Annotated in this window: 52 protein-coding genes and 3 pseudogenes (2 of these 55 cut by a window edge); 27 read left to right on the top strand and 28 right to left on the bottom strand. The window is 63.9% G+C overall.

The genetic code is table 11. The annotated features are described in order from the left end of the window. The 3 genes in view from K9D25_RS23915 to K9D25_RS23905 are tightly spaced (at most 3 nt apart) and all read right to left on the bottom strand, a layout consistent with a single transcriptional unit that may run on beyond the window. A protein-coding gene (locus K9D25_RS23915) for an ABC transporter permease (RefSeq protein WP_244451326.1) crosses the window boundary here: on the bottom strand, positions 1-332 show its start. 790 nt of this gene lie to the left of the window's left edge; 332 of the gene's 1122 nt are visible here — the first part of the coding sequence; the start codon lies at positions 330-332; the stop codon falls past the left edge of the window. A gap of 3 nt (positions 333-335) precedes the next feature. Next, on the bottom strand, positions 336-3059 hold the full coding sequence (rbbA, locus tag K9D25_RS23910) for a ribosome-associated ATPase/putative transporter RbbA (RefSeq protein ID WP_244451325.1): 2724 nt from the start codon (positions 3057-3059) through the stop codon (positions 336-338). Beyond that, positions 3056-4102 carry an HlyD family secretion protein gene (locus K9D25_RS23905; protein WP_432207978.1) on the bottom strand — a complete coding sequence of 349 codons (1047 nt, stop codon included), beginning with the start codon at positions 4100-4102 and terminating at the stop codon, positions 3056-3058. The genes rbbA and K9D25_RS23905 overlap by 4 nt, the downstream gene beginning before the upstream one ends. Positions 4103-4313: 211 nt before the next feature. Here K9D25_RS23905 and K9D25_RS23900 point away from each other — a divergent pair, with 211 nt between their 5' ends. After that, on the top strand, positions 4314-6698 hold the full coding sequence (locus K9D25_RS23900; RefSeq protein ID WP_244451324.1) for a phosphoketolase family protein: 2385 nt from the start codon (positions 4314-4316) through the stop codon (positions 6696-6698). Between the two features lie 172 nt (positions 6699-6870). Beyond that, a pseudogene (locus K9D25_RS23895) lies at positions 6871-7629 on the top strand (IS5 family transposase). A 4-nt stretch (positions 7630-7633) separates the two neighbouring features. Here K9D25_RS23895 and K9D25_RS23890 read toward each other — a convergent pair. From K9D25_RS23890 to K9D25_RS23860, 7 genes and pseudogenes are all read right to left on the bottom strand, one after another. Then, entirely contained in the window at positions 7634-7780 is a 147-nt protein-coding gene (locus K9D25_RS23890; protein WP_244451323.1) for a hypothetical protein, read from the bottom strand. Between the two features lie 39 nt (positions 7781-7819). Then, positions 7820-8071 (bottom strand): hypothetical protein, encoded by a 252-nt coding sequence (locus tag K9D25_RS23885; RefSeq protein ID WP_244451322.1) that lies wholly within the window; start codon positions 8069-8071, stop codon positions 7820-7822. After that, positions 8064-9236 (bottom strand): annotated as a pseudogene (locus K9D25_RS23880) (thiamine pyrophosphate-dependent enzyme); the annotation flags it as partial. The pseudogene K9D25_RS23880 and the gene K9D25_RS23885, both read right to left, overlap by 8 nt. A 4-nt stretch (positions 9237-9240) precedes the next feature. Continuing rightward, positions 9241-10035, bottom strand: coding sequence for an IS21-like element helper ATPase IstB (istB, locus tag K9D25_RS23875; protein WP_244376040.1), 795 nt, complete (start codon positions 10033-10035; stop codon positions 9241-9243). Further along, positions 10025-11554, bottom strand: a complete 1530-nt coding sequence (gene istA, locus K9D25_RS23870; protein WP_244450770.1) for an IS21 family transposase — start codon at positions 11552-11554, stop codon at positions 10025-10027. The genes istB and istA overlap by 11 nt, the downstream gene beginning before the upstream one ends. Positions 11555-11661: 107 nt before the next feature. Then, on the bottom strand, positions 11662-12102 hold the full coding sequence (locus K9D25_RS23865) for a hypothetical protein (RefSeq protein WP_244451453.1): 441 nt from the start codon (positions 12100-12102) through the stop codon (positions 11662-11664). A gap of 655 nt (positions 12103-12757) precedes the next feature. Beyond that, on the bottom strand, positions 12758-12973 hold the full coding sequence (locus K9D25_RS23860) for a helix-turn-helix transcriptional regulator (protein WP_244451452.1): 216 nt from the start codon (positions 12971-12973) through the stop codon (positions 12758-12760). 179 nt (positions 12974-13152) lie between these two features. On the opposite strand from K9D25_RS23860, the gene K9D25_RS23855 reads away from it, so the two are divergent. The 12 genes from K9D25_RS23855 to K9D25_RS23800 all read left to right on the top strand — a co-directional run bounded on the left by K9D25_RS23855 (position 13153) and on the right by K9D25_RS23800 (position 25026). Continuing rightward, on the top strand, positions 13153-13797 hold the full coding sequence (locus K9D25_RS23855) for a hypothetical protein (RefSeq protein ID WP_244451451.1): 645 nt from the start codon (positions 13153-13155) through the stop codon (positions 13795-13797). Positions 13798-14324: 527 nt separating this feature from the next. Beyond that, positions 14325-15194: a nitrilase family protein gene (locus K9D25_RS23850; protein ID WP_371349310.1), complete on the top strand. Its 870-nt coding sequence runs from the start codon at positions 14325-14327 to the stop codon at positions 15192-15194. Positions 15195-15270: 76 nt separating this feature from the next. Then, positions 15271-16407, top strand: coding sequence for a substrate-binding protein (locus tag K9D25_RS23845; protein WP_371349347.1), 1137 nt, complete (start codon positions 15271-15273; stop codon positions 16405-16407). A gap of 192 nt (positions 16408-16599) precedes the next feature. Further along, positions 16600-17436, top strand: a complete 837-nt coding sequence (locus K9D25_RS23840) for a branched-chain amino acid ABC transporter permease (RefSeq protein ID WP_244451449.1) — start codon at positions 16600-16602, stop codon at positions 17434-17436. Next, a complete protein-coding gene (locus tag K9D25_RS23835) occupies positions 17429-19258 on the top strand; it encodes an ABC transporter permease subunit (protein WP_244451448.1) in 1830 nt (609 codons plus the stop codon). The genes K9D25_RS23840 and K9D25_RS23835 overlap by 8 nt, the downstream gene beginning before the upstream one ends. Further along, positions 19255-19953 carry an ABC transporter ATP-binding protein gene (locus tag K9D25_RS23830; protein ID WP_244451447.1) on the top strand — a complete coding sequence of 233 codons (699 nt, stop codon included), beginning with the start codon at positions 19255-19257 and terminating at the stop codon, positions 19951-19953. Before K9D25_RS23835 ends, K9D25_RS23830 begins: the two co-directional genes overlap by 4 nt. Positions 19954-19962: 9 nt before the next feature. Then, the gene (locus K9D25_RS23825; RefSeq protein WP_163078403.1) at positions 19963-20655 is read left to right on the top strand and encodes an urease subunit beta; all 693 of its coding nucleotides are present in this window, start codon (positions 19963-19965) and stop codon (positions 20653-20655) included. Between the two features lies 1 nt (position 20656). Continuing rightward, positions 20657-22372, top strand: coding sequence for an urease subunit alpha (gene ureC / locus K9D25_RS23820; protein WP_163078406.1), 1716 nt, complete (start codon positions 20657-20659; stop codon positions 22370-22372). A 2-nt stretch (positions 22373-22374) separates the two neighbouring features. Further along, a complete protein-coding gene (ureG, locus tag K9D25_RS23815; protein WP_163078003.1) occupies positions 22375-22992 on the top strand; it encodes an urease accessory protein UreG in 618 nt (205 codons plus the stop codon). After that, positions 22989-23834 carry an urease accessory protein UreD gene (locus tag K9D25_RS23810; RefSeq protein WP_163078006.1) on the top strand — a complete coding sequence of 282 codons (846 nt, stop codon included), beginning with the start codon at positions 22989-22991 and terminating at the stop codon, positions 23832-23834. The genes ureG and K9D25_RS23810 overlap by 4 nt, the downstream gene beginning before the upstream one ends. A gap of 9 nt (positions 23835-23843) precedes the next feature. After that, a complete protein-coding gene (locus K9D25_RS23805) occupies positions 23844-24329 on the top strand; it encodes an urease accessory protein UreE (protein ID WP_126278341.1) in 486 nt (161 codons plus the stop codon). A 1-nt stretch (position 24330) separates the two neighbouring features. After that, the gene (locus tag K9D25_RS23800) at positions 24331-25026 is read left to right on the top strand and encodes an urease accessory protein UreF (protein WP_163078009.1); all 696 of its coding nucleotides are present in this window, start codon (positions 24331-24333) and stop codon (positions 25024-25026) included. Between the two features lie 5 nt (positions 25027-25031). Here the strand turns inward: K9D25_RS23800 and K9D25_RS23795 are convergent, their stop codons facing one another. After that, a complete protein-coding gene (locus K9D25_RS23795) occupies positions 25032-25628 on the bottom strand; it encodes an ANTAR domain-containing response regulator (RefSeq protein ID WP_244451446.1) in 597 nt (198 codons plus the stop codon). Between the two features lie 9 nt (positions 25629-25637). Then, a complete protein-coding gene (locus K9D25_RS23790; protein ID WP_244451445.1) occupies positions 25638-26771 on the bottom strand; it encodes a transporter substrate-binding domain-containing protein in 1134 nt (377 codons plus the stop codon). Positions 26772-26982: 211 nt separating this feature from the next. Between K9D25_RS23790 and K9D25_RS23785 the strand changes: the two genes are divergently transcribed. Next, positions 26983-28422, top strand: a complete 1440-nt coding sequence (locus K9D25_RS23785; protein WP_244451444.1) for an ABC transporter substrate-binding protein — start codon at positions 26983-26985, stop codon at positions 28420-28422. Between the two features lie 652 nt (positions 28423-29074). Here K9D25_RS23785 and K9D25_RS23780 read toward each other — a convergent pair. After that, complete coding sequence (locus K9D25_RS23780; RefSeq protein ID WP_244451443.1) at positions 29075-32050, bottom strand: Tn3 family transposase; 2976 nt, start codon at positions 32048-32050, stop codon at positions 29075-29077. A 196-nt stretch (positions 32051-32246) separates the two neighbouring features. Between K9D25_RS23780 and K9D25_RS23775 the strand changes: the two are divergent. Continuing rightward, positions 32247-32393: pseudogene (locus K9D25_RS23775) on the top strand (helix-turn-helix domain-containing protein); the annotation flags it as partial. A gap of 16 nt (positions 32394-32409) precedes the next feature. Here K9D25_RS23775 and K9D25_RS23770 read toward each other — a convergent pair. Continuing rightward, entirely contained in the window at positions 32410-36060 is a 3651-nt protein-coding gene (locus tag K9D25_RS23770; protein WP_244451442.1) for a DEAD/DEAH box helicase, read from the bottom strand. Then, positions 36060-37019, bottom strand: coding sequence for an aminotransferase (locus K9D25_RS23765; protein ID WP_244451441.1), 960 nt, complete (start codon positions 37017-37019; stop codon positions 36060-36062). The genes K9D25_RS23770 and K9D25_RS23765 overlap by 1 nt, the downstream gene beginning before the upstream one ends. A 283-nt stretch (positions 37020-37302) precedes the next feature. Here K9D25_RS23765 and K9D25_RS23760 point away from each other — a divergent pair, with 283 nt between their 5' ends. The 4 genes from K9D25_RS23760 to K9D25_RS23745 all read left to right on the top strand — a co-directional run bounded on the left by K9D25_RS23760 (position 37303) and on the right by K9D25_RS23745 (position 39064). Beyond that, positions 37303-37644: a type II toxin-antitoxin system PrlF family antitoxin gene (locus tag K9D25_RS23760; protein WP_244451440.1), complete on the top strand. Its 342-nt coding sequence runs from the start codon at positions 37303-37305 to the stop codon at positions 37642-37644. After that, positions 37641-38144, top strand: coding sequence for a type II toxin-antitoxin system YhaV family toxin (locus tag K9D25_RS23755; protein WP_244451439.1), 504 nt, complete (start codon positions 37641-37643; stop codon positions 38142-38144). Before K9D25_RS23760 ends, K9D25_RS23755 begins: the two co-directional genes overlap by 4 nt. A gap of 94 nt (positions 38145-38238) precedes the next feature. Continuing rightward, entirely contained in the window at positions 38239-38427 is a 189-nt protein-coding gene (locus K9D25_RS23750; RefSeq protein ID WP_244451438.1) for a hypothetical protein, read from the top strand. A 373-nt stretch (positions 38428-38800) separates the two neighbouring features. Beyond that, positions 38801-39064, top strand: coding sequence for a WGR domain-containing protein (locus K9D25_RS23745; protein ID WP_244451437.1), 264 nt, complete (start codon positions 38801-38803; stop codon positions 39062-39064). Positions 39065-39128: 64 nt separating this feature from the next. Here K9D25_RS23745 and K9D25_RS23740 read toward each other — a convergent pair whose 3' ends face one another. From K9D25_RS23740 to K9D25_RS23710, 7 genes are all read right to left on the bottom strand, one after another. After that, complete coding sequence (locus K9D25_RS23740; RefSeq protein ID WP_244451459.1) at positions 39129-39392, bottom strand: DUF736 domain-containing protein; 264 nt, start codon at positions 39390-39392, stop codon at positions 39129-39131. A 157-nt stretch (positions 39393-39549) separates the two neighbouring features. After that, positions 39550-39846, bottom strand: coding sequence for a DUF736 domain-containing protein (locus tag K9D25_RS23735; protein ID WP_244451073.1), 297 nt, complete (start codon positions 39844-39846; stop codon positions 39550-39552). 155 nt (positions 39847-40001) lie between these two features. Beyond that, positions 40002-40154, bottom strand: a complete 153-nt coding sequence (locus tag K9D25_RS23730) for a hypothetical protein (RefSeq protein ID WP_244451074.1) — start codon at positions 40152-40154, stop codon at positions 40002-40004. Positions 40155-40327: 173 nt separating this feature from the next. Then, positions 40328-40765 (bottom strand): hypothetical protein, encoded by a 438-nt coding sequence (locus tag K9D25_RS23725; protein ID WP_244451413.1) that lies wholly within the window; start codon positions 40763-40765, stop codon positions 40328-40330. A 7-nt stretch (positions 40766-40772) separates the two neighbouring features. Next, on the bottom strand, positions 40773-42659 hold the full coding sequence (locus tag K9D25_RS23720) for an integrase (protein ID WP_244451075.1): 1887 nt from the start codon (positions 42657-42659) through the stop codon (positions 40773-40775). A gap of 2 nt (positions 42660-42661) precedes the next feature. Further along, positions 42662-44440, bottom strand: a complete 1779-nt coding sequence (locus tag K9D25_RS23715) for a hypothetical protein (protein ID WP_244451076.1) — start codon at positions 44438-44440, stop codon at positions 42662-42664. A 37-nt stretch (positions 44441-44477) separates the two neighbouring features. After that, positions 44478-45638 (bottom strand): tyrosine-type recombinase/integrase, encoded by a 1161-nt coding sequence (locus K9D25_RS23710; RefSeq protein WP_244451077.1) that lies wholly within the window; start codon positions 45636-45638, stop codon positions 44478-44480. A gap of 1131 nt (positions 45639-46769) precedes the next feature. Between K9D25_RS23710 and K9D25_RS23705 the strand changes: the two genes are divergently transcribed. Further along, a complete protein-coding gene (locus K9D25_RS23705; RefSeq protein WP_244451436.1) occupies positions 46770-47909 on the top strand; it encodes an IS110 family transposase in 1140 nt (379 codons plus the stop codon). A gap of 299 nt (positions 47910-48208) precedes the next feature. On the opposite strand, the gene K9D25_RS23700 is transcribed toward K9D25_RS23705, so the two are convergent. The 5 genes from K9D25_RS23700 to K9D25_RS23680 all read right to left on the bottom strand — a co-directional run bounded on the left by K9D25_RS23700 (position 48209) and on the right by K9D25_RS23680 (position 52219). Beyond that, positions 48209-48367 carry a hypothetical protein gene (locus K9D25_RS23700; protein ID WP_244451435.1) on the bottom strand — a complete coding sequence of 53 codons (159 nt, stop codon included), beginning with the start codon at positions 48365-48367 and terminating at the stop codon, positions 48209-48211. A 323-nt stretch (positions 48368-48690) separates the two neighbouring features. Then, positions 48691-48876, bottom strand: coding sequence for a hypothetical protein (locus tag K9D25_RS23695; protein WP_034462712.1), 186 nt, complete (start codon positions 48874-48876; stop codon positions 48691-48693). A 501-nt stretch (positions 48877-49377) separates the two neighbouring features. After that, complete coding sequence (locus tag K9D25_RS23690; protein WP_244451434.1) at positions 49378-49818, bottom strand: ATP-binding protein; 441 nt, start codon at positions 49816-49818, stop codon at positions 49378-49380. Positions 49819-50614: 796 nt separating this feature from the next. Then, the gene (gene dinB, locus K9D25_RS23685; RefSeq protein WP_244451458.1) at positions 50615-51652 is read right to left on the bottom strand and encodes a DNA polymerase IV; all 1038 of its coding nucleotides are present in this window, start codon (positions 51650-51652) and stop codon (positions 50615-50617) included. A gap of 60 nt (positions 51653-51712) precedes the next feature. Continuing rightward, the gene (locus tag K9D25_RS23680; protein WP_244451433.1) at positions 51713-52219 is read right to left on the bottom strand and encodes an SOS response-associated peptidase family protein; all 507 of its coding nucleotides are present in this window, start codon (positions 52217-52219) and stop codon (positions 51713-51715) included. 58 nt (positions 52220-52277) lie between these two features. On the opposite strand from K9D25_RS23680, the gene K9D25_RS23675 reads away from it, so the two are divergent. Then, positions 52278-52868 carry an SOS response-associated peptidase gene (locus tag K9D25_RS23675; RefSeq protein WP_244451432.1) on the top strand — a complete coding sequence of 197 codons (591 nt, stop codon included), beginning with the start codon at positions 52278-52280 and terminating at the stop codon, positions 52866-52868. A 12-nt stretch (positions 52869-52880) separates the two neighbouring features. Beyond that, positions 52881-53789, top strand: a complete 909-nt coding sequence (locus K9D25_RS23670; protein WP_244451431.1) for a hypothetical protein — start codon at positions 52881-52883, stop codon at positions 53787-53789. Positions 53790-53996: 207 nt separating this feature from the next. Here the strand turns inward: K9D25_RS23670 and K9D25_RS23665 are convergent, their stop codons facing one another. Further along, complete coding sequence (locus K9D25_RS23665; protein ID WP_244451430.1) at positions 53997-54347, bottom strand: ArsR/SmtB family transcription factor; 351 nt, start codon at positions 54345-54347, stop codon at positions 53997-53999. A gap of 47 nt (positions 54348-54394) precedes the next feature. Between K9D25_RS23665 and K9D25_RS23660 the strand changes: the two genes are divergently transcribed. The 4 genes in view from K9D25_RS23660 to K9D25_RS23645 are tightly spaced (at most 25 nt apart) and all read left to right on the top strand, a layout consistent with a single transcriptional unit that may run on beyond the window. Then, positions 54395-55285, top strand: a complete 891-nt coding sequence (locus tag K9D25_RS23660; RefSeq protein ID WP_244451429.1) for a cation diffusion facilitator family transporter — start codon at positions 54395-54397, stop codon at positions 55283-55285. A 6-nt stretch (positions 55286-55291) separates the two neighbouring features. Further along, positions 55292-56041 carry a cytochrome c biogenesis CcdA family protein gene (locus K9D25_RS23655; protein WP_432207985.1) on the top strand — a complete coding sequence of 250 codons (750 nt, stop codon included), beginning with the start codon at positions 55292-55294 and terminating at the stop codon, positions 56039-56041. Between the two features lie 25 nt (positions 56042-56066). Beyond that, entirely contained in the window at positions 56067-56555 is a 489-nt protein-coding gene (gene lspA / locus K9D25_RS23650; RefSeq protein ID WP_244451427.1) for a signal peptidase II, read from the top strand. A 10-nt stretch (positions 56556-56565) separates the two neighbouring features. Beyond that, positions 56566-57122 carry the start of a cytochrome P450 gene (locus tag K9D25_RS23645; RefSeq protein ID WP_244451426.1) on the top strand. It continues 709 nt past the right edge of the window, so only the first 557 of its 1266 coding nucleotides appear in the window; it begins with the start codon at positions 56566-56568; its stop codon lies off the right edge, out of view.

The raw sequence follows: 57122 nt of genomic DNA, 5'->3' as shown, positions 1-57122 counted from the left end.
ATGACGTCATGCTCGAATTTCGGCGGGATCGACACCACGAAGACGAAGCGGCCGGAATCCATCACCTCGTCCACCTCCTCCGCGCCGATCAGCACCGGCTCCTTGAAGAAGGGCTTGAGCAGCGCGTCACGCATCCGCCGCGACAGGGCGGTCTGGTCCTCGTCGACCACCGCGACGGCGGCATTCTCCACCTCGAACTTCGCGCCGGAAGCCACCGTGTAGATGGCGATGGTGAAGGTGTAGACGATCAGCCCCGCGAGAACCGGGTCGGCCTTCAGGCTGTACAGTTCCTTGATGCCGAGGCGGAAGATGCGGGCGAGCCGGGCGAACATTCCTCACACCCCCTGCTTGCGCAACGCGACCATCGCCGCCGCGATGAAGAACAGCGCGAAAAGAAAGGTCACGACGATGTCGGGCCAGAGCTCGGCGAAACCCAGCGCCTTGGTGAAGGTGCCGACGCTCACCTGCTGATACCAGGCCGAGGGGAAGGCGAGCCCCATGAACCGCGCCCCGCCCGAGAGCGAGGACACCGGCACGAGCAGGCCGGAGAAGTTCACCGCCGGGATGATGGCGATGATGGCGGTGGCGAAGATCGCCGCCACCTGGCTCCGCACGAAGCTGGAGATCAGGAGGCCGAAGCCCGTGGTCGCCAGCACATAGGCCAGCGAGCCGAGCGCCAGCGTCGGCAGCGAACCCTTCACCGGCACGTCGAAGATCAGCCGCGCGGTGATCACCAGCGTGACGAAGCTGCCGAAGGCGATGGCGGCATAGGGCAGTTGCTTGCCGAGCAGGAATTCCAGCCTTGTGACCGGCGTCGACTGGAAATTGGTGATGGAGCCGGTCTCCTTCTCCTTCACCACGCCGAGCGCGGTCATGATCGCCGGGATGAGGATGAGCATCAGCATGATGACGCTTGGCACCATGGCGTTCACGCTCTTGAACGCCTGATTGTAGCGGTAGCGCGGCTCGATGGTGATCGGATAGACCGGCACCGCCTGCCCTTGCGTGCGCAGCTGCGCGTCGGCGAGATAGGATTGCGCGATGCCCTGCACATAGCCGCGCGTCGTCTCGGCGCGGAACGGCATGGCGCCGTCGACATAGACGCCGATCTCCGGGCTGCGCTCGCGCATCAGGTCGCGGCCGAAGTCGGGCGGCACCTCGATGGCGAGCTTGAGCTCGCCGCTCTTCAGCCGCTGGTCGAGCTCGGCGGGCGAGGAGATCGGCGCATGCGTCTCGAAATAGCGCGAGCCCTCGAAACTCTCGAGCAATTGCCGGCTCTGCAGGCTCTGGTCCTGGTCGAACACCGCATAGGGCAGGTTCTCGACATCGAAGGAAATGCCGTAGCCGAAAGTGAGCAGCAAGAGGATCGGCCCGAGCAGCGCGAAGGCGAGGCGCGCGCGGTCGCGCATGATCTCCAGCGCCTCGCGGCTGGCATAGGCCCACAGCCGGCCGGGATCGAAACGCCGCACGCGGGCGGGCGCGGCTGCGCGCTCCTTCAGGTCGCCGCCCTGATCGCGCCCCATGCCGGCGTCTTCCAGCACGGCGATGAACACCTCCTCCAGCGTGTCCATGCCCCGGTCGCGCTTGAGCTCGCCGGGCGTGCCGACCGCCAGCACCCGGCCGGCATGCATCAGCGAGATGCGGTCGCAGCGCTCGGCCTCGTTCATGAAATGGGTAGACAGGAAGATCGTCACCCCATCCTTGCGCGAGAGCTCGATCAGCGTGCGCCAGAAATTGTCGCGTGCCACCGGATCGACGCCGGATGTCGGCTCGTCGAGGATGAGGATCTCCGGCCGATGGATCACCGCCACCGCCAGCTGTAGGCGCTGGCGTATGCCGAGCGGCAGGCTTTCGGGACGGACATCGGCGACTTCTGCGAGGTCGAAGCGCTCCAGCATCTCGGCGACGCGGCCCTCCACATCGGCGATCTCGAACAGCTGGGCATGCAGCACGAGGTTCTGCCGTACGGTCAGCTCGGCATAGAGCGAGAAGGCCTGCGACATGTAGCCGACGCGCTTGCGAGTCTCCATGTCGCCACCGGCCAGCGGCGCGCCGAACAGCTTGGCCTCGCCCTCGCTCGCCGGCAGAAGCCCGGTGAGCATCTTCATCGTCGTCGACTTGCCCGAACCGTTCGAGCCGAGGAAGCCGAAGATCTCGCCCTTCTCGATGCGGAAATTCACATGGTCGACGGCGACGAAATCGCCGAAGCGCCGCGTCAGCCCGCTCGCCTCGATGGCCGGCGCGCCACCATGATCGACGCGCGGCAGATCCGGCAGCGGCTCGGCGGCGCCGCGCTCGCCCGCCGGCAGCAGCGCGACGAAGGCCCGCTCCAGCGTCGTCTCGCTCGCCTGCGCGCGAATCTCTGCCGGGCTGCCGGTGGCGAGCACCTGCCCCTCATTCATCGCCGCCAGCCAGTCGAAGCGCTCGGCCTCCTCCATATAAGCGGTGGCAACAATGACGCTCATGCCCGGACGGCGGACGCGCAGACGCTCGATCAGCTCCCAGAACTGCCGGCGCGACAGCGGGTCGACGCCCGTGGTCGGCTCGTCGAGGATGACGAGGTCGGGATCGTGGATCAGCGCCGCGCAGATGCCGAGCTTCTGCTTCATGCCGCCGGAGAGTTTGCCGGCGGGGCGATTGGCGAAGGGTGCGAGGCCGGTGGCGGCGATGAGCTCAGTGATGCGCTCGCGGCGCTCGGCCGTGCCCTGCCCGAACAGGCGGCCGAAGAAGTCGAGATTTTCCGCGACGCTCAGTGTCGGGTAGAGGTTGCGCCCCAGCCCCTGCGGCATGTAGGCGACGCGCCCGCCGGCCTCTCGCCGCCAATTCGCATTGGCCATGTCGCCGCCGAGCACCTCCACCCGCCCCTGCTGGATCCGCGTCACGCCGGCGGCCAGCCCGAGCAGCGTCGACTTGCCCACGCCGTCCGGGCCGATGAGACCCGCCATGCAGCCGGCCGGAATCGCAAGATCGAGCCCGCGCAATGCCTCGACCTTGCCATAGCGGTGGGTCACGCCGCCGAGCGCGATAGCCGGAATCTGCGCGGCCGCCTCCCCGCTCATTGCGGCAGCTTCACCGCCAGATCGGCCGGCCATTGTGTCGCTGGATCCGTGCGCACATAGGCGACACCGCGCACGCCGGTCTTCACCCGGTCCTCATACTGCTTGAGCAGTTCCGCCGCGATGCGCAGCTTGATGCGGAACATCAGCTTTTCGCGCTCATCCGCCGTCTCGACCGACTTCGGCGTGAACTGCGCCCCGGCGGCCACGAAGCTCACCGTGGCGGGAATGACATAGTCGGGCGCCGGGTCGAGCACGATGCGCGCCTCGTCGCTAAGCGCCAGCCGGCCGGCGACGCGGGCCGGCACGAAGACGGTCATGTAGACGTCCGAGAGGTCCAGCAGCGTGACGATGGGCGCGCCGGCCGCCACCACCTCGCCCGAGCGCACCAGCCGGTATTCGATCCGCCCGCGGCGCGGCGCCTTGAGCGTGGAATCGTCGATCAGCGACTGGATGCGCGCCACATCGGCGCGGGCGGCATCGACGGCGGCGTCGGCTTCATCCAGCGAGGCTTGCGCGGCGCGCTGGGCGGCCACCGCAACATTCAGCTGGCTCTGGCGCAGATCGAGCGACTGGGCGGTGCCGAAGCCGCTATCCTTGAGTTTCGAGGCGCGCTCGAATTCCTGCTCGGCCAGCGTGTGCTCGCTATCGCGCTGGGCGATCTGCGCCTCGGCCTCGGCGACCGACTTCTCGGCGCGACGTACCTGGGCCTGCGCCCCGGCGAGCTGGGCTTCGAGTTCGCTCGTGTCCATGCGCGCGACCACTTCGCCGGCATCGACGGTCTGGCCTTCCTCGACCAGCACCTGTGCCACGCGGCCGGCGAGCTTGGAGGCCACCAGCACCTGCTCGGCTTCGATGCGACCATTGGTCTGGAACAGGCCCGCCGGCAACCGGCTGCCGCTCAGCCGGGCGATCAGCGCCTGCAGCTTCGCGCCAAGGCCGGAAGCGCCTGCGGGCTCCTGCTGCGCCGCGACCGGCGTCGCCAGCATCGCGAGCAGCAGTGCCACGAGAAGTGAATGGGCCGGCAACCGTCGCTGGCTTGCCATGTCTGCTCCCTAAGCTTTGCCACGGAACGATGCCGGGCAGCATGGCGCCTCGCGCCCGAACCGCCAAGTTCGACAGGAGGATAACCATCCTTGCCGCAACCATCTTGACCGCGATCAACGAAGCGGCCGCAATAGGCGGGTACCGGAGCCCAGACGACCGCCTTGCCTGCCCTGTCCGCTGAACCGAGACGACCAGAAGGGGACGAGAACCATGTCCAACGAAACCGTAACGGCAACGCTGAGCCCGGAACAGCTCGGACATATGAACGCCTGGTGGCGGGCGGCCAATTATCTGTCGATCGGCCAGATCTACCTGCTCGACAATCCGCTGCTGCGCGAAAAACTCACCCTCGATCACGTCAAGCCGCGCCTGCTCGGCCATTGGGGCACCACGCCGGGACTCAACTTCATCTATGTGCATCTCAACCGGGTGATCCGCGACACCGGCGCCAGTGTGCTGTTCGTCGCCGGCCCCGGCCATGGCGCGCCGGGCGTGGTGGCGGCAACCTATCTCGAAGGCACCTATAGCGAGCTCTATCCCGACGTCTCGCCGGACGAGGAAGGGCTGCGCCGGCTGTTTCGCCAGTTCTCCTTCCCGGGCGGCATTCCCAGCCATGCGGCGCCGGAAACTCCCGGCTCGATCCATGAAGGCGGCGAGCTCGGTTATTCGCTCTCCCACGCCTATGGCGCGGTGCTGGACAATCCGGAGCTGATCGTCGCCTGCGTGGTCGGCGACGGCGAGGCCGAAACCGGACCGCTCGCCACGAGCTGGCACGGCAACAAGTTCCTCAATCCGGCGGCGGATGGCGCGGTGCTGCCGATCCTCCACCTCAACGGCTACAAGATCGCCAATCCCACAATCCTCTCCCGCATCCCGCATGAGGAACTCGACGCGCTGATGCGCGGCTTCGGCTACGACCCGATCTTCGTCGAAGGCGAGGATCCCGATCCGATGCACCACGCCATGGCGAGCGCCGTCGACGAGGCGTTCGGCAAGATCGCCGCGATCCAAAAGGCGGCGCGCGAGGATGGCGTCACCGAGCGCCCGCGCTGGCCGATGATCGTGCTGCGCTCCCCCAAGGGCTGGACCGGCCCGAAGAATGTCGACGGCAAGAAGGCCGAGGGCTTCTGGCGCTCGCATCAGGTGCCGTTCTCCGACATGTCGAAGCCCGAGCACGTCACGCTGCTCGAAGACTGGATGAAGAGCTACAAGCCGGAAGAACTGTTCGACGCGGATGGCCGGCTGAAACCCGAGATCGCCGCGGTCGCCCCCGCCGGCGAGCAGCGCATGAGCGCCAATCCGCACGCCAATGGCGGCGCGCTGCGCCGGCCGCTGCGCCTGCCGGACTTCACGGGTTACGCGCTCGACGTGCCTCACCCCGGCGGCGTGGAGGCCGAATCCACCTATGTGATGGGCACCTTCCTGCGCGACGTGATGAAGGCGAACCTGGCCTCGAAGAATTTCCGTGTCTTCGGCCCGGACGAGACGGCGTCCAACCGTCTGCAGGCGCTGTTCGAGGTGACGGACCGCGCCTGGAACGCGGAAAAGCTGTCCTATGACGACCATCTGGCGCTGGATGGCCGGGTAACGGAGATGCTGTCCGAGCACATGTGTCAGGGCTGGCTGGAGGGCTATCTCCTGACCGGCCGCCACGGGCTATTCTCCTGCTACGAGGCGTTCATCCACATCATCGATTCGATGTTCAACCAGCACGCCAAATGGCTGAAATCGTCCAGCGAGGTGGAGTGGCGCCGGCCCATCGCCTCGCTGAACTACCTGCTCACTTCGCATGTCTGGCGGCAGGACCATAATGGCTTCAGCCATCAGGACCCCGGCTTCATCGACCATGTGGTGAACAAGAAGGCGGACATCGTGCGCGTCTACCTGCCGCCGGACGCCAACACGCTGCTCTATGTCACCGACCACTGCCTGAAGAGCTGGAACCGGGTGAACGTCATCGTCGCCGGCAAGCAGCCGGCGCCGCAATGGCTCGACATGGACGCCGCCATCAAGCACTGCACGCAGGGCATCGGCATCTGGGAATGGGCGAGCAACGACCATGATTGCGAGCCCGACGTCGTGCTGGCCTGCGCCGGCGACGTGCCGACGGTGGAGGCGCTGGCCGCCGTCGACCTGCTGCGCGGCTATTTCCCTGAACTCAGGGTACGAGTGGTCAACGTTGTTGACCTGATGACGCTGCAGCCCAAATCTGCGCATCCCCATGGTCTGTCCGACGGTGAGTTCGACGCGCTGTTCACGCGGGACAAGCCGGTGATCTTTGCCTATCACGGCTATCCTTGGCTTATCCACCGGCTCGCCTATCGCCGCACGAATCACGCCAACATGCATGTGCGCGGTTATGTGGAGGAGGGCTCGACCACCACGCCCTTCGACATGGTGGTACGCAACCGGCTCGACCGCTTCCACCTCGTGCTCGACGTGATCGACCGCGTGCCGGCGCTCGCCGGAAAGGTCCATGCGCGTCAGGCGATCCGCGACAAGCTCACCGAGCACGATCGCTACATCCGCGCCCACGGCCTCGACATGCCGGAGGTTCGGGAGTGGAAATGGCAAGATAGAAGAAATCTTAGGTAGAGATTAAATATAGCCAACGGACTCAGCTACGGTGCTTCTTCGCCAGAATTAGTCGATCGGCCGAGCCGGCTCAATACGATGCCAACGGCAAGCTTCTCGCCCGCAACGTCTAGGCTCAGGACCCATTGATATGAGGCGCACGATCTGATTCAGACTCCGCAGGAGTTTGAACATGAGCGACCTGTATTGGCTGACGGATGAGCAGATGGCTCGGCTTCAGCCCTATTTCCCAAGGAGCCACGGGAAGCCGCGCGTGGATGATCGCCGGGTTCTGAGCGGGATCATTTTCGTCAACCGCAACGGACTGCGCTGGCGCGACGCCCCGGGGGGCCTATGGCCCCCATAAGACGCTCTATAATCGTTGGAAACGCTGGAGCGCGGCGGGCATCTTCATCCGGATGATGGAAGGCCTGTCCGCCGCAGAGAGCGAGCGGCGAACGGTTATGACCGACGCGACCTATCTGAAGGCCCACCGCATGGCTTCGAGCCTGCGGGTAAAAAGGGGGATGTCGGGCGACTGATCGGACGCACCAAGGGCGGCATGAACACCAAGCTTCATGCCGTGACGGATGCGAATGGGCGACCGATCAGCCTGTTCATGACGGCGGGCCAGGTCAGCGACTACACCGGTGCCGCGGCTCTGCTGGACAGCCTTCGCAAGGCGCAATGGCTCTTGGGTGACCGAGGATATGATGCGGACTGGTTCAGGGACGCCTTGCAGGCCAAGGGGATCAAGCCCTGCATCCCCGGACGAAAATCCCGCTCCCAGCCCATCCGATATGACAAGCGCCGCTACAAACGACGCAATCGCATCGAGATCATGTTCGGGAGGCTCAAGGACTGGCGGCGCGTCGCCACCCGCTACGATCGATGTCCGACCGTCTTCCTCTCAGCCATCGCTCTCGCGGCTACCGTGCTGTTCTGGCTATGAGTCCTCAGCCTAGATCGGCGACGCGGACGACCTCGCCGGCGACACCGAGCTTGCCGAATTCGGTCAGCGCCTCGCGTAGAAGCTTCTCGGATGAAGAAGGCTCCTCGCCGCGTTTGAGGGTGCAATTCAACGCGATGACGGACAGTGTCATGTCGGTCTCCTCGGTAAGGCGATGGCCCGGACTGTTTCTTCAGATCCAGCCGAGCGAGCGGAGCAGTATCCGCATCTGCTCCGTAGCCATCTCACGATCGGACGGCTGGCCAGACGAGGCCGCCTTGGTCACCGTCGTCACCGCCGCCTGGCATAGCTCGCGGTCGCCTTCGCTCGGCTCGTGGGCCGAAAGCAGGCCGCGCGCATCATCCAGCGTGCGAAGCGTCCGCGCCTCGCCGTCCTTGTGGAAGCTGACCGGCTCCGACAGGTTCATGTCCCAGCGCTCACTCATGCTGGTTCCCCGCCTCGATCATGGTCTTCAGCGGCTCCTCGGCGATCGCCGCCTCGATCTGCTCGCGTCCGGGCGTTTGCGGCAGCGCCTTGCGGAAGTTCTGCGCATAGTCCGCGGGCATCTTGGGCGGCATCATCGGCTCGGCGGCGTCAACAACCGCCTCGATCAGCACCGGCCCCTCAGCGGCGAAGGCGCGCTCCAGCACGTCCTCGACGTGCTCGGGATTAGTGATCGAATAGCCGATGCCGCCCATCGCCTCGGCGGCCATGGCAAAGTCGATCGGCTGCAATTCGCAGCCGAACTGCGGATTGCCGAGGAACATCATCTGCTCCCACGCGATCTGGTTCAGCATGTTGTTCTTGATCACCAGCATCTTCAGCGGGATACGATAGCGTACGGCGGTGGAGAACTCGCCGAGCTGCATGGCGAGCCCGCCATCGCCCACCACCGCGAAGACCGGCCGGCCGGGAAAAGCGAAGCCGGCGGCGATGGCATAGGGCAGCCCGCAGGCCATGGAGGCAAGCGAGCCGGAGACGCCGAAGGCCTGGCCCTCGCGCATGTCGATATGGCGGGCGGCGAGCTCGGTGTTCTGTCCGGAATCGGTGACCAGCACAGCATCGTCTGGCAGCTGCCGGCCGAACGCGCGGGCAACCAGCTGGGGCTTCAGCGGCAGCTCGGTCTTGGCCTCGGAGGTCGCCATCATCTCGCGCCAGCGCGCCATGCCGGCCTGCGCCTCCTCAAGGAAGCTGCGGTCGGCCTTGCGGGTCAGCCGCTCATTGAGCAGACGCAGAGTCTCTCCGGCATCGCCGACCAGGCCGACCTCGACCGGGTAGCGCAGCCCGATGCGCTGGCCATCGCGGTCGATCTGCACGCCCCTGGCCTGGCCGGGCTTCGGGTAATACTCGATATAGGGGAAGGTCGAGCCGACGATCAGCAGCGTGTCGCAACGCTCCATCGCCTCCTGCGAGGGCAGCGTCCCGAGCATGCCGATGCCGCCGGTGGTATGGGGATGCTCGTCCGGCAGCACCGCCTTGCCGAGCAGCGCCTTGGCTACGGGCGCGGCGAGCAGGTCGGCGGTGCGCTCCAGTTCGTCCCGGGTGTTGATTTCCGTTGAGAAGTGACCCTGGATTTCCAGTGAGAAGTGACCCGGGCTGATGGTGGTCTTGGGGTTAGGTTGCGGTCAAGTTTCGCGGCTTCTCCCTGGTGGGTTTGGGTGGCTTTGCCGAGCTGCTCTTGAAGCGGAAGCTGTCATTGCCGGTCTCGAGGATATGGCAGTGATGGGTGAGCCGGTCGAGCAGGGCCGTGGTCATCTTGGCATCGCCGAAGACGGCAGCCCATTCGGAGAAGCTGAGATTGGTGGTGATGATCACGCTGGTGCGCTCATAGAGCTTGCTCAGCAGGTGGAACAGCAAGGCGCCGCCCGAGGTGCTGAACGGCAGGTAGCCGAGCTCGTCGAGGATGACGAGGTCGGCATGGAGGAGCCGACCGGCGATCTGACCCGCTTTGCCTTGGGCCTTCTCCTGTTCGAGAGCGTTGACGAGCTCGACGGTAGAGAAGAAGCGGACCCGCCTGTGATGATGCTCGACGGCGTGGACGCCGAGAGCCGTGGCGATGTGGGTCTTGCCGGTACCGGGACCACCGATCAGGACGACGTTGTGCGCGTCGTCGAGGAACTCGCAGCGATGGAGTTGGCGCACGAGCGCCTCATTGACCTCGCTGCTGGTGAAGTCGAAGCCGGCGAGGTCGCGATAGGCCGGGAAGCGGGCGGCCTTGAGCTGATAGGCGGTCGAGCGCACCTCCCGCTCGGCGGTCTCTGCCTTCAGGAGCTGTGAGAGGATCGGCATGGCGGTCTCGAAGGCGGGAGACCCCTGTTCGATGAGTTCGGCAGCGGCTTGCGCCATGCCGTGCATCTTGAGGCTTCTCAGCATAATGACGAGGGCTCCGCTGGCCGGATCATGACGCATGGCGCGCCTCCCTGGCCCTGCGGAGGGCGTCATAGCGTTCGACATTGGCTTGAGGCTCGGTGGTCAGCGTAAGGGCGCCAGGAGCTGGGATCGTCGGCGTGCTCAGCGGTGTACCGTCGATCAGGCGGTGCAGCAGATTGAGGATGTGGGTCTTGGTCGGCACGCCTGCTTGCAGCGCGAGTTCGACGGCCGTGAGCACGACCTGCTCGTCATGCTGGAGGACCAGGGACAGGATCTCCACCATCTCGCGGTCACCGCCCGGCCGCTTGAGCAGATGCTGCTGCAAGGATCGGAACGCCGGCGGCATCTCGGCGAACGGTGCGCCGTTGCGCAATGCGCCGGGCTTGCGCTGGACCACGGCCAGATAATGCCGCCAGTCATAGACGGTCCGGCTCTGGCGATCATGGGAGCGAGCGAACACCCGACCATGCTCACAGATGGCCTGTCCCTCAGCGACCACAACGATCCGGTCGGGATAGACACGCAAGCTCACCGGGCGGTTGGCGAAGGAGGCCGGCACGCTGTAGCGATTGCGCTCGAGGTGGACGAGGCAGGTCGGGGAAACGCGCTTGGCGTGTTCGACGAAGCCGTCGAACGGCCGCGGCATCGGCATCAGGTGGCGGATCTCCTCAGCCCACACATCGGCGATCGAGCCGGGTTGCGAGCCGTGCCCGGCCTGCGACCACAGCTCCCGGCACCGGGTCTCGAGCCACTCGTTCAAGGCCTCCAGCGAGGGGACGTTCGGTATGGGTTGCCAGAGCCGATGACGGGCATCCTGTACGTTCTTCTCGATCTGCCCCTTCTCCCAGCCGGAGGCCGGGTTGCAGAACTCCGCCTCGAACAGGAAGTGGCTGACCATGGCCGAGAAGCGGATGTTGACCTGGCGCTCCTTGCCCCGGCCGACCTTGTCGACGGCCGTTCGCATGTTGTCGTAAATCCCCCGCCGCGGCACGCCGCCCAGTACCCGGAAGGCGTGGTTATGGGCGTCGAACAGCATCTCGTGGGTCTGCTGCGGGTAGGCTCGCAGAGTGAAGGCGCGGCTGTAGGACAGCTTGACGTGAGCGACCTGCAGCTTGGTGCGCTCGCCGGCGATGATCGCCCAGTCCTCAGACCAGTCGAACTGGAACGCCTCTCCGGGCACAAAGGCCAGCGGCACGAAGGTGCCGCGGCCGCTGGTCTGCTGCTCGCGCAACCGGGCGGCCTTCCAGTCGCGGGCAAAGGCCGCCACCCGATTGTAGGAGCCCTCATAGCCCAACGTCACGAGATCGGCGTGCAACTGCTTGACGGTGCGCTTGTGCTTGCGCGACTTGCCGCTCTCCACCCGCAGCATCGCCGCGAGCTTGTCGGCATAGGGATCGAGCTTGCTCGGCCGGTCCGGAACGTGAAACCGGGGTTCGACGCTGTCCGCTCGCAGGTACTTACGCACGGTGTTCCGTGAGAGCCCGGTGCGGCGGGATATCTCCCGGATCGAGCTACGATCCCTATGATGCCAGCGTCGGATGACGCTCAATAACTCCATGTCGATCACTCCGCTGTCCCCCGCGTGTGCCGCGTGAGACGTGGTGAAAACATGGGTCACTTCTCGATGGAAAAATCCGCTCCTGCAGGGTCAGATCTCAGTGGAAATCAACAATCGAGCGCATCGGCGAATGTGGGAGGGTCGGTCCAGGGCCGCCCGTCGCTCTCAGGGAACTCGACGATCGGCTTTGCCCGAGGGCCGCGTCGACGTGGCATAGCTTCCGGCTGGTCCGCGCCACGAGGCTGCGTACCCCGCTCCGAACTAGGTGGTGTGCGGCGCGCCGTGGCACGCTTCACCGTGACGTGGCCGCGGCGCGCCAACTCACGGCGCAGCGAATCAAGGCCGGGCGCAAGCACGGAGCCGGCTCGCTGCAGATCGGCGTGATCCACACCGGAGGCGTGAGCGATCGCGTGCCAGTCATAGTCGCGCTCCGTCAGGGGCGGTGGCATGCGCGCGGCGAGGAGATCGAGAAGCCAGTTCTGGAACAGGTCGGCGTCGCGAGGCGACAGGACGGTCGTGGCACGCTGCTGGCAGAACTTCACCAACATGCGCGCGAAGCTCGTACGGGGCATCGGCGGTCAGTGCAGGCACGTTGTGGAGAGGCGACTCGCCTCGATCAGGGGCGGCGGTTCTGCCGAGAAGCCCTTCTCTCCGCCACGATCCAGAAGTGGCAGGCACCGCGATCCGAAACCGAGGGGTGATGGCCTTCACGTGGTCATCAGACGATGACAATGTGCGGCTAGTCATTCAGCCAACAGGACCCTCGCGAAGCCGGAACATTTCTGTCCAGCGTCGCAATGTGTCGAGATCTAGAAAATATCCTGTAAACAAAACCACCCGACCGCCGCGCAATGTGTGCGCTTTTATCCTGCCATCAAGCTCCCTCGCTCCGTCGGGAATAAACGAGATCACGTCACATCGCTGCGATACTATGACAGAGCTGCAGAAAACGCTCCATAGGCGCCGAGCGCTACCAGCTGTTCGTCAAGCTCTCCAGAAATGCGCTGCCAGACTGCTGCAGGGGCCGCCAAATGCACCGCGAGCTCGCCGCGCATAGCCTCGCTTGACGCGAAGCCGCTGTCGGTGAGGCGCAACCAAACCGCGTAGGACCAGCTATCCCGTCGCGGATAAGCTGCAAAAGAACAGCGGCCAAACCGCGTTGAAGCCGCAGCGATCTTGCACAGGAGTTGCGGTAAGTGAGGCCTATTCCGGCGCTGACGGCTTGCGGAAGCGCACACCGGCGCCGCCGCCGTTTTCCGGAATGAACTCAATGCCGGCGGCTTCGAGCGCCGCCTGAAGACGCTCAACTGTTGTCGCTTTCAATGCCTCGCCGCGTTCGAAACGGGTCACGGTTTGTGTGGAAACGGCAGCCTGGTTCGCCAAATCGCGCACGCCCAAACCGAGAGCGGCGCGAGCCATTTTGCATTGCGCAGCATTCATATGAATCACGACACTGTAGTGATTTTTGATTGCTGTTGATTCATGTCGTCGCTATCCTTCTGCGCCTTAGGCGGCCGGACACGTGTTTGCCCCACGTATCCGGCCTGACCACAACCAAGCTGCGTGGAGCTCGGATCATGGCTGATTCTGAGATTAGCATGAGTCTGTCCCGACCATCCCGGAGGGACCTTCTCTCTGCCGCCCTCGCGATGGTCGGCGGCTCTTCCTTCAACAGTTCGGCTGCAGCCGCACCGCAGGATGGCGGCACGACAGATGCCGCCATCGGTGCGTGGAAGGCGTGGCGCGCAGCGCATCGGCGCACGCTCGCTCTGTGCCGGAAACAGCAACGTCTGGAGTCCGAACTCGCGCGGACGATCGGCTTTCCGCAGGTGGTTCTGGCTGCAGCCGAACTGCCGTCACCGGTGCGCATCAACTCCCTGCGGCAGTTCGACGAGCTTGCGGCCGGTCTGCCGTCGCTGTGTGTTCGGCGCGATGAAGTCGCAACCGCCCTGCGCATACATCAGCACCGTTGGGACGACGCGGATCGCGCCATCGGCTACTCCGTCGCCCGGCAGGAAGAGGCGGCGGCCTCCGCCGATGAAGAGCGACTGACTGCAATGCTCTTTGCCGCAGACGCGACGTCTCTGCGTGGCCTCTCAGCAAAACTTGACGTTCTGATCGCAATCGGAGCCGATGGCGCTGAGGGGCGGGATTTCCCGTGGCCGGAGCTGCGGCACCTCCGCAGGGATGTTGCGCGATTGGTGCAGTTGCAAACGCAAAGGGAAGCCACCGTTACTGCTTAGCAATGCTCACGATGCCAGCGGCGTAGCGCGGCGGACGCTTGAACGCCCCTTCGGAGCAACGGCGCGCCGACTTTGGTTGACGCGCCTCACCATCATCGATCGCGTGGATCATCCCTTGGGCGGGCGCTCGAGAGCAGTTTCGGTTTAGTCCATCGCGCTCTTCGGCAGCGGGCCGAAAGCCATGGCAGTTCCCTGGCGGGGCCTGTCTCCGCTTATTCCCACCTTATCGCGGCTAGATGCGCAGAAGCGTGGCGGCCCTTCAGCTCAGGTGGGCTTCGGTCACGCAGTCATCGTACTGCATCTAACGTGAGCGAAAATATCACAAACGCACAATTTATTTGCATTGATATGCTTATAATTAAGTCAGCAATGAAATTGACGACGCGGACGTCATCAACAATGATGCGCCATCAGCAGTATTGCTGAGAAAATCCCCCAAAATTGGCCACTCAACGCAGGTGAGAACCTGCGTCTAGGGCTATTCGACCGAGGCGTTGCTTGCGCCGCGATCGCAGAGGTGTGCCTCCATGCCGGTTTCCAGCCTTGTCCGCGTCGCCTGCATCCAGATGGAACCGCGTTTCGGCGACACGGGCGCCAATGTTGCGCATTCGCTCGGCCTCATCGCCTGCGCGGCCGATGGCGGGGCGAAGCTCATCGTGCTGCCGGAACTCGCCAATACCGGCTATGTGTTCGAAACCCGCGAGGAAGCCTTCGCGCTGGCCGAGACCATTCCCGACGGGCCGACCTGCCAGGCCTGGGCGGCCATCGCCGCCGAGCGGGGCCTCCACATCGTCGCCGGCATCACCGAGCGCGAGGGCACGGCCCTCTACAACAGCGCGGTGGTGATCGGCCCCGACGGGCATATCGGCACCTATCGCAAGATGCATCTGTGGGGCAACGAGAACCTGTTCTTCGAGCCCGGCAATAACGGCTTCCCGGTGTTCCAGACCCCGCTGGGGCGGATCGGCGTCGCCATCTGCTACGATGGCTGGTTCCCCGAGACCTACCGGCTGCAGGCACTGCAGGGCGCCGACATCATTTGCGTGCCCACCAACTGGGTGCCGATCCCCGGCCAGGCGGAGGGGCGCGAGGCGATGGCCAACATCCTCGCCATGGGCGCCGCCCATTCCAACTCGCTCTACATCGCCTGCGCCGACCGCATCGGCACCGAGCGCGGCCAGCCCTTCGAGGGGCAGAGCCTCATCATCAGCTACACCGGCTGGCCCGCCGCCGGCCCGGCCAGCCGCGACGGGGAGGAAATCGTCTCCGCCGAGATCGACCTCGGCGCCGCTCGCCGCGCCCGCAACTGGAACGCCTTCAACCAAGTGCTGCGCGACCGCCGCACCGATGTCTATGCCGAGATGCTCGGCTCCGACATTTCCCGGGGCTGGTACTGAGCCCCGCTTGCCCTCCACCACCGAAGAACAACCCATAACCTTCCGGAGAAAGCCTATGTCCCGTAGCTCCCTGCTGATGGCCGGCGTGTTCGCCACCGGCCTGCTTGCCGGCCCGGCGCTCGCCGCCGACGACATCATCACCATCGGCATCCCCGTCGGCCTGTCCGGCGCCAATTCGGTGGTCGCGCCCTCCGTCGTACAGGCTTCGGAGTTGGCGGTTGAGGAGATCAACGCCAAGGGGGGCATCCTCGGCAAGAAGGTGGTGCTCGAAGTCGCCGATGACGCCTCCGGTGCGGCCGGCGCGCAGAAGGCTTATGACTCACTGATCTTTCAGAAAAAGGTAGATGCGATCGTTGCAATGGAGACCTCGGCCGCCCGCAATGCCGGCCTGCCAATCGTCAACCGCGGCAAAATCCCCTATATTTACACATCGTTTTACGAAGGGCGCTCCTGCAATCCCTACATGTATATCAATGCGTGGGTGCCTGAGCAGCAGGTTGCCCCGATTGTAGATTTCTTCAACAAGGAAGGTGCCAAGACCTATTTCCTGATCGGCTCGGACTACGCTTTCGGGCGCGGCATGCTGGCCTTCACCAAGGAATATATCGAGAAGACCGGCGGCAAGATCGTCGGCGACGAATACGCCCCGATGGACGCCACCGACTGGACCGCCATCCTCGCCAAGGTGAAGGCCGCCAATCCCGACGCCATCATCACCTCCACCGCCGGCGGCGCGCCGAATGTGACGCTGACCAAGCAGCTGCGCGCGGCGGGCATCAAGTCGCTCTATGGCAACCTCGCCGTGGATGAGGGCACCGCCAAGTCCATGGGCCCGGATGCCGAGGGCATCTACATCGCCGGCTCCTACTTCACCAATATCGACACCCCGGCCAACAAGGCCTTCCTCGCCGCGATGGAGAAGAAGTTCGGCGCGGAGCTGAGGACGCCGAATGAACTCTCGGTGCCGCAGTATGAAGCGGTCTACGCCTACAAGGCGGCGGTAGAAAAGGCCGGCACGACCGAGGCCGCCAAGGTGATCCCGGCGCTGGCCGAGGTCGCGGTGGAAGGCCCGCGCGGCACCATCGTCATGAACAAGCAGCGCCACGCGCCGCTGACCATGTATCTCGGCCAGGTGAAGGGCGACGGCTCGGTCTCGATCATGTCGACCTTCAAGGACGTCGATCCCGGCGACCAGTGCCCGAAGCTGAAGTGAGCGTGCGCCCCTTCGCCTTACGGGTCCCGATGCGACGCGTCACTCCCGCTGTAGGGGCAGAGTGACGCCAAGCGCCCGGTGAGAGGCGGCGGCTTCCGTGCCCGCCCGCCGCCTCTCACGCCCACCGATCTGGGATGCCGGGCTCCGTGCGCACCGTCATCCCGCCGTGCCTCCAACTCCAAGGACCCTCGCATGATCGGCCAGACGCTGGACATCGTGACGACCGCCGCCATCCTCTATGCGGTGGCGACCGGGCTGCTGCTCGTGTTCGGCGTCATGAAGATCATCAATTTCGCCCATGGGGGACTGATGACGCTCGGCGGCTATGCCGCGCTCGTCACCACCCAGGCGGGGCTCAATCCCTGGCTCGCCGTCCCCATCGCCGCTCTGTTCGGCGGCGTGGTCGGCATGGCGATCGAGCGCTTCGTCGTGCGCCCGCTCTATAACCGCCCGCTCGACGCCATTCTCGCCACCTGGGGCCTATCGATCATCATCGGGCAGCTCATCACCATCGCCTTCGGCCGCGGCGTGCAGTTCGCGGAATCGCCGCTGAACGGCACGCTCGATCTGTGGGGCGAGAGCTATTCCGCCTACCGTCTCGCGCTCGTCGGCATTGCCGCCGTGCTCGGCATCGGCCTCACCGCGCTGCTCCAGGGCACGCGGCTGGGGCTGGAGACACGCGCGGTGATCATGAACGAGGATCTGGCGCGCGGGCTCGGCATCAATAGCGGGCTGGTGCGCTTCATCACTTTCACCCTCGGCTCGGCGCTGGCCGGTATCGCCGGCGCGCTCATCACGCCGCTGTCGAGCGTCGACCCTTCCATGGGCGTGCCCTGGCTCGTCAACGCCTTCATGCTGGTGCTGGTGTCGGGCGCCTCCCTGGTCAGCCTGCTCTTCGCCTGCCTGGTGCTGGGCGGGGCGCAGGTGCTGGTCGCCACCCATTTCAGCCCGGTTCTCGGAGGCCTGACCATCGCCGTGCTCGCCGCCATCATCCTGCGCATTCGGCCTCAGGGGTTCGCCCGTGACTGAAGCGCGCCGCCTCTCCCTCATCCTCGTCGTCGCCCTGCTCGCACTCGCGGCGATCTTCGCCGGGCCGTATGTGCTCGACACCTATTCGGTGAACGTGCTCACCCGCTCACTGCTCTATGCCGTGGTGGCGCTGACGGTGGACCTGCTCTGGGGATTTCTGGGCATCCTCACCTTTGGCCAGTCGGTGTTCTTCGCCTGCGGCGCCTATGCCGCCGGCCTCGTCTTCACCCATATGGATTTCTCCACCTCTAACGCCTTTCTGGCGCTGGGGCTCGGCGTCGGCGGCGCGCTGCTGGTGGCGGCCATCGTCGGCTGGCTCGCCTTCTGGCACGGCGCATCGGCGCTTTATGCCTCGGTCATCACCCTGGTCCTGCCCATCGTGGCGACGCAGCTGCTCTATTCCGGCGGTACCTTCACCGGCTCGTCGAGCGGGCTGTCCGGCTTCATGAGCTTCGACCTGTCGATGGAGGCGTGGTTCTGGCTATCCGGCAGCTTCCTGGTCGGGGTGACGACGCTCGCCTATATCTTCGTGAAGAGCGATGCCGGCCGGCTGCTGGTGGCGGTGCGCGAGAACGAGCAGCGCTGCAAATATCTCGGCCTCGACACCTCACGGCTGAAGATCCTGGTCTATCTCGCCTGCGCCGCCATCGCGGCGGTCGCCGGCTACATCTATGCCGGCTATGCGATGGTGGTGGCGCCCGAGCTTGCCGGCTTCGTCTTCGGCACCGAGCTGGTCATCTGGACCGCGCTGGGCGGGCGCGGCACGCTGCTCGGCCCGGTGTTCGGCGCGCTGATCGTCGATTACGAGAGCGCCCAGCTCGCCGGCGACTATCCCTTCGTCTGGCAGCTCATCATCGGCGCGCTGTTCGTAATTGTCATCGTCGCCTTCCCGCGCGGCCTGCTGCCTGTGGTGTTCGACCTTCCCCGCAAGCTGCTCGGCCTCCTTCGCCCGCGCGTCGCGACGCCTGCCGCCAGCGTGACGCTCTCCACCCTCGACCTCGCCGATACCCAGGGCGTCGAGCCCGGCGAGGGGCCAGCTTTGGCGGTGGCCGGCGTGGTCAAGCGCTTCGGCAGCCTCACCGTGCTGGAGGGGATCGACTTCGAGGCCCGCGCCGGCGAACTGGTCAGCCTTGTCGGCCCCAATGGCGCCGGCAAGACCACGCTGATGCGCTGCATCGCCGACGGTGCCGAGCGCACCGCCGGCACCATCGCGGTCAACGGCTACGACATCGGCCGCAAGCCGCCGGAGGCCTGCGTCGCGCTGGGCGTCGGCCGCAAGTTCCAGATGGCGAATGTGTTCGAGACGCTGACCGTCGCGCAGTGCCTGCAGATCGCCCGCGTGCGCCACGCGCGGCCCTCGCTGTGGTGCCGGGCCCGCGACCTGCCGTTGCCGGAAGCGGCGATGCACGTCATCGCCACCACGGGGCTCGACAAGCAGCTCTCCACCCCCGCGCATCTGCTCTCGCATGGCATGAAGCAGGCGCTGGAACTCTCCATGGTGCTGGCGCTGGAACCGCGCGTGCTGCTGCTCGACGAGCCGACCGCCGGCCTCACCAAGACCGAGCGGATGCAGATCGGCGCCATCCTGATCGACCTGGCCAGGAAGCAGGGCCTGTGCGTGCTGTTGGTGGAACACGATCTCGACTTCGTGCGGGAGATTTCCTCGCGCGTCATCGTCCTTCACCAGGGCCGCATCGTACTGGACGGCTCGGTGGAGGAGGTGGTGGCCTCCGAGCTGGTCAAGCAGGTCTATGCCGGCTCCGGCCATGCCGGCATCGACCACGAGACGGCGCCCGCCCCGAGCCAGGAGATGCGGGCATGAGCGCGCTTTCCGTCGACAATCTCTCCAGCGGCTATGCCGGTGCGGTGGTGCTACGCGAGGTCAGCCTTTCTCTCGCGCCGGGCGAAATCCTCGCCGTGCTCGGCAAGAACGGCATGGGCAAGTCCACCCTGCTGAAAGCAGTAATGGGTTTCCTGCCGAAGATGACCGGCACGGTGGCCATATCCGGCAGCGAGGCGACGCGCCTCTCCCCGCACCGCGTCGCCCGCCTCGGCGTTGGCTATGTGGCGCAGGAAAAGGCGCTGTTCCAGGACATGAGCGTGGAGGAAAACCTCCGCCTCGCCGTGCGGCGGCCCGACTTCGAGGCGGCGCTCGCCGAGGTGGAGGCCTCCTTCCCCTTCCTGCTGCAACGCCTCAAGCAGCGCGCCGGCACGCTCTCGGGCGGCGAACAGAAAATGCTGCTGATGGCCCGCTCGCTGGCCACGGGAGCGAAGCTGCTGCTGGTGGACGAGATCACCGAGGGGCTCCAGCCCTCGGTGATCGACCGCCTGGCCGGCGTCATCCGCAGCGCCCGCGACCGCCACGGCACCACCATGCTCTTGGTCGAGCAGCATCTGCCCTTCGCCCTAGCGGTGGCCGATCGCTGGGCGGTGCTGGATCGCGGCGAGATCGCCGAGATGGGCGCCGCCTCCGAGCCCGACGCCCGGGCTCGGGTGCTGAAGCATTTGAGCGTGTGAGGACCCGTCATGTATCTGACAGCAAGAGAACAGGAGCGGCTGCTTGTTTTCCTCGCCGCCCAGCTGGCGCAGCGTCGGCGCGACAGCGGCCTGCCCCTGAACATGCCGGAAGCGCGGGCACTCATAGCCGATGCAGTGTTCGAAGGCGCCCGAAACGGGAGATCGGTGTCGGAACTCATGTCGCTTGGCAGGTCGATCCTGTCGGAATCGGACGTAATGGAGGGGGTCAGGGAACTCGTCGACACTCTGATGGTCGAACCCTTCTTGCCCGACGGACAGAAGCTCGTCTGCGTACATGATCCCATTACGGCCGACGGCATGGGCAAGGTGGATGCCTTCACCAATCGGTGGCGCCTCGCCGCCGATGCCATCGAGATCAACCTCGGCAGGGCGAGCTTTTCAACCCTTGTGAGGAGCCTCGCCGACCGGCCGATCCAGGTAGGATCGCATTTCCATTTCTTCGAGGTCAATCAGGCGCTCGAATTCGATCGCCGCCGTGCCTTCGGCTTCCGGCTGGACATTCCCGCTGGAACCACCATCCGCTTCGAACCAGGCGACGAGAAGACCGTCGACCTCGTGACCATTGGCGGCCGTCGAGAGGTCCACGGACTCAATAGGCTGACCGAAGGCTCGCTCGACGATCCGGCTATTCGCGAGCGCGCTTTCGAACGCGCGGCGGCGCGCGGCTATCGGGGAATATAGGATGGCTCAGTCGTTGACCCGACGCCATTACCTGGAGCTCTACGGACCGACGACCGGCGATCGCGTCCGGCTCGGGGACACCGAGCTGTGGGCGGAAGTCGAGACGGACCTGACCCATTACGGCGACGAACTTGTCTTCGGCGCCGGCAAGACCATGCGGGCGGGCAGCGGATGTGACGGGGCGCTGTGCGCCTCCGAAGGTGTGCTCGACCTCGTCATCACCAATGCGCTGATCATCGATCCCGTGGTCGGGATCATCAAGGCAGATATCGGGATCAAGGACGGCCGGATCGCCGGGATCGGCAAGGCAGGTGATCCGCGGATCATGAACGGCGTCTCTGCTGAACTGATCGTCGGTGTGAACACCGACGTTCGGGCGGCCGAAGGGCTTATCGTGACGGCCGGCGGAATCGACTGCCACGTCCACTTCATCGATCCCGGCCAGTGTCAGGAGGCGCTCTCCGCCGGAGTGACGACCCTGATGGGCGGAGGGCTGGGGCCTACCACGGTCCCCATCGCCTCCACCGGAACAGTCAATCTCGGCCTGATGCTTCAGGCCTCCGAAGCCTTTCCACTGAACTTCGGATTCTTCGGCAAGGCGGCCTCCGATGTTGCTGCGCCGCTCGTCGAACAGCTTGCCGCAGGTGCGGCAGGTCTCAAGATCCACGAGGATTGGGGCGCGACGACTGCGGCTATCGACAGCGCGCTCGATGCGGCCGACCAAGGCGCGGTGCAGATCCAGCTCCACACGGACACGCTCAACGAGTTCGGCTTTCTGGAGCAGAGCCTCGAAGCCATCGGCGGGCGCACCGTCCACGCCTATCACGTCGAGGGAGCGGGCGGCGGCCACGCGCCGGACATCATACGGGTCTGCTCGCACCCGAATGTTCTTCCCTCGTCGACCAATCCAACCAATCCGTTCACGGTCAATACGTTCGAAGAGCACTTCGACATGGCCATGACGAGCCACCACCTCAATCCGAGGGTGGTGGAGGATGTGGCATTCGCGGAATCGCGGATCCGCAAGGAGACCATCGGCGCGGAGGATGTCCTGCACGATATCGGCGCCATCAGCGCGCTCGGCTCGGATTCGCAGGGCATGGGCCGCATCGGCGAGACCATCGCCCGAACCTGGCAGCTCGCCTCAATCATGCAGCAGACGCGCGGAGCTTTGCCCGTGGACGCAGGCAGCGGCAACGACAACGGGCGGATCAAGCGCTACATCGCCAAATACACCATCAATCCGGCCAAGATTTTTGGCATCGATCACGAGGTCGGGTCAATCGAGCGGGGCAAGCTGGCCGATCTTGTCTTCTGGAAGCCCGCACTGTTCGGCGTCAAGCCGGAGCTGGTGCTCAAATCCGGCTTTCCTGCATGGGCGGTGACGGGAGAGGCGAACGCCTCGCTGCTGGTCTGCGAACCGCTCCTCTATCGGCCGCAATGGGGTGCGTTCGGCCGGGCCGCGCGAAGCCTTTCGATACGGTTTCTCAGTCCACTGGCCTTGGAGGCCGGCCTGCCGCAGCGGCTTGGACTGGAGTCGCGTTGTGTCGCAACCCGCTCCACGCGCGGTCTGACCAAATACGACATGGTCCACAATGACTCGCTCCCGGAGATAACTGTGGATGCTGACACCTACCGTGTCTCCATCGACGGTGAGACCTGTGTGTCCAGTCCTGCCAGGACCGTGCCCCTCGGCTCCCTATACATGTTGAAGTAACCATGCAGAGACAGGCTATACGCATCGGCATCGGCGGCCCGGTCGGGAGCGGAAAGACCCGCCTCGTGGAAAGGTTACTGCCGCTGGTCCAGGCCGCCGGCCTGAAGGTAGCGGTCATCACCAATGACCTTGTGACGCTGGAAGACGCGGAGCGGATTCAGAAGGGCGGCCTGATTGATCCCCGCCTTGTCGTGGGCGTGGAAACCGGCGCGTGTCCGCATACAGCGATCCGCGAGGACCCTTCTGTGAACATCGAGGCGGCCGATCGGCTTGAACGCCAAAATCCACTCGATCTCATTCTGATCGAGAGCGGTGGAGACAATCTGGCATCGTCGTTTTCCCGGGAACTCGTCGACTACTGGATCTTCGTGATCGATTGCGGGGCGGGTGACGATATTCCGCGGAAGCGCGGGCTGGGCTGCCTTCAGGCGGACCTTCTGGTTGTGAACAAGATCGACATCGCCCCTCATGTAGATGCCGATCTCGATCGTATTCGAGCGGACGTGGCGATGATCCGGCCGGAGAGGCCGAGCCTGTTCACCAATTTGAGGGATGCTGCGGGAGCAGAAGCCGTTTTCGATCATCTCCAGCGCTCCCTGCTCTTCCATGCGCCCATATGACCGACGAGGCAACAACCGACGGATGGCTGCATCTCGACTTCGCTCGCACCGGCTGCGGGCAGACCGAGATCATCGGTCGGGACCAACGTTTTCCCCTTCACGTCACGTCGCCGTTGCGCCTGGATCCGGCAGTGCCGGACATGGCGTTCGTCTATGTGCACAATCCCAGTGGCGGCGTATTCGAAGCGGATCGGCTCATCGTCGAGCTACGACTGCGCCGCCATGCGCGGGTGCATGTTTCGACGCCGTCAGCGACCAAGATTTTTGGCGCCGAGGGTGGTGTGAGTGCAAGCCAGCGAATGACGATCGATATGGAGGAGGGGGCCTATCTGGAATATGTGCCCGATCCTGTCATTCCGCTGAAAATGGCCTGCTACGAGCAATATACGCTTATGAGGATGGCGACGGGCGCGACGGCCGTGCTGAGCGAAATCGTCGCCTGCGGGCGCTTCGCGGCGGGCGAGGTATTCGCCTATTCGCGGCTGCACTTCCGCACGACTGTCGAGATAGACGGCGTGCCGACGTGCAAGGACGCGTTCGAACTTGTGCCCGACAGCATGCCGCTCGGCGGGCCGGGGCTGTTCGCCGAACACCGCTTCATCGCCACAGTGTTGGTGCTTGCCCCCGGCACGCTGCCAGCGACCCTGGACCGGAGCCTTGATGATGCGGCTCGCTCCGTTGCCGGCGTCTATGGCGCGGCGTCGATCCTGCCGAAGGGCGCCGGTGTCATTGTGCGGGCGCTGTGCCGCACGCCATCTGCCGCCCGAGAGGTCGTCGATCTCGCCTGGGGCGAAGCCCGACGGTCGCTGCTCGGCCATCCGCCCCCTCCGATCCGCAAATGAGGAAAAGCCATGAGGCAAGTAAACGCCATCATCGGACACTTCGATGATCCCGGGTTCCGCGGCCGGGCGCGTGAAGTCGTGCTGCTCGATGCCGACAATGCCATGCGTCGCCGCCAGCTTGCTCTTTCCGAGGCCGGAAGCGAGGTCGCCATCGACCTTCCTCATGGCAGCTATCTCCGTCATGGCGCTGTGCTGGCCGACGACGGCGAGACCATCCTCGTGGTCGAGCGCAAGCCACAGCCGGTGATGGCGATCCGACTGAGCGCCCTGGACACCTCATCGCTGATCACTGCTGCAGCGCGCATCGGCCATTGCTTCGGCAACCAGCATGCACCCATTGAGGTGAGCGGCGGATCGATCTTTGTCCCGGTCACAACTTCGCCAACAGTCATGGCAGCGGCGGTCGAACGCCTCGGCCTTGAAGGGGTGACGTTCAGCTTTGTCGGCGTTCCGCTCGGCCTCGATCGGCCGCTGGCGACCGGGCACGCGCACTGAGATGCCCCCCTCGCCGCAGCAACTGCTGGCCGTGATGCAGCTCTCTGATAGCGGACTGCCAATCGGTCGCTTCGCCCATTCGGGCGGCCTCGAAGCGTGGCTGCATCCCCGCGGGGATGTCTGCGAAGGCGACCTCATCCGGTGGATCGAGACGAGCCTGCGGTACGCAGCAGCCCGGACGGACGGCGTAGCAGCGGCGCATGCTCACCGGTCGGCCGAATGTGGCGATGTTGCCGGCATGCTCCGCGTGGATGCCGAGTTGGGCACCTGCAAGCTGAGCGAGACGGCCCGGCGTATGTCGACCAGTTGCGGCCGCCAGCTGGCGGTCCTCGCTCCTCAGTTGTTCGATAATGGACCCGTGGCGGAATTTTGCGCCTCCATCCGCGCCGAGCGTTCCTCCGGTCATCTTGCGGTCGTGTTCGGCGCTGTGGCTGCGGCTTCGGGATTGACGGCGGAGCAGACGGTGTTGATGGAGGTCAGGAGCGTCGTCAGCCTGCATCTCTCAGCCGCGGTCCGCCTGGGGCGTCTTACCGCATCGCGGGCGCAGGTTGTTCAGCGCCTTCTGGAGCCTGCGGTGATCGTGGCCGTACAGGATGCGCTGAGCCGCGACCTGGATGCCATGAGTTCCAGTTCCTTCGAAATCGAAATCGCGATGATGGCGGTGCGTCGGCTCGACGGACGGATGTTCGCGACATGAGACACTCAGCCCCTGCGCAGCATCTCGATGACCGGAACTGCTTTTCCGGCGAGTATGTTCTCCGCGACGCTCGCCGCGGTGACGCGGCCTTCCATGGCGGCGCGCCGGATCGCCTGATGGCACGCTTCAAGTGTGCCGAAGCCCGAGGCGGAAAGAGCTTCGGCGGCGCGATCGATCAACCGCCGCGAGCGCAACGTTTCCTCGATCTTGTCGGTCTTCGCCTTCTGTCGCTGGCTGAAACGATGAAGCGAGCGGGTCAGCAGCAGTGTCGACAGGATACCGAAAGCTCGGATCGGCTTGGTGACGATTCCGTGGGCGTTCGAGTCCAGAAGGCTGCGCACGACGACCGGACTTTCGTATTGGAGGATCGCGATCAGCGCGACATCCGGCCAGTCGGGGAGCTGCTCTCCCGTCTCGGAGAGAAGGCAAAGCGCGATGTCGGTTTCGCGTGTCGGATGCGTCGGGATCGGCCAGTCGGCATAGACCGTGCAGCCTATGCGCCGGATGTGAAGCATCAACTCTTCGCGGTCGCCATCGGCCGGATGGAAGACCGCAACCCGAAGCGACCGCAATTCCCGGATCATGATTTGAGAGAAGCTCATCGGTGCGGCTCATTCACACCGTTCGGGCGCTTCATAATAGACAAGGTAGGGGTCGGGCTTGACCGGTTCTGGCGCCTCCTCGACGATCCTAAAATCGGCACGACCGGTCGTGACCGCGATACGCGGCCGGATATAGGTGTGGCTGTTGTCCGGATCGACGGTGATCAGTCCTTCGGGGGCCAGATAGTGCTGCCCCAGCACCGCCGCCCGCACCCGTTCCGGATCCGTCGTGCCTGCATCGGCAAGCGCCTTCGCGAACAGATGGACGGTCGAATAGGCCGCCTCGGCCGGGCCGTCGGCCGGCCGCGCGCTGCCGTACCGCGCGCGGTAGCGCTCCACGAAGCGGAGATTCTCGGCGGTCTTCAGCGATTCGAAATAGGGCGCGCAGACCAGGTGACCGGCTCCCACCGGCGTGCGCATGGCGCGCAGATGCACCTCGCTGGTGGTCAGCGCCGCGATCGGCATACGGCGCGCGTCGAGGCCGGCTTCATTATGCGAGTCGTACAGATGGGACGTCCCCGGCCCGATCACGGTCGAGAAGATGACGTCGGCATCCGCCTCGGCCGCGCACGCTACCGCCTCGGCATAGGTCTCGTATCCCGCGCTCAGGGGAACGTAGTGCTCGCCGAGGATGGTGCCGCCCACATCCTCGACGATGTCGCGTATCACGCGGTTGGATTCCCGCGGGAAAAGATAGCCCGAGCCGATGAGAAAGAACCTCTTCCCGACATGGCGGAAGAGGTAGTTGGCCAAAGGAAGGTGCGTCTGGTTGATGGTTGGGCCCGTGTAGATGATGTTGGGCGAATATTCAAAACCTTCATAAACTACCGAGTACCACAGCAGGCCGCCTCGGCGCTCGATCCATGGGAGGACCGCCTTTCGGCTGAACGAGGACGAGCAGCCGAAGATGTTGGCCGCCCCTTCCTCCAGTATCAGGTTGGCGGCGAGCCGTGCATAGGCCGTGGGATCGGACGCCGGGTCCTTGATGATCGGCTGGATCGCCCGCCCCCCCACGCCGCCTGCGTCGTTGATCTCGTCTATCGCCAGCAGCGTTCCCTGCAACTGCGAAATTTCCGACATCGACGTCACACCGGAATGAGAAAAAAGTACGCCTACCGGCCAGCCTTCCAATTCGACCTCCATCAGCCCGCTTCGGCCCTGCCTTCAGCCGCCAAGCGACCCTCCCCGCCATATAGCCCAATCCTTCCGAAACACAAAAAGAAAGTTAAATAAAATGGCCGCTTCAGAAAATACTCTAAATATAGGACTGGATTGGGAAGTCGATCTTATTGATCCTCCATGTTCATTTGGAGGCTGGAATACTGGGCGCGTCGTCCAAAACATATTCGAAAGCTTGATTGAGGATGATCTCGAAGGTGAGATCGGTGCCACCACGGCACTCATACCTGCACTCGCCGAGCGGGTAACGGTCTCGCCGGACGGCCTCACCTATCGTTTCGATTTGCGGCAAGGCGTCCGCTTCCACGATGGAGCCGCCTTCGATGCCGAGGCGGTGCGCCTGAACTTCGCCAGGATGCGGGACACTCTCAGTCCGGTCTATTCGCCGATCGCCGCCAATTACAACCGGATCGGCATCGAGTGGATCGACGCGATCAAACTGGTCGACCCCTTCACCGTGGACATCGAGCTCGGCAAGCCGTTCCCGGACTTTCTCCGCTACATGACCCAGGAGGATGCGCCCGGGGCGCAGGTGTTCGTCAGCCCTGCGGCGCTGGAGACGTTCGGGCCGGACCTGTCGGACCGCGCGCCGGGAACCGGGCCGTTCATCTTCGAAGAGCGCTTTCAGACATCTCGCGGCAGCGGAGTCACGCTGCGCCGAAACGATGCTTATTGGGGCGAGGTGGCAAAGCTGGAAAAGCTGCGCTTCCTTCCGTTTCCTGATGCGACCGAGCGCTTGACCGCCCTGCTCGACGGCACGGTCGACCTCGCCTATGGCCTCGACGGAGCCGATCTGGAGGACCTGCAGCAGCGCGGCTTCGTCGTGCATTCGGGCAGCGTTCCCTATGTCTGGTACCTGATCTTCAACATGAGCGATCCGGTGCTGGCGGACCGGCGCGTGCGTCAAGCCATCGCCCATGCCTTCGATCGGGAAGCGCTGAGCGACGAGGTGTTCAGAGGACAGACCCGTACGGCGAAGGGAATTCTACCTCCTGCGTCTCCGGCCTATGATCCAGAGTACGTCGATCCGTACCCCTACGACCTCGACCAGGCACGAAGGCTCCTCGCACAGGCGGCTCCACCCCCGGATTGGGCCCTGCGAGTCATGTTTGCGACGGCAGGCTCGGCCCAGCTCCAGCCCACTGCAATCATTGGTCGATTGGCCTCAGACCTCGCCAAGGTCGGCATAAATCTAGAGCTGTGTCCGCACGAGGATTGGGTTGAGTACTGCAAGCACTGGCAAAACGGTATGCCCGCCGGGGTAGGGATATCCGAGATGAGTTGGGGTATGTCCTGCGACGTCTGGCTTGATCAGGTTCTACATTCGCGGAACGTCTCCCCTCATGGGGTCAATGCAGGATACTGCCGTATATACGAGCTTGATTCACTGCTAGAGGCTGCCCGTCATGAGCGCGAAGATGCCGAACGGACGAGGCTTTACCGTTGCGCAAATGAGCTCGTCATGCGTGAATTGCCAGTGCTGCCGGTGCTCACCGTTAATACCGGAACGGTTGTGCACAGCCCTCGAGTATCCGGCTTTCGCTATGCCAGACAGAATTGGCATTCATTTCGCAATGTAAGCCTTTCTGGTGCCATCCGCAGGCCGCCACCCTGATGGAATGGCCGAGTCGGAGACATGGATTTACGAAAGGTCTCGACGAAGGCCAGGCTCGCGTTCTCCATCAGTCGCCAGCGATCAGCGACCTGTGTCGCTGCTGAAGGCGCCCTGGCCGCGGCCAGGGCATAGCGCCGCCCCGGTCCCGGGTAATGATGGGGCCCGTGGCTGTTGGTAAAGCCGTGTCTGCACAGCCGGATCGGCAACAATCCGCCGATCACGCTCCTGAATGGCTCTCCGGCGCCCGTGCCGGCATGAGGCTTAAACCCGGAATTTTCCAGCTCTGGCTGGCCCAAATTCGGGTTGCACCTGAGCCGATTGGCTCTTTCTGCTTGCGAATGCGGGGAGGGGGCGGTTCGGAGTCTAGCGCCGACGCCTTGTCTCGCTCGTCGCTTTGGAGCTTGTCGGCCAACTAAATAAGCGGAATCTCAATCATATACGTGTTCGCAGTTTCACCTTGGTCGGCGCGCCACTTCCGTAAAAACTGGTCACCGCGGCCACAGCCGCGCCGCTCATCACCAGACGCTCCAAAACATCGCGCCGGGCGTGCCGTTCGGTTCGTGCAGCCGGCGCTTCCATTCCATATCGGCAAGATGGGATCAGAACAAGAGCTGCTCAAAATCGTACGCTAAGGGCGAACGGAGCATGAACATCATGCCGCCCGTCGGATTAGTGCTGGCAGCCTGAGCGACCTGAAGCCTTCGGGCATCTGGTGCTCAGAATCCCAAGCGTAGATGCCTGTGAGGTTGATGTGTTCCCAACTGAGAGGCGAAATATGTTTGAGAAGGTCATCTGGGATAGTCCGACGCGCCATCCGCAGGTGGTTTGCAGCGCGGTCAAGATAGACCGTGTTCCAATGGACGATAGCGCTGACGACGAGATTGAGGCCAGATGCGCGGAATGCCTGGCTCTCGAATGACCGGTCACGGATTTCTCCGCGCTCGTGGAAGAACACCGCGCGTTTGAGCTTGTGCGCTGCCTCGCCCTTATTGAGGCCGGCTTGACACCGCCGGCGCAAGGCCGGGCTCGAATACCATTCGATCATGAACAGTGATCGCTCGATCCGGCCGAGTTCCCGCAGCGCCTTGGCCAACTCGCTTTCCTTTGGAGACGCCGAGAGCTTCTTCAGAACCGTCGAGGGAACGACGGCGCGCGTCGTGATCGACGCTGCCAGATGCAGCAGGTCATCCCAATGATCAAGGATCAACGCGGTGTTGATCGGTGCTCCGATGTGGCTCGTCAGCGCCGGGTAGGCATCGCCCTTCTCGAACGTGTGGAACTTTCGATCTTTGAGGTTGCGCAACCGAGGGGCGAAGCGCTTGCCGATCAAGGCGAACAGCCCGAAGACGTGATCGCTCGCGCCACCAGTGTCAGTAAAATGCTCCTGGATATCCAGGAGCGTATCCTGGTCAAATAGGCCATCGAGCACGTAGGCCGCTTCGCTTTCCGTGGGGCTAATGGGCAGGATGCTGAAATAGCCGTACTGATCCGACAAGTGGCTGTAGAATTTCGATCCCGGTTCGCTGCCATAGTGCAGATTGACATCGCCGCGTTTTGCCGCTCGGTCGCTCGCACGGAAGAACTGTCCGTCGGACGACGCGGTCGTTCCGTTGCCCCACAGGCGGGAATGCGGGTGACCCGTGTGGGCGTCGGTGATGCAGGCCTGGGCGGCGCGATAGGTTTCTGATCGGGCATGGAAGGTGCGCATCCAGCCAATCTGATGGGCGCTGATGCCCTTGGATGCGCCAGCCATCCGCTTCGGACCGAGATTGGTTGCATCGGCCAGGATGCCGGCCAGCATGGCAGAGACATTCCGTGGGGTGTCGCCTGTGCGGACATGTGTGAAATGATCGGCAAAGCCCGTCCACTCATGCACTTCCCTGAGGAGATCAGGAACTTCGACCAGCGGATACATCTCGCTGATCTCCGCGTTCAGTTCTTCGGCTGCCGCAGGAACGTCGCCGACGGTCGGCGTCACGATCAGCGTTCCCGCTTCCAGACGAACCCCCTCGAGGTTACGAGCGCGAGCGCGATAAGCCAGGCGCTTCAGATTGAAATCCAGCACCTGCATTACTTCGTTCAGCCAGACGGCGCCGTCACCGCCCACACCAAGGCCAAGCCGATCCTCTTCCTTCATCGTGGTGAACGTAGATCGCGGCATGAGGTGCTCGTCGATCGGGCGGAACGAGCGGCTGCCCTCTACCCATATATCCGCCGAGCGAAGGCGCTCGCGCAATGCGGCGAGCGTGGCTATCTCATAGAGCCGGCGATCAGGCTTCTGCTGCCCAAAGATCAGTTTTCGATCGGTTGGACTGAGATGGCTGGTCGGAACACGCTCGGGCAGTACACGCCGTCCCTCCGAATGAAGCCTTCGGAGCATGGCAACGGCTGTGAGCAGGGAATCGTGGCGGCGCGCCGAACGGAACGTAAAGGTCGTTAGGAACGCCGTCGCGTATTTGAGGACGCCCTTATACTGCTCGGCCGCCAGCATCAGCGGGGATACCTCATTTTCCTCGACCATTGCTGCAAGCTCCGGTTTCATCCGCAGCAGCCGGTGCCAACCGACCTTCTGGTCGAGTACTTCGAGTGCGTCCTGACCCCGATCGTTGGCCGACTGCAGCGCTGTTATCGTATCGAGGAACATGCGCAGGGCCTTGGAGGTGTCTGTCCGGTGGTCCATATGCCGCCGTTTCTTACGGCTGTTAGCCTGCGAGAACAGCCGCCCGATCAGCTTGATGAACATGGTCACGGCATCGTCGGTCAGCTTCTCACCGAGTTTGATGACCTGCGCGACGATCAGGGCGTGACGACGACTTGCATTGAAGTCGTTGGCCAGCCACGCTGGCGTGGCCTTGCCCTCGCGGACCATTTGGTCCCACCGCCCGGAAGCCACGCGCGCCCGGAAGCCGGGATCAATTCCGAACGTGCGCAGGAAGGCAATCCGTTCAGTGAGTCCAACCAGATTCGAAGCCGCGGGCGCTTCAGGCGCCGACCGCAACCAATGGAAGCGGGTCTGACCGATCGCCGCATCAACCTCGAGCAGCTTGTCGAGCGCCTGCAGTTTCTCTGGTGCCAGACCTTCGATAAGCGCACCCTCGGCGCGGCGGCGAGCTATGGCGCGAGCCGCAAACCCCATTCGCTCGATGATCTCCGCCGCCGGCAACAGTACTCCGCGTTCTCGCAGCGTGGCGACAATGGCGTTTACAATCGAAGCGCCGCTGTCGGACATCGCGGCCGCCTCAATTGCCGATAACAGCCCCGCGCGACGATCCTGAGATGTCGCGCTTCTGACGCCGAGATAGCTCATCAGGCGCGCAATGTGATCGCGACGTGTCTCTTCCCGCCGGGCATAGGTTGGGAACACAGGGGGATCGGCACCGATCTGGTCGGCGACATATTTCAGCATCGCACGCGGCGGAATTTCGCCGGCCGCCAGCACCCGGCCCGGATGTCTCATAACGCAAAGCTGAACAGCAAAGCCGAGCCTATTATGCTCGCGTCTGCGCAGATCAATCTCGAGGCGATCAGCGGCGGACAATGAATAGTGTCGGATCAGGCTGTCCTCATCAGCCGGAATGTCGAAAAGCTGCCGTCGATCCTGAGCTTTGAGAATCGTGCGCCTGGCCACTGCTCAACTCCGCATACAGCACCAACTACCGCTGAATGTTGCCGAACTGACCGGATGTGGAAACAGCAGCGATCCTGCTGGCACCGTTATCCACTGGGATCAGACGCACTGCCGCGGAAATCGCGAGACACAACCAAACTCGGTTCACGCTTCGTCCTTAGCGTACGATTTTGCACAGCTCTTGTTCCGACCCCATTTTGTGCTGACCCGCCCGATTGTCTCGGCCGGCATGATCGCAGAGCAACTGCGGATCACGCCGCGCGCGGCACAGGACCTGGTTGCGGAGCTCGGCCTGCGCGAGGCGACCGGCCGCGGAAGCTATCGCGCATGGGGAATCCTGTAGTCGAGTAGGGTGATGCCTACGCTCGAGCCGTCCTTGTGAACGTGCGGTGGACAGCGGATATCCTGCGGTCCGTGCGCAGTTCGTAGTCGTTGTTGATCAATCGGTCGTGGAACTCGCCCAGGAAATCTTCCGATCGCGCAAGCTCGAACCCAGCGGGATCGAGCCAGCGCACCAAAGCGCCATCGGCGATCGGGATGACGCTGTATCGCTGTCGATGACCGTCGGTGCCCGTGAGGGCCACCGGTTCCGGTCGTTCGACCGCGGCCTCCAGCGGTCGGCGTGGGAGCGTTCCTTGCCATTGGAGAAAGAGCTGGGGGTCGATGAGATCCTCAGACTCGATGTCTTCGAATTCGTCGTTGAGCCAAGCCTCAAATTCGTTGCGTCGCCCGGCCGCCGCTTCGCGCGTCTGGGCGAGATTTTGCGACAGCGCGAAGGCGACAAAAGGATCATGCGTTCCCCATCTCAAAAGCTCGCGCGCCCAAAAGCCGAACCAAGGCAAGCCCGTGGTGGCTTTCCATTCCGCGAGCGTAGGTACGGCGAAGGCGTCTGCTGCTCCCGCTGACCACGCCTGCGCAACGACAGCCCCGATCGCGACTCCAAGCCGAAACTCGAGATTGTCGGCGACGAAGCGCTGCCAGGCACGGAGATCATCCGCTTCCGGCACGATGGCGTCGGGTTCATGCATCCACCATCCCAACACGTCCGCCCAGCCCCGCAGTAGCGCCTGATCCGCATCGGTCTGACGCACGCGAAAGCCGAAGCCACGGTCAGCGGCGAGCAGGAGGCCGATCTCCTCGAACACGTCGATCCGCGCCGTGGCGTCGTCCTGACCGTAGGTGGTTGCTGCCGCAATGAGGTCGCGAAGGCGAGGTGCGATCGCTTCAAAGCGGCGACCCACGACGGGAGAGAAGCCATACTGGTAGAGCCGTCGGCGTTCATCTGCGTCGGGATAAACGGTCTCCACGATCGCGCGACCCCGCTGCACGAACGCTTGCTCCAGCCAAAGCTCTTGGGCGGCTGCGGCAGCCGTGAATGTTGTCCGCCATAGCTCCACGAGGTGAGCCTCGGCGCGGGCGCCTGTCATGGCGGCTCCATCGGCTCGCGAAACCTCCTCGACCGCCGTCAGGAGCACGCCGTCGAGTTCGTCGAGTGTATCGGCCAGGCGGGCACGAGGTTCGGTCGCGCCTTCACCGGCCGCGCCACTGATGTCCGGGGGCAATGCCTCCTCGAGCCACTCGACGAAGTCATCAGGATCAATGCCGAGCAAGCGCTCCGCGCGATCGCGGATCGCATTGAGGAGGAGCGCCAAAGGGCTTTCGACTTCATCCGCATCCATTTCTTCGATCAGAAGGGAGGCGCGGAGGCGCTCATAGTCGGTCTGCAGCTCGCGGAGCTGGCGACGTTGAACGGGAATTGTCGCGGCGGCGGTAGACGATACGTGCGTGGGCAGCGCCACGAGCGTCATGCCTTCAATCCCTTTCGCCGCGCCAGGTCTTCCGGCGCGACCCGCAAGGTTGCGGAATTCGGCGGTCGATAGCGGTGCGACGACCTGACTCTGCGTGACTTGATCCCAGGAGCGCCGTTTGAGCGACGTCAGGAAGATGAGATCGAACGGGAGGTTCACGCCTTCGGTGAGCGTCGCGGTCGCGACCGTAATGGGACAAATTCGACGCTCGATCATCTCCACCATCAGCCGCCGCAGGCGCTGCGGCATCTGTCCGTGGCTGCTCGCGATTCCTCGATCGAGGAGGAACAGCTCGAACGAGCCTTCGCCGCAATAGTCGATACAGGCCGCTCGCGCTTCATCGAAGCGTTCACGATCACGGCCCTCGGGAACCACGAATGGCGGGACCGCGGCCCAGGTATCGAGTTCCAGGGCCTCCTTGAACCAGCGCATGGTCTGTTCGGGTTCTTGCGCAACCGAGATCAGGATCCGTTGATCCTCTTCGACGAGGTGGAGCGCAGTCCAGAGAACGCTGAGGCAGTTGAAGCGATTGAGACTGTTGCGCATCGCTGCCGGGAGCAGGGGCATCGGTTGCATGCGCAGCGGGAGATAGACCGGTTGCTCCTGGCCGCGCACATACAGCGTCCGGCCGTTCATGATGTCGAGGAGAATTCGGCCGGTCGCGTTTGGTGCGGTTTCGAGAATGCCAATGACCTGCCGCGTACTGCGATAGCGTACGCCCACAGCGTCGGCATCCGCACGTCCCTCGACCCATCGAGCAACGGGAAGTGCGGCGCCGCCTGCGACGGCCGTCAGCGCGATCCGAACCACGTCGGGCCGCTGCGCAATCACACGAGAGACAAAGTTCTCCAGTCGGATTGATCGGTTGCTGTGGTCCGAAAAGCTGATGCGGGTATTGTCGTTCGCATCGGGCACAACCTGGTGCGCTTCGTCGAGGATCAGGAGCCGGACGCGAGCCGTGATAATCGGGCCGAGATAGCGCATGAGCGCGTCGGCTTTCTCGACGGTCGCGATCAGCACCGTCGGCTCATCCCCGGTGAGCCAGTAATCGGTGATGCCCCAATCAGCGCCGCCATAGAGGGCGGTGATGGTCATTTCGCTTCCGAGCTCGGCACGAAGCTTGGCTTCGACCTCGCCGGCGAGCGCCCGGGACGGGACGAGATAGATGGCAAGCGGAGCCAGGCCGTCGTGTTCGCGCAGCAGCAGCTCCTTCAGGAGCGCCATGTTTGCGACAAGCGTCTTTCCCGAACCCGTCGGCGTGCAGAGTGCGAACGACGAGTCTCGTAGCAGGCGCTCGAGCCCTTGGAGCTGGGATGTCCATAGAATTCCTCGACCACGGCTGAACTGGTCGCGAGCATATGACAAGAGCTTTCCGGTCCTGGCCGGGTTCAGCGCGGCAAGAGCGCGCAGCGGCCGGTAGATACTGGCCGCCATGTAGCCGTCTGCGACCTGCCGCATGAGTGCGATAACAAGCGAGGCATCGTCGCTGAACGTCCTCGTTGCCATTTCGTCGAGCGCATGGAGCTTCGACATTGCAATCTCCAGCCGCGCATCGTCGCCGCGGCGGAGGCTGTCAGCGATCAATCCGAGGCTGCGGACGAGTTCGACGGTGAAGAACCACGCAACGCGATGATCGTCTTCGTCCAGGTCAAACTCGTCGACTCCAGCCGCAGCGAGCCGGCGCGATGCATCCGGCGCAGTGAGATCGGGATGCGTATTCCAAAAGGTGGAGGATCGACGAATGACGCCATCGAAATCCGCTCTCAGAAATGCCGAATAGAGAGCTACACCTTCGTGGTCGGTCCCGATCTGCCTGAGAAGGCCTGACGCCATTGCTGGCAGACCTCCGAGTTGGTAGGCGGCGGCCGCGAGCAGCTCGATCGGGACGATCGAGCGAAGGCCGTCGGCGGCGCGGGAGAGCCATTCCAGGATCTCGCCTGTCCTGCGATAGCAGTCGATTGCGCGGGGCGAGGATGCTCCCTCGATCTGCCGAAAGATGTGCGCTGCGTGAAGCAAGCGGCGGGCATCCGCTAATTGTCGGGCCGACTCGCGATCGCTCCACTGAATGGCGGGAACCTGCCAGGTGGTTTGGAGGCAGCGCACATAGGCCCGGGCTTGCGGGCGTGAAAGTTCGTTTTCGATCGCAAGCGCACGGCGGAGGGTGTCGGCAACGTTCAGGCGGTCGGCGTCAAGTTCGGGCACTATTCCGCCTCCTGCCACAAGCTCGAATAGAGCCCGTCGATGAGACGCTCGCCATCGGTCAGGATGAGCTCGACGACCTGAAGATCATGAGGGGCAGTATATTCCACCGGCGCTTCTTCCCAGCCGATGAGCACGTCGAGTGGTTTGCGATCGCGAGCGCCATTGCCGGCGATGAGGATCAGATTGGTTCGCGGCAAGGGTGGCGCGTCTTCCAGCAGGACGGCTTCGTCGATCGACAGAATCGCTGCCTGATAGCCGTCGGGGTCGCGCAATTCGAGGAGTCGCTGGAGTTGCCGCAGGCCGTGCGGGAGCGGGGTGTCCCGATTGACCTCGAACCAGACACCGCGACCAGATCGCGCGCGCTCGCCGGTTTCTTCATCCTCCTCCCAGGGGCCGAGCATCAGGGAATCGACAGCAGAGTCGGTTAGCCGCTGGCGCCACTTTGCTTCACCCGCGATGAAGCGGACGACTTCGCCGTCTTCGTTGAGCGAGAGCCCCAGGAAGTCGGAGCCGAAGCGGCCGAAAACCTGGCGAACGCGTTCCGGATTGCGCGCCAGATCCCACAGGTAGGCCTCGACGTCAGCATGCTGTCGGAAAAGGAAGATCGGGATGCACCATTCGTGGCCGCCGACGAATTTTGCCTGGAATGCTTCTGTGACCATTCCGGCCATCACTTCGCCGAAGAGGCCGCGCCGTGCGGTTGACGGAAGGCAGCTCGGGTAACACGCGTGCGCCCCAGGCGCGTCCGCGTCGGGGTGGAGGTCGATGCCGATCTGGCGATGGAAATACTCGCGAGCGTCGAGATGCGCGGACTCGAAATACGGCCGCATGGCATCGATCAGATCGTCATCCGTGACGGCCTTTTGTTCGAGCAGGAGATGGCCGTATCTCCCCCTGATTGTTCCATTGGACGATAGCCACCGGTCAATTGCCTCTGTCGGGGGTTCACAGGTGTGCATAATCGGTGGCCTCACCCAGAAGACGAAGAAAACTCTCTGACCGATCCGGCTCAGGATTTGAGCGTCGGTCGCACGCTGTCCTCGTTTCGCGGGAATCGGCCAATTCAGGTCTTGCTGATTGGCAATGGCGGCCGCGGTGGCCCTTCTCGAGATGACCGACGTCTATGCAGAGCACTGCTTCGCCCCATCCTGCGGCCTTGTTTTCCCCGGAAGCGGGTTGATGGCCTTGACATACAATGCAAATGCATTACATGGAGAAATGCAAAGAGGCAAGGAGTCTCCGATGCCGAAAACGGCGGAAATCCTCGAAATCCCTGCGACCATCACTGACCGTGGCCAGACGACCGTGCCGGCGGCGATCCGGAAGATGCTCGCGCTCGGCAAGCGTGATCAGGTGGTGTTTCGTGGTCTGGCGGACGGGACCGTCACGATCGCGAAGAAGGAAGCGGACCGGCAGGAGGATGATCCGATGATCGGCAAGTTCCTCAAATTCCTTGCGGGCGACATGACGAACGAGCCGGCTCAGATCCGGCCGGTGCCGGCGTCGATGCTGGCGCGTGGAAAGGCGCTGGTCAAAGGCGTCAAGGTCGACCTCGACGCACCGCTCCCGGATGACGAGGCGTGAACGATGATATTGTCGAGATCAACGGCTGGCGAATTTTCGCGCATCCGTTGTTCCTCGACCAGCTCGAGGCGATGATCGCAACTGTCGAGAAGGCGCGAAAGAAAGACCCGAAGACCTTTACAAAGAAGCGTGCGGCGAAACTGCTCGCTGCTGTGCTCAAGGTCGCATTCGACGATATTCCCGGCGATCCGACGCGCGATGTCTACCGGCAGGGAAGCACGCTCGGCGGAGATTACAAGCACTGGTTCCGCGCCAAATTTCTGCAGCAGTTTCGTTTGTTCTTTCGCTACCAGCAAACGGGCGATGCGAAGGTGATCGTCTTGGCATGGGTGAATGACGACTCGACGTTGCGTGCCTATGAAAGCGCGAACGACGCGTACGCTGTATTCAGGAAGATGCTGGACCGCGGAAACCCGCCGGACACCTGGGAGGATCTGCTTGCAGCCGCCTCCAGCGCCGCATCCAAGCGGCGCCTTTCGCGTTCAACGCAGGGACGATGAAAAGCCCTGGCGAAGTTGGGGCATCGGCTGCGAGATTTGAACCGCACAAGGGACCTCGTCGAGAGGCCCCTGTCAGCAAACACGGAGCTGCAACATGGCCCCCATCGAGCTCACGGCGACGCCCAAAGGCAACGGCTACCAAGCGACTGTGACATTCCCCGACGGCGTTTCGATTAGCTCGCACGAGACCTATCCGACGATCGGTGAGGCTATCGCAGCCGCGGCGATGAAGCTGCTCGACATGCCTGAGCGCCTTGCAAGATTGGATCAGGACGCCGGGTGAGGCGGCCGCCGTTCGCGGCGCAACTGAAAGGCGGGCTGCGACTGAAAATGTCGCCGGACGTCAGTGTGCCTAGGCGCCGTGCTTACTTGCCGGCAGGGGCTGGCCCAGGAGCGCGAGGGGAATCCTTCGCAGGCCGAACGCCCGGTCGATCCGGTCGTTGGCGCCCTGCGAGATGGATCGTCACCCGCATGGGCGGAGACCGCATTGCGGGCTTCGCGAGCGGCGCACAGCGGTGCGAGTAGAGCCAGCCCGCCGCAGGCGGCTCGCCCAAATACATGCTGATGCTCGACCCATCGATGCGGTGAATCATTCGCGCTGGATCGATTCAGGAAATCCATTGGACGGTCGTCTCCGGCCAGGCGAGACTCTCGCCATGTCCAGGACGGATCAATACCCGCGCCATTTGCGCCGCATCGACCCTGCGCAGAACATGCGCCGCTTTTATTTGCTCGCGCTGCAGCCGACGCTGTTCGGGGGCGCTTCGGTCGTGCGGACCTGGGGACGCATCGGCACCTCGGGTCAGACGATGATGGAAACATTCGATCAACCGGCCGCCGCTGACAACGCCTTCGACCTTCTCGAGCGCAGGAAGAGGCGCCGCGGCTACCAGGACGCCGATTGTTCGAGCGGCGACTGACGTCCGGCGCGTCACGAGCGTGGCGAAGGCCCCGCCTTGCGGCGGGGCCCTCTTGTCGCCCCGATTAGTCCCGGTTCGGCCGGGACCAGATCAGCTGCAGGCCTTCCTCGCCTTCGACTTCGACCAGGGTCGCGTAGATCGGGGCAGGGAAGCTCGGATCGTCGAGCTTGACCGAGAGGTAGTCGCGATCCGTCTGGTCGGAGTGCTTCTGCCAGGCGGCGCCGAGCTCGACATTCGCCGCTGCGAAGATGCGGAAGTGCGGACCCTTGTCGGAGGGGTTCTCGATGCGGACCAGCCGAGCTTTGACGTTCAGGGTCAGGGTGCGGATGGTGCCCGTGAAGCCGTTTTAGGTCAGCCGTCAACTGTCATTTTGAGCGGAAGTCGTTGATGTCGCTTCATTATTTGTTGGATGACACGTTCAAGGTGCCCTTTTGCCGAATCGCGGCGCCCCGAGGTGGAGCGCCGCGTCCGAGGGTCGGGCTGCCTCAGCGCGACCAGAAGAGGGCGAACCCGTCCTCGCTCTCGACCAGGGTGGCGTAGATCGGAGCGGGGAAGCTCGGGTCGTCGAGCTTGACCGAGTGATATTCCCGGCCGGTCTCCTTGGCGGTCTTCTTCCAGCCGGCGCCGATCTCGATGGCGCCCGCGAGGGCGCGAAGGTCGGGCGACTTGTCGCTTTCCTTCTCGGCCACGACCAGGCGGGCCTTGATGTTGAGGTTGAGCGTCTTGATAACTCCGGCAAACGAACCGTCTTCGTTGCGGGTGAACGTGCCGATCTGAGCCATGGAACTTCTCCTTTGCTGTATCAGGTCGCGACCACCGCGGCCTTGATGGCGATCGGAGAACACCGGGCGACCGACCCGCACCCGAAGGGCTGGAACGCAGTGGAAGGCGGCGCAGAGCCGGGCTTCTTGCCTCGCGAGGAAGCCGCGCGCAGGCGTCAGCCGAGCACGGCGGGGAAGAAGATCGGCATCGCGCTGTTGCGGGATCGAGGTCGGGCTGCGCAGTAGCCGGACGCGGTGTGAGATACGCCAGCAAGAAAGGCCGCAGTGGACGCACCCCATTCAGCTTCGAAGGAGAGATCCTGGCTCATGACGCCGATATCCGGACGATGACGACATGCCGAGATCAGGCGCAACCGTGCATCACGCCCAGGCCGTTCACTGCGACAAGAAGGAAGACGAGTCTCGCTACTTTGCACCTGCGGCATCAGCTTACCGGCGCATGGCGATGGGCCGCATGGCATGAGCGGGGGGTGTCACGGCATCAGCGTCGCGCCGTGTCCCCATCTGACGATCGCAGCACTGTCGGGCGGCGGACGGCGTCGACCTCCTTCGTCAACTGAGCGCTGCGGCGCTCGGCCCTGTCGGCGCGACGTTCCGCCTCGATGGCTCGCCGCATGAGCCCGGCATTCTCGGTCGCGAGCTGTCGGATCCGCTGCTGCATGTCGTCGATCGCACCGCGCTGCTCAGTAATCTTGTCTTCCATGGTGGCGATCCGGTCGGGCACGCGCTGCCGCTGGCGGGCTCGGGTGAGATCGTCGAGGATATCGCGGTGATTGGCGTAAATGGCATTGCGACTGAGGCCGGCCTCGCGTGCCAGTGCGGCGACGGTCAGGCGCGCGATCGATGCACTGGAGCGCTGCCCGGCCCCTCCGACCAGGCGCTCGAGAGCGAGGCGCAGCTTCTCGGCCGTCGCCTCCATGCGCCGATCATGCGGGTTTGCGGCTGGCGGCTTGGCCATGGGGACCCTCTATTGCGGAAAGATCGGACAGAATGCGCTCGCACTCGGCAATACGTGTGTTGGCGAGTGCACGGCTCGCTCCGTCGATCCGTTGGTCGGCAATCAGCGCGAGATTGCGCTCGAGCCGGGCTTGCCAGACGGGCCGGTGGCGCTCGGTGACGGCGAAGTTCGCGCAGCTCACGCAGGCGCTCTCGGTGCGCCAGAGCGGGTTCGGGCCGCGTTCGTCACCCATGCAGGCGGCGGTCTCGGCGCGATAGACGCAATAGCCCCAATCGCAGACGCCCAGCCGCATGCCGCTGTCCTCGATCAGGAAATCGACATAGGCGGCAAGTTCGCCGTCGCGGGTACGGCCCCGGAAGCGCGATCGCGACGACAGCAGTCGTCCAGCCTTGCCGCCGAGACGCGAGGCGGTGAGCAGTTCCTCGAGAGCGGAGCGGGTCTCTTCGAGGGTTTGAGCGTCCACGAGCTCACCGAGATCGAAATCCGTGCCGACATAGGCGCTGTCGGTCATGATGCGGGTCACGTGCCCGAAATGATGCTGGAGGGCGTGCAGGCCGGTGCGGTCGCGCTTGCCGACGAAGCGGGCGAAGGTCTTGCGGCCCTGATGTGTGGTGAGATGCCAGGGTGAGCCATCGTCATTGTGAGGCAGATCGATGAAGGGAGCGAACCGTTTGTTCAGACGGACGATGAGCGAACTGGCTGTCATGACCTCGGGAGCTCGGCGATCGACGAGGCCGCTGCCGGAAAGAGAGAGCCAAAGCTCGGGTCGGCCCGCGTCGGCGCGAAAAGGCTCCGATAGGCGATGCAGAATCTCGATGGCGCGCAGGACAGGCGGCGGGACCGGCCACAGATGCGGTGTTCCGGCCTCGCTGGCGGCGGTCTTGAATATCCGACCGCGGAGGTAGGCGAAGGCTTCGCTGCCATCCGCGGATGGATGTTCCTCGATGCAGTTCGCCTCCAGCGTCAGGATCTCTGAGACCCGTGCGCCGACCAGATAGGCGATGGTGATGAAGCAAGCCTCCTGGATCCGGTTGACCAGCAGGCGAAGATCCTTGGTCCGGGTCAGCGGTGCATGCCAGGGGGTGTGCTCACCCTCGATGGTAGAAAAGCGAAACGACGACACGAGCGCGCGGACGGCCTGCCGGTGAGTGAAGAAGGAACGGCCCTGATCGTCCATGCGAAACGGCACGGCCTGGTCGCGCAGCGCAATGACGTCGTCGGCTGGCTGCCCGATCAACCGGATCGCAGCCGAGACAAGTGGAACGGCGATGGCGTCCGGCGTGAAGGGCAAGCGCTGGACCGTATGACGACTGAACCCGGAGAACCGGCTGGCGCGCTCATCACCGAAGGGATGCTCGGGAGGCGCAAAAGCGAGCCTGGACCGTTGCTGATAGAGGGCGAGAAGAAGGTTGGCGTAGTCGTGCCTGGTGCCGGGCCTGATCGGAGCTCCTGCAAGAGTTCGTCGTCCTGCCACGTGCTGCATGAACCGTTCGGCTGTATCGCGGTCCAGTTGGGCGAAGTTGCGCATCGCCTGCTCGGCCATCCATCGGATCAGGGCGCGAAGCCTGAGCGCGGTCGCGACGAGCGACCTTGCCCGCGCCTGTCGACGCCCTGGCGGCGGATCGACGTGAAGCGACCAAATGAAGGTGCGTGCGTCCTCCAGCCACCGGCCCCACGGTGGATCGGTGAAACGGCTGCCGTCAGGCAGTTCGAAAGCCCAATCGATCAAGAGTTGATGGGTTCGCAGGTCGGGCCGCGTGCTGTCGAAATGCCATTGAGGGTCTGCCCAAAGCGACCGTGACGATACGCGTTGCGGGCGGTCAAAACGGACGAGGTTCTGCGCTTGCGCTGGCATGATCACTCCAGCTCCGGCAGGGCCGGCATGCTGGCAGCGAGCGTGCGTGCGGCCTCATGCATATCCGAGGGGAAATCCGGGAGGATGTCCTGGGTGAGAATACGCCATGATGGTGCGTAGAGGAGGTTCCAGCGCCGTGGATCGAGCCGGTTGCGGGCCTGCTCGAACCGATCGATGGCAGCAAGAATGCGCGCGAGATGCTCCCGATCGACCGGGATGACCAGGCCGGGGCACGCGAGGCATCCGCCGAAGCGCGGGCACAGGCGTTCAGTGCCATCCCGACCAGGAACGACAGGTGCAAGGCAATCGTGGCCGAAGAGAACGGTGGCGCGAGCCTCGCCAGAGACCGGCGCCGGCTCGCTGTCAGGCCCGCGCACCCAGGCGATCATCAGGTCTTGCAGGCGGGCTATCGTCTGGCGCTGGAGGCGCGTGGTCTCCTCGCTCTTGAGATAGGTCTCGGTCGTGGCAGCGCTGGCATGGTTCAGGATCGATTGCGCTGCGAGAACATCGCCGCCGGACGCGCGGTAATGCTCGGTCGCCACGGTTCCGCGAAACAGCGCGGGAGCAAATCCGGCGATCGGCTCACGGGGCTTGTCGGAATGGGTGGTGTTCCACGCCTCGATACGGCGGTTGGCGCGCTCTATGAATCTGAGGATGGCTCGCCGGAGAACCGAGTGTTCGATGACTTCGGTGCGGCTGCGCAGCGAGCGACGGATGGGTTCCTTATGAATGCTGCGCGTCAGGAAGAGCCGATCCTGCTCGCCGGGTGGCGCCGTCGCAACGATCGGTTCGGTCAAGGCCAGCATCATCTCGATCAGGTTCGGAGCGGCGTATCGCCGACGCCGATCGAAGGACCGGCGCTGCGCCTTCTGGAGCCGGGCTCCGGTCTTGGCCTTGTTCCAGTCGACGATGACGCGATGTTCGTCGAGCGGGTGGGGAACGAGGCAGTCGCGGCGGATATGGCGCAGCGGCTCCGGATTGGCGGCGGTCTGGATGGCGATCGCCAGAAAGAACGGCACCAGCGTGTCGGTGGTGATGTGGAAATATTGGGACATGGTGCGCGAACCGCCCCAGAACCTGACCAACGTGCTGGACTTGATGCCGTGCTCCTCCAGGACGGCAGTGTCTGGCATGAGGCCGCCTTCGATCCGGCTGATCCGCCATATCCATCGGTCGAGCCCTTGGCCGCGCAGCGTCTTCGGCGGAAGCTCGGGACGCTGCCTGACCTTCTGCCCATGTTGAAACCGCCCCCAAGCCTCGGCTATCTCCTCGTAGCAGGCGCGTAGGATCGCCTTGATCTGATCGGCGGGAAGCCGCCGCCGCGGCTGCTGGTGTGTCCTCCTGCCGGGAAACGGGTTCCAGGGAATCTCCAGGTCGCGCGCGAGACCGCCCGGCCGATTGCGCTGGCACCATATGAGCAAGGGCCGAAGGACATCGAAGGCGACGGCATGCGCGCCGCGTGGTGCACGTGATGCGCCTTCCTTCCTGAGCCAGAGCACGTAGCGGCCAAGGGCTGCGGTATCGAGATCGCTGGCTGTCTCGATCATGCCGTCGTCGGCGACGAAGCGGGCAAAGCGACGGGCAGCTCCCCAGGTCGTTCGACGCGTGGCCGGCTGCTGGCCGGCGCCGTACTCACGGAAGGCGTCAACCAGGAGCCGGCGCAGATCGGCAGGCAGGCCGGATAACTGACCGGGATCGAACCGCTGATCGGGCTTGCCCCACGCATCTACGAAAACGATCGTGTCGGTGCTCAACGCGGATACCGAGGTCTCCAGCCCCATCGCGGCAACCGGAAGCCGGCGGTCGATCGCACTCCTCCTACGCCCGGTCATGGGGCACCAGCTCGCCATAGAGATAGGCAAGGCTCTCGGCGAGCGTGTCGGCGTGAAGCTCGACACAGCGTAGATAGATGGCCGTCGACTGGATCGACACGTGACCCAACAGGACCTGCACGATCTTCAACGGGTTGAGGTCGGGCGCCGTCGTCGCCTGCTTCTGCAGGCGCACGAGCATCGTCATCGCGAAGGTGTGGCGCAGCCAATGCCCCGACCCGATAAGCCCTGCCGCGCGGAACGCCGTGCCGAACGCCGCAGAGAGTCTCGCTCGGGAAACAGGCTTGCCCTTGCTGTTGAGGAAAAGTGCCGCCGGCACCCGATAACCGGGTTGAGCCCTGCGCAGGCGCTTCACGAGAGCAGCGCGTTCCTCTCCGACATACCAGTGGGTGCGATCGATCAATCGCAAGGGCGGATAGACCGATCGCGGCCGGTCGCCCTTGGTGATGGTCAGCGGAATGCTCACGAGCGGAGCCTGATCGACATCGAGATGGGCGACCTCCGGCACCTGATGAAGCTGCAAGCCGCAAAGCTCCTTGCGGCGCATGCCGGTCGCCAATGCCCACTCGGCGATCAGGCCATAGGGCGGATCGAGATGCTGGAACAGGCATTGGAGTTGATCGACGCGAAGCGGACGCGGCAGCCGTTCGGCTTCCGAGATCGTCAGGACGTTCGCCATCACAACAGGCGGACGATGATCCAGATGCGCCAGCATGCCCTGTCGGCGCGCCGATCGCAGCGACACGTCGATATAGTCGAACGGCAGCGCGTCGATCAGCCTGCGCCGATGCGCCCATGAATAGAAGCGGCAGACCGTCCGGACGCGGTCGTTGACCGTCGAACGGGCATAGGGACGGCCCGTATGCGGGCTTGGCGCCGACAGCATCCTGTTGCGGTAAGCTGCGATCGTCCCCTCATTGGCGAGACGCCAATCCAGTTCGCTCTGTTCCAGCGTGTCGAACCAGTCATGAAGATGCTCGCTGTAGGTCCGCAGCGTCTCCGTCGCATGAGAGCGGCCGGGGATTGTGGAAAGCTCGAGCAGATAGCTGAAGGCCGGCTCGACGATCGACATCCGTGCGTCGAGCAAAATGGGAAATCCGTTCGGAATCCCGTCAACACCGGCGACCGCCCGCACGATCGAAACCATCCTGCTCTCCGGAGGCAAGGCACCCGGAGGCGCAAAAGGACATCGACATCGTCCAAGTGGTTACACCGTCGATGAAACTGACAAATGACAGCACCTGAAGAAAAGATAAGCGGAGCGCCTACGGCGCGAGTCTTCTCATAGATGCGAGGGGTTCCCCTCGTGCTCTCCCGTTCGCCACGTGGCAGGGGTGCAGGACTTGTCCTGCACCCCATGGAAAAGCTTGTGGCGTCGCCGCCGCGTCAAGTGCTGTCCTCGCTACGCTGCGGGAACACTTGACCCGGACGTCTGCGTGCCAGGATCACAAGACAGCGCGCTAAAGGACACTTCCGTGCACGCAACCTAAGCCGTTGCCGTTCGAGGTGAAGGTGCCGATGGTCGCCATTGTCTCATTCCCTTGTTTCAGGGCCGGGCCCATCGCGACCCGATGGCGGTCGTGAGACCGGAGGCGATCGACCTGCACCCGAAGGGCTGAAACGAAGTGGAAGGCGGCCGGAGACGGCTTTTTTGCCTCGCGATGCAAAGCCGAAGGCGGCGGAAAAAAGTCGTCGCAGGACGTTGCGGGGACAAGATCGAGAGAACGCGCAGCGTGCTCGTCCTTCGGTCAGACCAGGCCAATCGGGTTCGTATTGGGGGTGGCTGTCGTAAACGCCTTGGGAATGACGACATGTGCGTCACTATCGCTGCCTCAATCACGCCCGACGGCACCATCACGGCGCACTCGCTCTCCCGTAGGCCGGCGTCCGGCTCGCCGACCGCAACCGCATCCACGCAGGGGTCCCACGATCACCAGCCTTCGCTCGAATGTCGTGCGCCTGCCGTTGCCAGACACCCGATCGGCCGGTCGACGCTCCTCAGTCCAACCAAGCCGACGCTCCGTACTCCCGGCCTCGCCAACGCCAAACGCCGGTCATGGCCGAAGGCCGGCGCTGCAGATTGCCTCTGCGCCGGCGGCGGGGGCACCCGCCCGACAAGGTCCACGCCGCAAGGCGTGATCTTGGCTCGAGGGACGCAAGCGCATCGGTCCCGATCAGCATCATCGCCGGCCATCGCCGACAAAAAAGATCCCATGCGGGTGGAAGGCGGCCGGCCTTGCTAGGCTGAGGCTGTCACACATCAGCTGGAGATTGATCGATGACCGATCAGTGCAAGACGGCCGCCATCCATCGGCAGGCTAACACGCTCTTCGTCTCTCTCGAACTCGGCCGGGCGCGATGGCTGGTGACAGTATGCGCGCCCAGGAGCGACAAGTTCTCGCGCCACACCATCGCAGGAGGCGACAGCGCGGGACTTCTGCAGCTCCTTTTGCGGCTGCGAGCTGCCGCCGAGCGCCGGCTTGGTGCGCCGATATCGGCCGCTGTTGTTCAGGAAGCGGGGCTGGATGGCTTTTGGCTCCACCGTCTGCTGCTGCGCGAGGGGATCGCCAGCTACGTCGTGGACCCGGCCTCGATTGCGGTGAATCGTCGTCACCGACGGGCGAAGACCGACGCGGTCGACGGCGACCTTCTCGTGCGCACGCTCATGGCCTGGTCACGAGGCGAGCACCAGGTCTGCTCGATGGTCGAGGCGCCAAGCCCGGACGCGGAGGACCGGCGACGGCTGTCGCGCGAGCGCGGTCGGCTGATCAAGGAGCGCATCGCACATACGAACCGCATCAAAGGTCTCCTGTTCGGCCAGGGAGTGGGCGATTACGACCCGCTCCGCGCGGACCGGCGCACGCGCCTTGCCACCCTCCAGACCGGAGATGGCCGCCCCTTGCCGGACCATCTCGGCAGAGAGATCAGCCGCGAGATCGACCGTCTGGAGCTCGTACTGTCTCAGCTGACCGCGGTCGAACGCGAGCGCGATACGCTTCTCGCACAAGCCGGAGAGATGGCGCCGGCCCTGCTCGTCCGCCTACGGGGAATCGGACCTGAGTTCGCCTCGCTGTTGTGGCTGGAAGCCCTGTTCCGGCGCTTCGACAACCGCCGTCAGATCGCAGCTTATGCAGGATTGGCCCCAAGCCCGTGGCAGAGCGGCGGCATCGACCGCGAGCAGGGCATTACCAAGGCGGGCAACCCTCGCCTGCGTCATACCATGGTCGAGCTGGCCTGGTTCTGGGTCCGCCATCAGCCCGGGTCGGCGCTCAGCCGCTGGTTCGCCCAGCGGGTAGGCCCAGGGCGCGGCCGGGTTCGACGCATTGCCATCGTGGCGCTGGCCCGCAAGCTCCTCGTGGCGCTTTGGCGCTACGTGACCCAAGGCACCATGCCCGAGGGCGCCGTACTCAAACCATAGCCTCTTCAGCCTTTCTCATCCTGCGCGCCGGATCGACAACTGGCGAGCTGGATCCGGGTGAGTGGTGACCGCAGTTGAGCCCCCTGGCTGGAACATGCCGCCAAAAAGGATGGTCCGCTCTTCCGAGCCGACGCCCTCAAGCATGAGGGATCATGGTGCGGGCGCCTGCGCGCCGACCGGATGTGAGGTGATGCGGCTGTCCGGCTGCATGCAGAAAACGGCTCGGCCCTGATCATGATGAGGAGTGCCATCATGATCGCATGAAGAACCCTTGACCAAAACCACCCCATGTGAGGGGGCTAAGCCCCCTCCGCCTCGCGCTCCCGGCGTTCGGCTTCCGTGAGCGCCTGATCGAGGCGTTGCTGCGTTTCGCGGCGCTCTTTCCGCGTCAGGATGCAATGCGCAAGCTCAGCGCGGAGCTCGGCGATTTCGGCGTAGATGTCGTGAACGTTTTCCATGTGAACCTCCTTCGTCTCGAAGACGGAGGCAGGCCGCCTGGCGTTGGAGGGCCGGGTCAAGGATCGCGCAGCGACCGGCAGAGCCGGTGCGCGGGGGTGCCGATTTTCTGTCGCCGCCCGGCGGGTGGCGGCGGAAAATTGGGGGACGACCGCGTGTCCTTGACGCGGTCCGACTGCCGGTATCATCGGCCGTCACTGAGAGAGAGATGGCCCTGGCACAACGGTGCGGCTGGCTGCCTCTTCCTTCCCCCGGCCGCGCAAGGCCGCGGTCGTCGCGAAGCAGCAGTCGAGGCGCCGCGTCGCGCGGCGCCATCGGAACCGGCTCAGTGAGCCGGGCCGCGCTCGTAAGGATCAAACTCGTGGATCAGCTCGAGGTCGTCGCTGTCGTCGAGCTCGTTCGAGGGCAGCGCGCCGTAGGCATCGCCGGATTTGAAGAGCGTCACCGGGACCATCAGAGTACGAGCGAGCTGGAAGGCGTGGTTCTGGGCAAGGGAAAGATCGTGCGACATTTCGAAGGCTCCATCCGGAGCGGGCCAATTCCCGCTCGATGGCTCCTCGAAGGACCGCCTTCGGTCGCGATCACCGCGAAGGCGAAGCCGTAGCGGCGGCAGCTTGCTAGCCGACCCCTTGCGGGTTGATCGTGGAAGACCCGGAGGCGGGCCAGGACGCCATCGCTGAAGAGCGGGATTGGTACGCGCAGCCGAGACGAGCCGCGGCCAACGCTCCATCCCTTGTACAGCGGGAGCCATCAGTTATCGCATCTGCAATCATCTCGAGCTTTACGCCCCGACTCATCGAACGGGGGGCAACGTCGCACCGTCAGCGATCTCGCGAAGACTCGCCGGCTACGAGCGGCAGAAACAGATAGACATCGCGCTACAGGAGATCTGATGGATCATGCCCACGTTGTTCATGCTCGACTGCCGCCGCGCAGATTCCCAAGTCGCTCTCCAACGCGCGCGCACGCTAGTGATGATACCGCACGAGAAACATCTCTACCTCCGTCACTATCACGCGACCGGTGGCTGCCCGTGTTGTGCGGCCCCACAGGGTAGATATAGAGCGATGCTGGTGCCTTCAGTCGACGTGCTTTCGATTGACGCCTGTCCCCCCAGTGCCCGCGCGAAGTCCGACACGATGGCAAGCCCCAGTCCGTTCCCGCCGGCGCGCGCACTGAAGCGGGGCTCGAAAGCCCTAGCCGCAACGGCCTCGGACATGCCGTGACCCGTGTCTGAGAATCGCAGAACAATTGCCTCGTCAGCATTCGAAGCGACCCCGACAACGCGACAGGCCTCGACCTCGACGTGCCCCCCGAACGGCATCGCCTGGCGCGCGTTGATGACGAGGTTCAGTAGTGCATTCTCGAGCTCGGTCTCCACGCAATGCAATGGAGGGAGATCATCCGAGGCCCGCACCCGCAACGTCGACTGCGAGCCGAGAGCCAAACGCATCGGAGTTTCCAGTCGACGCAAGAAAGCATCCATCTCAACGCGTGTGAACCGCGAGGCGATCGCCGTGCCGCGTTGCAGTGTCTCGCGTGCGAATCCGCCGGCCCGATGTACTGACGCGTCGACCTGTGCCAGGAGCGAGATCGCGTCGTCGCGTCGTCGCTTCGCCCTTCCCGAATGCAGCGCTCAGCGACCTTGATTCCACTCGATACGATCTGAAGAAGATTGCCTAGGTCATGCACCGCGCGGTCACGCGATGCGCTGTCCGTCGGATGAGACCGAAGCGCATTTCCATCCTGCTGGAGGGGCCCGAATGGAATGTGATCGAGCTTAAGCTGACCGGACCACTCCGCAAGATTCACTTCCATTGTCTTTACCCCCGGCCAGATAATTGCGAACTCATCTCCGGGCGCAGGATCGATTATGGGACTCAATGACTCAATTCTACGGGCGTTTTACCGATTTCAACTGTGGGATGTTTGTCTAATATTTTTGTATAGGGCGGGACCTTGAATACGCCATCGCTGGGGACGGAATTGGTGCGCCCGGATCGAGGCGAGCAGCGCGTCACGTACGTGTATTCGGCAAGACAGTGGACACTAGGGCGAGAAATATAGCCCACGTCGACATGGTCTTGATGCCGACCTGTAAATTTCACCGCGCCAACAAGCGCAGCCACGATCGCCAAGATGCCCAACCGATGGCGAATATTCCACACGACAACCGCGGAGGCGCGACGCCGTGGCAGCGTTCCCTTACGGAAGACATCTCGAAAAAGTGGGTCGCGCTCCCCGGGGCGCTACAGCAGCGCGAGCTGCCCTTCTGAAGCCGCCTTCGCGTTCTCGAGCGATGACACCGTGACGCCGACCAGCCGAATCCCCTTCTCGACCGGGAAGAGCGAATCGAGCAGCGCGCGCGACAGCTCCTCAACCTCCGCAGCGGTTCGGAACGGCAGGGAAACGGTCCGGCTTCGCGTTACCTGCTGGAAGTCTGCATACTTCACCTTCAACGTCACCGTGCGAGCCCGGAGCTGCTTCGACGCGCACAGACGCCATACCTTCGCGACCAGAGCGTTGATCTCGGGATAGACGCTCTCGCGGGCGAACAGATCGATGCGGAAGGTGTCCTCCGCCCCAATCGACTTGCGTGGCCGGTCCGGCTCGACAGGGCGGTTGTCGATGCCGCGGGCAATGCGATAGTACCAGCTCCCCGCTTTGCCGAAGTGCTGCTGCAGGTAGGCAAGCGGCTTCGTCTTGAGATCAGCGCCGGTGTAGATTCCAAGCCGTTCCATTTTCTCTGCCGTCGCTGGCCCGACGCCGTGAAATTTCTTCACGGCAAGCGCCTCAACGAACGAAGGACCCTTGTTCGGCGTGATGACAGCCTGGCCGTTCGGCTTGTTGAGGTCACTCGCCATCTTCGCGAGGAATTTGCAGTACGAAATACCGGCGGAGGCGTTGAGACCCGTGACTTCCTTGATGCGCGCACGAATTAGCGTCGCGATCTCGCTCGCGATCGGAATGCCGTGCTTGTTCTCCGAGACGTCGAGATAAGCCTCGTCAAGCGAGAGCGGCTCGATCAGATCAGTGTGCTCGGCGAAGATTTCGCGGATCTGCGCCGAGACGGCACGATACACATCGAAACGGGGCGGCACGAAAACGAGGTCGGGACAACGCCTTTTCGCGGTGACCGACGGCATCGCCGATCGGATGCCATAGACGCGGGCCTCGTAACTCGCCGCGGCAACCACGCCACGCACCTCCGAACCCCCGACAGCGACGGGCCGACCGCGCAGCCCGGGATCGTCGCGCTGTTCAACCGAGGCGTAGAACGCGTCCATGTCGACGTGGATGATCTTTCGCGGGATGATAGCCGATTCCGTCACCGCCACGGCTCATCGTCAAAGTGCGAGCATCGGTTGAGCTCGCCGCCGGTGAAGGCGGGACATCTGAAAGCTTCCAGCGGGCAACGCCCGCAGCGGGTCAGCCTCAGGTCGCCCCAGGTCGAGCCAGCTCATGCGCTCCTCGCGGCGGAGCACCACCATTTGCCGATCGTGGTACGGCGCGATGTCGCTATTCGATTCGATCGTGATGATCGCATAGGCTTCGGGCCAGTCGCGCATAGCGGGCCGCCAAATCCCGGCAAAATAAAACCAATCGCCGTTTGCGAGTTGGAAGCTGTAATCCTTACCGTTGCTGCGATGTCGAAATTCGGATGCAGGGACGAGACAGCGGTAGCTTGGAAACGTCCGGCCTTCCGCGCGAACAACCGTAAAAGGCCGCGCGTGCGGATCGCGCGGCTGAAGACCCCACGCCAGCTCGACCATTTCGACGTCGCCGCCTGAGCGTCTGACGACGACTCGGCGTTCGTCGAGCGGTGCATCGGAATTGAAAGGCTTCACGTTCATAACGATTTAGAACATAATAGGAACAGCGCGTCGGCGCAACGCCAAGAAAGGAGGAGTGATGTGTAATGACTATCGCCTGATGGTGGACGTCGCCTCGATCGTCGAGGATTTCGCCGACCTCAAGATCAAGATCCGGTTCAGCGAGGGCTCGCCGAACATTCAGGCGCGGGAGGATATCAAGATCATCGACGTGGCCCCGATCATCCGCTCGGTCGAAGGGGCGACCGGGGAGGGCGATCTACTGCAGCGCCGCTGGAGCTGGCCGGGACAGAACAAGCGACCGGTCTACAATTTCCGCTCGGACGGTCGCGAGTTTACCAGCAACCGGTGCCTGATCGTTGCCAATGGCTTCTACGAGTTCACCGATCCGACCGAGAAGGGAAAGAAGCGGAAGGATAAGTGGCTCTTCACGAAGCGCAACGAGCCGATCTTCTGTATCGCCGGAATTTGGCGTGAGACAAAGGATGTGGGAGAGGCCTTCACCATGTTGACGATGGAGCCCGGGCCCGACATCGCGCCCTATCATGACCGGCAGATCGTCATCCTCGAGCGCGAAACCTGGGCGGATTGGCTCGATCCGACCGTGCCGGCGCGAGACTTGATCAAGCCACTCTCGGCAGGGTCGCTTTTGGTCGAACAGGTGGGTTAGGACAACGTCGTGATGTCAACTCCGCCTCCTCCGATCATGCGCTTCATCGAGAAGGTGGATGCGGCACACAAGGTCTTTCGCTCCGTGCTCGGCGCTGCCATCCCGGATCAAGTTTTCACCGAAAGAGCGGTTACCATCTCGGACGATGGTCAGCGGCTCTACGAATTTACGGGAAACAATCGCGTTCTCGCCGAAGCGGTGCTCGGAGTGGATTTTCCGCGCGCGGCAGGTCCGATCGAGCTGGATCACTACACAACGCTTACGGGCCTCAAGGACATCGTGGCTTCACGGCAGATTCATCTCCGCGCAGTCGCGACCTATCTGCATGAAGGTGAGTTTGCCACGTTCGCGCAAGAACATGGGCTCCAGGGATATTTCGACGACAATGGCCGCGGCAAACAGGTCCTCGAGGATCTGTCGGATAATTTGTTCTTCATCTCGCTGACGAGGCCGGACAACCCGGACAAGGCGACCCTCTGGGATGCATTCGCCAATGAAGGGCGGGGCGTCCGGCTGCGCCTGCGGGTCACCCCAACGCCAGTGGGCGATTTGCGGACCATGAGCTATCAGACGGGCCATCCGACGGCGCTCAAGCAGATCAACGACGCCCTGGCCAGCGAGGGTCTCGTCTACACGCCCTGGACGATCTCTCGCATCTGCGCCTTCTATCTGCCGCTCGGCTACCGCGTAGAGCGCGAGGTGCGGCTGCTTGTGAAGCGCCATGAGGGCGGCGTGGATCGTACGATCCAAAGGGGCCTCCACACTGTCTGGCCGGTCGCGCTTGCGGCGCCGGGTGCGACCACAGGCGATCCGGCGTGCGAGATCGAACTTGTCGAGGTGACGGCTGGACCGCGTTGTATGGCGACGGCGGTTCAGGCTGCGCTGGCCGGCGGCGTCTATGCCGGGGTAGTGGTCTCATGATGACCAGCGGGCCGCGCGGCGTCACGTTAGACTAATGGAAATTCCGTGACTTCACCTTGATGGTGTCGATGTGGAGGTCGGGAACTTATCCCGAGCCGGAGACTATGCCGAGCAGGATGCCTAAGCCCCGGAACTTCCGATAGACCAAACTTGCTGACTCGGCATAGTTCGACCGGAACGAGAGGCGGAGATTTGGTAGCTTGGCTGCTAGCTGTCGTGGTTCTCGCAGGCCTCGACGCCGCAGGCGGTCTCCCGCAGCAATTCGTGGGCCAACACAAGCAGATCGTCCAGGCGCGGATCGCTCAGGCGATAATGAACGAAGCGGCCGCGCTGCTCACCAACCACAAGACCGCATTCGCTGAGGCACCGCAGATGGTTCGACGCGTTCGACTGCGACAGGCCGGTCGTCGCGACGATCTCGCCCACGGATAATGGTCCTGCGCGCACGGCGTCCAGGATCGACAGCCGCGATGCATCCGCCAGCCCCCGAAACAGCTTCGCCCGCAAGGCGAGGGTCGGGACATCAACCCGCTCGATCAGTTCAGCATCGCTCGACATATCAGCCACGAATGATATATAGCCCTTCACGATTAGGGAAGATGGCCATGAGCGTAGCAGCTTCAACGAGTGATGCCGAGACGACGCGCTACCGCGTCACTGGCATGGATTGCCCCTCGTGCGCGGCGAAGATCGAGAAGGCCGTGCGCTCGGTTGGAGTCGAGGACGTGAAGGTCTCGACCGCCACGCAGATCATGACGCTTCACGTCGATGATCCCGATACCCGTCTTCCGGAGGTCGAACGGGCCGTGACGGGCATCGGCTACCAACTCAATCGGCTGGACCGCCCGTCAGCGCAGGCAGGCGACGATGATGACGACTTACCGAAGGATCTCAGCCACATCACCCCGGCCTATAAGCGGGCGCTTTGGATCGTCGTCGGGCTCAATGCCGGCTACGGTGTTATTGAGATGTTCGGGGGCTTTCTCTCGGGATCGCAGGCCCTGAAGGCCGATGCCCTGGATTTCCTAGGCGATGGGCTGATCACGTTCCTCGGCCTGCTCGCCATCGGTTGGAGCCTGCTCTGGCGCGCCCGGTCGGCTCTCATCCAGGGCCTGTTCCTCGGCGCTCTCGGCCTCGGCGTGCTTGGCACGACCGCTTATCGCGTGCTGGTGCAGCACCAACCTGAGGCGGAGTTGATGGGTCTGTTCGCGATCATCGCGCTCGTGATCAACGTCGCGGCCGCGCTCGTCCTGATCCCGCACCGGACAGGTGACTCCAATGTGCGGGCGGTCTGGCTGTTCTCGCGCAACGACGCGATCGGCAACGCGGCCGTTGTCGTGGCGGCGGGGCTGGTGGCATGGACCGGCACACCCTGGCCGGACCTCGTCGTTGCCGTCGTGATCGCTGGGCTGTTCCTGCAATCCTCCTGGTCGATCATCCGCGACGCACGCTCGGACCTGCGGGAAGCTACCCCGGCGACCGGCGCCAGCGCCTGACGGGAAATAGTCGTGGACCTCTCCGGCGTCGGAATAGCCACGGCCTTTGCCGCGGGCGTCGTCTCATTTCTGTCCCCTTGCGTGCTGCCGCTCGTGCCGGGCTACGTCTCCTATGTCGCCGGGCGCACGATCAGCCCGGATGGTCTTGCCGCCGAAGCAACCTTCAAGGAGGCGGGCCGGACACTCGGCCTCAGCGTCTGCTTCGTGCTCGGCTTCACCACCGTCTTCGTCCTGCTCGGGGCCAGCGCGACGGCCCTGAGCGGGGTTCTGCGCACGCACCTCTATGAGGCCAACCTGATCGGCGGCGCGATCGTCATCATCTTCGGCCTGTTCACGACCGGCCTGGTGCCCATGCCGTGGCTCGAACGTGATGTGAGGTTTCATTCGGGCGCGCATAGCGGCGGCCCTTGGGCGAGCTATTTCCTCGGCCTCGCCTTTGCCTTCGGCTGGACCCCCTGCATCGGGCCGGTCCTTGGCGCGATCCTGGCGCTTTCGGCTGCGAATGCCACTGCCGGAAGCGGAACGGTCCTCCTGGCCGTCTATTCGCTCGGTCTCGGCCTGCCCTTCATCCTCGCTGCCCTGTTCATGCGCGGTTTCATGGCGCGGATGACGGCGATGCGGCGAACCGGACGCGTTCTGAAGATCGTCGCCGGCGGGATCATGGTGGTGATGGGCGTCGCCATGATCACCGGCCATCTCACCAGCTTCGCGATCTGGCTCCTCCAGACCTTCCCAGCTCTCGGCCAGATCGGATGAGCCCAACAACGGAGAACGCAACGCTATGCTGAAGCTTGGGCTTCCAATCATGTTCCTCGCGTTCGCGGCCGATCAGGCGTCAAAGTGGGTGATCCTCAACCACGTCATGGCGCCGCCGCAGGTGATTCCGGTCACCGGGTTCTTCAACCTCGTCCTAGGCCGCAACACGGGCGTAAGCTTCGGGCTGTTCGGTGATGCCCCGCCTTGGATGCTCATTGCCTTTACGCTCGCGATAGTGACCGGACTCCTTGTCTGGATGAAGCGCGCAGACGACCGCCTGACAGCCGTTTCGCTCGGGCTCATTGTCGGAGGCGCGCTCGGCAACCTTGTTGACCGGCTACAGCATGGCGCCGTGACGGACTTTCTGGATTTCTATCTCGGCGCCTATCACTGGCCAGCGTTCAACCTCGCCGATGTGGCGATCGTCAGCGGCGTCGGCCTTCTACTACTCGAAAGTGTATGGCCGAGAGACGAGATGAGGGTCCGAAAAGCTGACCCGAAATCCGTCCGATGAAGGCGCCCTGATGCCCCAGGTTCCCCGCGACAACCGGCCAGACGCAACGCTCGCTTTCCTCGCTGATCCCTACAGGTTCATCTCGAAGCAGTGCCGCGCCCATGGATCGGATCTGTTCGAGACCCGGCTCATGCTTCGCAAGACAATCTGTATGACGGGGCCAAAGGCGGCCCGGCTCTTCTACGATCAGAGCCTGTTCATGCGGCAGGGCGCCATGATCGGGCGCATCCAAAAGACGCTGCTCGGAAAGGGCGGCGTACAAGGGCTGGACGACGAGGCCCACCGACACCGCAAGCAAATGTTCATGTCGCTGATGACCCCTGAGCGGATCGAAGGGCTGATGGCGACAAGCGGGGAGGAATGGCAGGCACGCGCCCGCCTATGGGCGCTGAGGGACGAGATCGTCCTATACGACGAGCTTCACGAACTCCTGACCCGAGCCGCCTGCGCCTGGGCCGGGGTGCCGCTCCCCGAGGCTCAGGTTCGACAGCGTACGCACGAGATCACGGCGCTGTTCGACGCCGCAGGATCAGTCGGCCTCGCGCATTGGCGGGCGCGTTGGGCGCG

Source organism: Ancylobacter polymorphus (assembly GCF_022836935.1).
Lineage (GTDB): Bacteria > Pseudomonadota > Alphaproteobacteria > Rhizobiales > Xanthobacteraceae > Ancylobacter > Ancylobacter polymorphus_A.
This window is presented reverse-complemented; position numbering and strand designations above follow the sequence as displayed.

Excerpts from the sequence above, each read along its gene's own strand:
- K9D25_RS23745 (WP_244451437.1), top strand. The coding sequence starts at position 38,801 with ATGTCCAGGACGGATCAATACCCGCGCCATTTGCGCCGCATCGACCCT.
- K9D25_RS23905 (WP_432207978.1), bottom strand. The coding sequence starts at position 4,102 with ATGGCAAGCCAGCGACGGTTGCCGGCCCATTCACTTCTCGTGGCACTG.
- K9D25_RS23720 (WP_244451075.1), bottom strand. The coding sequence starts at position 42,659 with ATGCCAGCGCAAGCGCAGAACCTCGTCCGTTTTGACCGCCCGCAACGC.
- K9D25_RS23680 (WP_244451433.1), bottom strand. The coding sequence starts at position 52,219 with ATGAACGTGAAGCCTTTCAATTCCGATGCACCGCTCGACGAACGCCGA.
- K9D25_RS23840 (WP_244451449.1), top strand. The coding sequence starts at position 16,600 with ATGATCGGCCAGACGCTGGACATCGTGACGACCGCCGCCATCCTCTAT.
- K9D25_RS23700 (WP_244451435.1), bottom strand. The coding sequence starts at position 48,367 with ATGGAAAACGTTCACGACATCTACGCCGAAATCGCCGAGCTCCGCGCT.
- istA (WP_244450770.1), bottom strand. The coding sequence starts at position 11,554 with ATGGAGTTATTGAGCGTCATCCGACGCTGGCATCATAGGGATCGTAGC.
- K9D25_RS23665 (WP_244451430.1), bottom strand. The coding sequence starts at position 54,347 with ATGTCGAGCGATGCTGAACTGATCGAGCGGGTTGATGTCCCGACCCTC.
- ureG (WP_163078003.1), top strand. The coding sequence starts at position 22,375 with ATGCAGAGACAGGCTATACGCATCGGCATCGGCGGCCCGGTCGGGAGC.
- lspA (WP_244451427.1), top strand. The coding sequence starts at position 56,067 with ATGCTGAAGCTTGGGCTTCCAATCATGTTCCTCGCGTTCGCGGCCGAT.
- K9D25_RS23765 (WP_244451441.1), bottom strand. The coding sequence starts at position 37,019 with ATGCACACCTGTGAACCCCCGACAGAGGCAATTGACCGGTGGCTATCG.
- dinB (WP_244451458.1), bottom strand. The coding sequence starts at position 51,652 with ATGGACGCGTTCTACGCCTCGGTTGAACAGCGCGACGATCCCGGGCTG.
- K9D25_RS23660 (WP_244451429.1), top strand. The coding sequence starts at position 54,395 with ATGAGCGTAGCAGCTTCAACGAGTGATGCCGAGACGACGCGCTACCGC.
- K9D25_RS23760 (WP_244451440.1), top strand. The coding sequence starts at position 37,303 with ATGCCGAAAACGGCGGAAATCCTCGAAATCCCTGCGACCATCACTGAC.
- K9D25_RS23795 (WP_244451446.1), bottom strand. The coding sequence starts at position 25,628 with ATGAGCTTCTCTCAAATCATGATCCGGGAATTGCGGTCGCTTCGGGTT.
- K9D25_RS23805 (WP_126278341.1), top strand. The coding sequence starts at position 23,844 with ATGAGGCAAGTAAACGCCATCATCGGACACTTCGATGATCCCGGGTTC.
- K9D25_RS23675 (WP_244451432.1), top strand. The coding sequence starts at position 52,278 with ATGTGTAATGACTATCGCCTGATGGTGGACGTCGCCTCGATCGTCGAG.
- K9D25_RS23710 (WP_244451077.1), bottom strand. The coding sequence starts at position 45,638 with ATGGTTTCGATCGTGCGGGCGGTCGCCGGTGTTGACGGGATTCCGAAC.
- K9D25_RS23885 (WP_244451322.1), bottom strand. The coding sequence starts at position 8,071 with ATGAGTGAGCGCTGGGACATGAACCTGTCGGAGCCGGTCAGCTTCCAC.
- K9D25_RS23810 (WP_163078006.1), top strand. The coding sequence starts at position 22,989 with ATGACCGACGAGGCAACAACCGACGGATGGCTGCATCTCGACTTCGCT.
- K9D25_RS23865 (WP_244451453.1), bottom strand. The coding sequence starts at position 12,102 with ATGTTGGTGAAGTTCTGCCAGCAGCGTGCCACGACCGTCCTGTCGCCT.
- K9D25_RS23715 (WP_244451076.1), bottom strand. The coding sequence starts at position 44,440 with ATGGGGCTGGAGACCTCGGTATCCGCGTTGAGCACCGACACGATCGTT.
- rbbA (WP_244451325.1), bottom strand. The coding sequence starts at position 3,059 with ATGAGCGGGGAGGCGGCCGCGCAGATTCCGGCTATCGCGCTCGGCGGC.
- K9D25_RS23695 (WP_034462712.1), bottom strand. The coding sequence starts at position 48,876 with ATGTCGCACGATCTTTCCCTTGCCCAGAACCACGCCTTCCAGCTCGCT.
- K9D25_RS23855 (WP_244451451.1), top strand. The coding sequence starts at position 13,153 with ATGAGTCTGTCCCGACCATCCCGGAGGGACCTTCTCTCTGCCGCCCTC.
- K9D25_RS23790 (WP_244451445.1), bottom strand. The coding sequence starts at position 26,771 with ATGGAGGTCGAATTGGAAGGCTGGCCGGTAGGCGTACTTTTTTCTCAT.
- K9D25_RS23825 (WP_163078403.1), top strand. The coding sequence starts at position 19,963 with ATGTATCTGACAGCAAGAGAACAGGAGCGGCTGCTTGTTTTCCTCGCC.
- K9D25_RS23670 (WP_244451431.1), top strand. The coding sequence starts at position 52,881 with ATGTCAACTCCGCCTCCTCCGATCATGCGCTTCATCGAGAAGGTGGAT.
- K9D25_RS23850 (WP_371349310.1), top strand. The coding sequence starts at position 14,325 with ATGCCGGTTTCCAGCCTTGTCCGCGTCGCCTGCATCCAGATGGAACCG.
- K9D25_RS23860 (WP_244451452.1), bottom strand. The coding sequence starts at position 12,973 with ATGGCTCGCGCCGCTCTCGGTTTGGGCGTGCGCGATTTGGCGAACCAG.
- K9D25_RS23845 (WP_371349347.1), top strand. The coding sequence starts at position 15,271 with ATGGCCGGCGTGTTCGCCACCGGCCTGCTTGCCGGCCCGGCGCTCGCC.
- K9D25_RS23730 (WP_244451074.1), bottom strand. The coding sequence starts at position 40,154 with ATGAGCCAGGATCTCTCCTTCGAAGCTGAATGGGGTGCGTCCACTGCG.
- istB (WP_244376040.1), bottom strand. The coding sequence starts at position 10,035 with ATGCGTCATGATCCGGCCAGCGGAGCCCTCGTCATTATGCTGAGAAGC.
- K9D25_RS23725 (WP_244451413.1), bottom strand. The coding sequence starts at position 40,765 with ATGGAGGCGACGGCCGAGAAGCTGCGCCTCGCTCTCGAGCGCCTGGTC.
- K9D25_RS23690 (WP_244451434.1), bottom strand. The coding sequence starts at position 49,818 with ATGCGTTTGGCTCTCGGCTCGCAGTCGACGTTGCGGGTGCGGGCCTCG.
- K9D25_RS23900 (WP_244451324.1), top strand. The coding sequence starts at position 4,314 with ATGTCCAACGAAACCGTAACGGCAACGCTGAGCCCGGAACAGCTCGGA.
- K9D25_RS23705 (WP_244451436.1), top strand. The coding sequence starts at position 46,770 with ATGACCGATCAGTGCAAGACGGCCGCCATCCATCGGCAGGCTAACACG.
- K9D25_RS23830 (WP_244451447.1), top strand. The coding sequence starts at position 19,255 with ATGAGCGCGCTTTCCGTCGACAATCTCTCCAGCGGCTATGCCGGTGCG.
- ureC (WP_163078406.1), top strand. The coding sequence starts at position 20,657 with ATGGCTCAGTCGTTGACCCGACGCCATTACCTGGAGCTCTACGGACCG.
- K9D25_RS23750 (WP_244451438.1), top strand. The coding sequence starts at position 38,239 with ATGGCCCCCATCGAGCTCACGGCGACGCCCAAAGGCAACGGCTACCAA.
- K9D25_RS23800 (WP_163078009.1), top strand. The coding sequence starts at position 24,331 with ATGCCCCCCTCGCCGCAGCAACTGCTGGCCGTGATGCAGCTCTCTGAT.
- K9D25_RS23735 (WP_244451073.1), bottom strand. The coding sequence starts at position 39,846 with ATGGCTCAGATCGGCACGTTCACCCGCAACGAAGACGGTTCGTTTGCC.
- K9D25_RS23890 (WP_244451323.1), bottom strand. The coding sequence starts at position 7,780 with ATGACACTGTCCGTCATCGCGTTGAATTGCACCCTCAAACGCGGCGAG.